Annotated in this window: 62 protein-coding genes (2 of these 62 only partly in view); 37 read left to right on the top strand and 25 right to left on the bottom strand. The window is 58.1% G+C overall.

All coding sequences use genetic code 11. The annotated features are described in order from the left end of the window. Window positions 1-657, top strand: the 3' portion of a protein-coding gene (locus ACN0WW_RS11205; RefSeq protein ID WP_417612449.1) for a GNAT family N-acetyltransferase. 498 nt of this gene lie to the left of the window's left edge; only the last 657 of its 1,155 coding nucleotides appear in the window; its start codon lies beyond the left edge, outside the window; the stop codon is at window positions 655-657. Window positions 658-659: 2 nt separating this feature from the next. Here the strand turns inward: ACN0WW_RS11205 and ACN0WW_RS11200 are convergent, their stop codons facing one another. Together ACN0WW_RS11200 and panC are read right to left on the bottom strand one after the other, a co-directional pair. After that, complete coding sequence (locus ACN0WW_RS11200) at window positions 660-956, bottom strand: hypothetical protein (RefSeq protein ID WP_417612447.1); 297 nt, start codon at window positions 954-956, stop codon at window positions 660-662. A 174-nt stretch (window positions 957-1,130) separates the two neighbouring features. Next, window positions 1,131-1,970 (bottom strand): pantoate--beta-alanine ligase, encoded by an 840-nt coding sequence (panC, locus tag ACN0WW_RS11195; protein ID WP_417612445.1) that lies wholly within the window; start codon window positions 1,968-1,970, stop codon window positions 1,131-1,133. Window positions 1,971-2,071: 101 nt separating this feature from the next. On the opposite strand from panC, the gene ACN0WW_RS11190 reads away from it, so the two are divergent. The 3 genes from ACN0WW_RS11190 to pgmG all read left to right on the top strand — a co-directional run bounded on the left by ACN0WW_RS11190 (window position 2,072) and on the right by pgmG (window position 4,833). Next, window positions 2,072-2,896, top strand: a complete 825-nt coding sequence (locus ACN0WW_RS11190; RefSeq protein ID WP_417612443.1) for a division plane positioning ATPase MipZ — start codon at window positions 2,072-2,074, stop codon at window positions 2,894-2,896. A gap of 3 nt (window positions 2,897-2,899) precedes the next feature. After that, window positions 2,900-3,334, top strand: a complete 435-nt coding sequence (locus ACN0WW_RS11185) for a J domain-containing protein (RefSeq protein WP_417612441.1) — start codon at window positions 2,900-2,902, stop codon at window positions 3,332-3,334. Window positions 3,335-3,423: 89 nt separating this feature from the next. Beyond that, entirely contained in the window at window positions 3,424-4,833 is a 1,410-nt protein-coding gene (gene pgmG / locus ACN0WW_RS11180; protein WP_417612439.1) for a phosphoglucomutase/phosphomannomutase PgmG, read from the top strand. Window positions 4,834-4,849: 16 nt separating this feature from the next. Here the strand turns inward: pgmG and ACN0WW_RS11175 are convergent, their stop codons facing one another. Both ACN0WW_RS11175 and ACN0WW_RS11170 read right to left on the bottom strand, forming a co-directional pair. After that, complete coding sequence (locus ACN0WW_RS11175; RefSeq protein ID WP_417612437.1) at window positions 4,850-4,972, bottom strand: hypothetical protein; 123 nt, start codon at window positions 4,970-4,972, stop codon at window positions 4,850-4,852. 24 nt (window positions 4,973-4,996) lie between these two features. Further along, a complete protein-coding gene (locus ACN0WW_RS11170) occupies window positions 4,997-5,119 on the bottom strand; it encodes a hypothetical protein (RefSeq protein WP_417612435.1) in 123 nt (40 codons plus the stop codon). A 320-nt stretch (window positions 5,120-5,439) separates the two neighbouring features. On the opposite strand from ACN0WW_RS11170, the gene ACN0WW_RS11165 reads away from it, so the two are divergent. From ACN0WW_RS11165 to ACN0WW_RS11150, 4 genes are read left to right on the top strand one after another with little or no spacing between them, the layout of a single operon-like run. Further along, complete coding sequence (locus ACN0WW_RS11165) at window positions 5,440-5,838, top strand: MAPEG family protein (protein ID WP_417612433.1); 399 nt, start codon at window positions 5,440-5,442, stop codon at window positions 5,836-5,838. A gap of 13 nt (window positions 5,839-5,851) precedes the next feature. Continuing rightward, window positions 5,852-7,555, top strand: coding sequence for an N-acyl-D-amino-acid deacylase family protein (locus ACN0WW_RS11160; RefSeq protein ID WP_417612431.1), 1,704 nt, complete (start codon window positions 5,852-5,854; stop codon window positions 7,553-7,555). Between the two features lie 32 nt (window positions 7,556-7,587). After that, entirely contained in the window at window positions 7,588-8,001 is a 414-nt protein-coding gene (locus ACN0WW_RS11155; RefSeq protein WP_417612429.1) for a DUF1801 domain-containing protein, read from the top strand. Window positions 8,002-8,008: 7 nt separating this feature from the next. After that, window positions 8,009-8,911 carry a histone deacetylase gene (locus ACN0WW_RS11150; RefSeq protein ID WP_417612427.1) on the top strand — a complete coding sequence of 301 codons (903 nt, stop codon included), beginning with the start codon at window positions 8,009-8,011 and terminating at the stop codon, window positions 8,909-8,911. On the opposite strand, the gene ACN0WW_RS11145 is transcribed toward ACN0WW_RS11150, so the two are convergent. After that, on the bottom strand, window positions 8,901-9,989 hold the full coding sequence (locus tag ACN0WW_RS11145) for an AI-2E family transporter (protein ID WP_417612425.1): 1,089 nt from the start codon (window positions 9,987-9,989) through the stop codon (window positions 8,901-8,903). The genes ACN0WW_RS11150 and ACN0WW_RS11145 overlap by 11 nt on opposite strands. Before the next feature lie 184 nt (window positions 9,990-10,173). On the opposite strand from ACN0WW_RS11145, the gene ACN0WW_RS11140 reads away from it, so the two are divergent. The 4 genes from ACN0WW_RS11140 to ACN0WW_RS11125 all read left to right on the top strand — a co-directional run bounded on the left by ACN0WW_RS11140 (window position 10,174) and on the right by ACN0WW_RS11125 (window position 15,756). Continuing rightward, window positions 10,174-11,118: an MBL fold metallo-hydrolase gene (locus tag ACN0WW_RS11140; RefSeq protein WP_417612423.1), complete on the top strand. Its 945-nt coding sequence runs from the start codon at window positions 10,174-10,176 to the stop codon at window positions 11,116-11,118. A gap of 23 nt (window positions 11,119-11,141) precedes the next feature. Next, on the top strand, window positions 11,142-13,661 hold the full coding sequence (locus ACN0WW_RS11135; RefSeq protein WP_417612421.1) for a ligase-associated DNA damage response DEXH box helicase: 2,520 nt from the start codon (window positions 11,142-11,144) through the stop codon (window positions 13,659-13,661). Window positions 13,662-13,730: 69 nt separating this feature from the next. Then, window positions 13,731-14,666 (top strand): retroviral-like aspartic protease family protein, encoded by a 936-nt coding sequence (locus tag ACN0WW_RS11130; protein WP_417612419.1) that lies wholly within the window; start codon window positions 13,731-13,733, stop codon window positions 14,664-14,666. Window positions 14,667-14,784: 118 nt separating this feature from the next. Continuing rightward, window positions 14,785-15,756 (top strand): retroviral-like aspartic protease family protein, encoded by a 972-nt coding sequence (locus ACN0WW_RS11125; RefSeq protein ID WP_417612417.1) that lies wholly within the window; start codon window positions 14,785-14,787, stop codon window positions 15,754-15,756. 52 nt (window positions 15,757-15,808) lie between these two features. On the opposite strand, the gene ACN0WW_RS11120 is transcribed toward ACN0WW_RS11125, so the two are convergent. Both ACN0WW_RS11120 and ACN0WW_RS11115 read right to left on the bottom strand, forming a co-directional pair. Beyond that, complete coding sequence (locus ACN0WW_RS11120) at window positions 15,809-16,462, bottom strand: glutathione S-transferase (protein WP_417612415.1); 654 nt, start codon at window positions 16,460-16,462, stop codon at window positions 15,809-15,811. Beyond that, window positions 16,459-17,397, bottom strand: coding sequence for a rhodanese-related sulfurtransferase (locus tag ACN0WW_RS11115; RefSeq protein ID WP_417612413.1), 939 nt, complete (start codon window positions 17,395-17,397; stop codon window positions 16,459-16,461). The genes ACN0WW_RS11120 and ACN0WW_RS11115 overlap by 4 nt, the downstream gene beginning before the upstream one ends. Window positions 17,398-17,478: 81 nt before the next feature. Here ACN0WW_RS11115 and pdeM point away from each other — a divergent pair, with 81 nt between their 5' ends. The 5 genes from pdeM to ACN0WW_RS11090 are packed head-to-tail and all read left to right on the top strand — an operon-like array spanning window position 17,479 to window position 23,163. Continuing rightward, window positions 17,479-18,207 (top strand): ligase-associated DNA damage response endonuclease PdeM, encoded by a 729-nt coding sequence (gene pdeM / locus ACN0WW_RS11110; RefSeq protein ID WP_417612411.1) that lies wholly within the window; start codon window positions 17,479-17,481, stop codon window positions 18,205-18,207. A gap of 17 nt (window positions 18,208-18,224) precedes the next feature. Then, a complete protein-coding gene (locus ACN0WW_RS11105) occupies window positions 18,225-19,367 on the top strand; it encodes an 8-amino-7-oxononanoate synthase (protein WP_417612409.1) in 1,143 nt (380 codons plus the stop codon). Beyond that, window positions 19,364-19,993, top strand: coding sequence for a dethiobiotin synthase (gene bioD, locus ACN0WW_RS11100; RefSeq protein WP_417612407.1), 630 nt, complete (start codon window positions 19,364-19,366; stop codon window positions 19,991-19,993). Before ACN0WW_RS11105 ends, bioD begins: the two co-directional genes overlap by 4 nt. Beyond that, window positions 19,990-21,255, top strand: a complete 1,266-nt coding sequence (locus ACN0WW_RS11095) for an adenosylmethionine--8-amino-7-oxononanoate transaminase (protein WP_417612405.1) — start codon at window positions 19,990-19,992, stop codon at window positions 21,253-21,255. Before bioD ends, ACN0WW_RS11095 begins: the two co-directional genes overlap by 4 nt. A 57-nt stretch (window positions 21,256-21,312) precedes the next feature. Beyond that, window positions 21,313-23,163 carry a cation:proton antiporter gene (locus ACN0WW_RS11090; RefSeq protein WP_417612403.1) on the top strand — a complete coding sequence of 617 codons (1,851 nt, stop codon included), beginning with the start codon at window positions 21,313-21,315 and terminating at the stop codon, window positions 23,161-23,163. Between the two features lie 6 nt (window positions 23,164-23,169). On the opposite strand, the gene ACN0WW_RS11085 is transcribed toward ACN0WW_RS11090, so the two are convergent. Continuing rightward, a complete protein-coding gene (locus ACN0WW_RS11085; protein WP_417612401.1) occupies window positions 23,170-23,850 on the bottom strand; it encodes a YggS family pyridoxal phosphate-dependent enzyme in 681 nt (226 codons plus the stop codon). Window positions 23,851-23,885: 35 nt separating this feature from the next. Between ACN0WW_RS11085 and ACN0WW_RS11080 the strand changes: the two genes are divergently transcribed. After that, window positions 23,886-24,461, top strand: a complete 576-nt coding sequence (locus tag ACN0WW_RS11080) for a thiamine phosphate synthase (protein WP_417612399.1) — start codon at window positions 23,886-23,888, stop codon at window positions 24,459-24,461. An 8-nt stretch (window positions 24,462-24,469) separates the two neighbouring features. On the opposite strand, the gene ACN0WW_RS11075 is transcribed toward ACN0WW_RS11080, so the two are convergent. Then, window positions 24,470-25,207, bottom strand: coding sequence for a hypothetical protein (locus ACN0WW_RS11075; protein ID WP_417612397.1), 738 nt, complete (start codon window positions 25,205-25,207; stop codon window positions 24,470-24,472). Between the two features lie 345 nt (window positions 25,208-25,552). Here ACN0WW_RS11075 and ACN0WW_RS11070 point away from each other — a divergent pair, with 345 nt between their 5' ends. The 6 genes from ACN0WW_RS11070 (at window position 25,553) to ACN0WW_RS11045 (ending at window position 32,884) form a co-directional block, all read left to right on the top strand. Next, complete coding sequence (locus ACN0WW_RS11070; RefSeq protein WP_417612395.1) at window positions 25,553-26,002, top strand: DUF3576 domain-containing protein; 450 nt, start codon at window positions 25,553-25,555, stop codon at window positions 26,000-26,002. A gap of 27 nt (window positions 26,003-26,029) precedes the next feature. Then, entirely contained in the window at window positions 26,030-28,612 is a 2,583-nt protein-coding gene (gene leuS, locus ACN0WW_RS11065; protein ID WP_417612393.1) for a leucine--tRNA ligase, read from the top strand. Next, window positions 28,609-29,130, top strand: a complete 522-nt coding sequence (gene lptE, locus ACN0WW_RS11060; protein WP_417612391.1) for an LPS assembly lipoprotein LptE — start codon at window positions 28,609-28,611, stop codon at window positions 29,128-29,130. The genes leuS and lptE overlap by 4 nt, the downstream gene beginning before the upstream one ends. Further along, window positions 29,127-30,158, top strand: coding sequence for a DNA polymerase III subunit delta (gene holA, locus ACN0WW_RS11055; RefSeq protein ID WP_417612389.1), 1,032 nt, complete (start codon window positions 29,127-29,129; stop codon window positions 30,156-30,158). Before lptE ends, holA begins: the two co-directional genes overlap by 4 nt. Window positions 30,159-30,259: 101 nt before the next feature. After that, the gene (gene msrB, locus ACN0WW_RS11050; protein ID WP_417612387.1) at window positions 30,260-30,658 is read left to right on the top strand and encodes a peptide-methionine (R)-S-oxide reductase MsrB; all 399 of its coding nucleotides are present in this window, start codon (window positions 30,260-30,262) and stop codon (window positions 30,656-30,658) included. Window positions 30,659-30,745: 87 nt separating this feature from the next. After that, window positions 30,746-32,884, top strand: coding sequence for a transglycosylase domain-containing protein (locus ACN0WW_RS11045; RefSeq protein ID WP_417612385.1), 2,139 nt, complete (start codon window positions 30,746-30,748; stop codon window positions 32,882-32,884). A gap of 10 nt (window positions 32,885-32,894) precedes the next feature. On the opposite strand, the gene ACN0WW_RS11040 is transcribed toward ACN0WW_RS11045, so the two are convergent. Genes ACN0WW_RS11040 through ACN0WW_RS11030 form a run of 3 tightly spaced genes read right to left on the bottom strand, consistent with a single transcriptional unit; the run spans window position 32,895 to window position 34,679 of the window. Beyond that, complete coding sequence (locus tag ACN0WW_RS11040; protein ID WP_417612383.1) at window positions 32,895-33,641, bottom strand: M48 family metallopeptidase; 747 nt, start codon at window positions 33,639-33,641, stop codon at window positions 32,895-32,897. Beyond that, entirely contained in the window at window positions 33,628-34,074 is a 447-nt protein-coding gene (locus tag ACN0WW_RS11035) for a YcgN family cysteine cluster protein (RefSeq protein WP_417612381.1), read from the bottom strand. Before ACN0WW_RS11035 ends, ACN0WW_RS11040 begins: the two co-directional genes overlap by 14 nt. Then, window positions 34,062-34,679 (bottom strand): SCO family protein, encoded by a 618-nt coding sequence (locus ACN0WW_RS11030; protein ID WP_417612379.1) that lies wholly within the window; start codon window positions 34,677-34,679, stop codon window positions 34,062-34,064. Before ACN0WW_RS11030 ends, ACN0WW_RS11035 begins: the two co-directional genes overlap by 13 nt. A 114-nt stretch (window positions 34,680-34,793) precedes the next feature. Between ACN0WW_RS11030 and ACN0WW_RS11025 the strand changes: the two genes are divergently transcribed. Next, window positions 34,794-35,447 (top strand): ankyrin repeat domain-containing protein, encoded by a 654-nt coding sequence (locus ACN0WW_RS11025; protein WP_417612377.1) that lies wholly within the window; start codon window positions 34,794-34,796, stop codon window positions 35,445-35,447. 7 nt (window positions 35,448-35,454) lie between these two features. On the opposite strand, the gene ACN0WW_RS11020 is transcribed toward ACN0WW_RS11025, so the two are convergent. The 11 genes from ACN0WW_RS11020 to ACN0WW_RS10970 all read right to left on the bottom strand — a co-directional run bounded on the left by ACN0WW_RS11020 (window position 35,455) and on the right by ACN0WW_RS10970 (window position 42,598). Next, window positions 35,455-35,973: an MmcB family DNA repair protein gene (locus tag ACN0WW_RS11020; RefSeq protein WP_417612375.1), complete on the bottom strand. Its 519-nt coding sequence runs from the start codon at window positions 35,971-35,973 to the stop codon at window positions 35,455-35,457. Between the two features lie 79 nt (window positions 35,974-36,052). After that, window positions 36,053-36,760: a cell wall hydrolase gene (locus tag ACN0WW_RS11015; protein WP_417612373.1), complete on the bottom strand. Its 708-nt coding sequence runs from the start codon at window positions 36,758-36,760 to the stop codon at window positions 36,053-36,055. Between the two features lie 202 nt (window positions 36,761-36,962). Continuing rightward, on the bottom strand, window positions 36,963-37,301 hold the full coding sequence (locus ACN0WW_RS11010) for a DUF1491 family protein (protein ID WP_417612371.1): 339 nt from the start codon (window positions 37,299-37,301) through the stop codon (window positions 36,963-36,965). Continuing rightward, window positions 37,294-37,773 (bottom strand): PaaI family thioesterase, encoded by a 480-nt coding sequence (locus ACN0WW_RS11005; protein ID WP_417612369.1) that lies wholly within the window; start codon window positions 37,771-37,773, stop codon window positions 37,294-37,296. The genes ACN0WW_RS11010 and ACN0WW_RS11005 overlap by 8 nt, the downstream gene beginning before the upstream one ends. A gap of 8 nt (window positions 37,774-37,781) precedes the next feature. Further along, window positions 37,782-38,249 carry a PTS sugar transporter subunit IIA gene (locus ACN0WW_RS11000; protein ID WP_417612367.1) on the bottom strand — a complete coding sequence of 156 codons (468 nt, stop codon included), beginning with the start codon at window positions 38,247-38,249 and terminating at the stop codon, window positions 37,782-37,784. A 126-nt stretch (window positions 38,250-38,375) separates the two neighbouring features. Then, window positions 38,376-38,948, bottom strand: a complete 573-nt coding sequence (hpf, locus tag ACN0WW_RS10995; RefSeq protein ID WP_417612365.1) for a ribosome hibernation-promoting factor, HPF/YfiA family — start codon at window positions 38,946-38,948, stop codon at window positions 38,376-38,378. Window positions 38,949-38,996: 48 nt separating this feature from the next. Further along, complete coding sequence (dnaQ, locus tag ACN0WW_RS10990; protein ID WP_417612363.1) at window positions 38,997-39,695, bottom strand: DNA polymerase III subunit epsilon; 699 nt, start codon at window positions 39,693-39,695, stop codon at window positions 38,997-38,999. Between the two features lie 27 nt (window positions 39,696-39,722). Then, on the bottom strand, window positions 39,723-40,328 hold the full coding sequence (gene coaE / locus ACN0WW_RS10985) for a dephospho-CoA kinase (protein ID WP_417612361.1): 606 nt from the start codon (window positions 40,326-40,328) through the stop codon (window positions 39,723-39,725). Beyond that, window positions 40,328-41,158, bottom strand: a complete 831-nt coding sequence (gene aroE, locus ACN0WW_RS10980; protein WP_417612359.1) for a shikimate dehydrogenase — start codon at window positions 41,156-41,158, stop codon at window positions 40,328-40,330. The genes coaE and aroE overlap by 1 nt, the downstream gene beginning before the upstream one ends. Further along, a complete protein-coding gene (locus ACN0WW_RS10975) occupies window positions 41,155-41,760 on the bottom strand; it encodes a Maf family protein (RefSeq protein ID WP_417612357.1) in 606 nt (201 codons plus the stop codon). Before ACN0WW_RS10975 ends, aroE begins: the two co-directional genes overlap by 4 nt. Beyond that, on the bottom strand, window positions 41,753-42,598 hold the full coding sequence (locus ACN0WW_RS10970; protein ID WP_417612355.1) for a pyruvate, water dikinase regulatory protein: 846 nt from the start codon (window positions 42,596-42,598) through the stop codon (window positions 41,753-41,755). Before ACN0WW_RS10970 ends, ACN0WW_RS10975 begins: the two co-directional genes overlap by 8 nt. Before the next feature lie 302 nt (window positions 42,599-42,900). On the opposite strand from ACN0WW_RS10970, the gene hemE reads away from it, so the two are divergent. From hemE to ACN0WW_RS10940, 6 genes are all read left to right on the top strand, one after another. Beyond that, window positions 42,901-43,935 carry a uroporphyrinogen decarboxylase gene (gene hemE, locus ACN0WW_RS10965; protein ID WP_417612353.1) on the top strand — a complete coding sequence of 345 codons (1,035 nt, stop codon included), beginning with the start codon at window positions 42,901-42,903 and terminating at the stop codon, window positions 43,933-43,935. Further along, complete coding sequence (locus ACN0WW_RS10960; protein WP_417612351.1) at window positions 43,932-44,375, top strand: CopD family protein; 444 nt, start codon at window positions 43,932-43,934, stop codon at window positions 44,373-44,375. Before hemE ends, ACN0WW_RS10960 begins: the two co-directional genes overlap by 4 nt. Before the next feature lie 145 nt (window positions 44,376-44,520). After that, window positions 44,521-45,777: a transcription termination factor Rho gene (gene rho / locus ACN0WW_RS10955; protein ID WP_417612349.1), complete on the top strand. Its 1,257-nt coding sequence runs from the start codon at window positions 44,521-44,523 to the stop codon at window positions 45,775-45,777. A gap of 16 nt (window positions 45,778-45,793) precedes the next feature. Beyond that, window positions 45,794-46,090 (top strand): antibiotic biosynthesis monooxygenase family protein, encoded by a 297-nt coding sequence (locus tag ACN0WW_RS10950; protein ID WP_417612347.1) that lies wholly within the window; start codon window positions 45,794-45,796, stop codon window positions 46,088-46,090. After that, window positions 46,087-46,812 (top strand): YjbE family putative metal transport protein, encoded by a 726-nt coding sequence (locus ACN0WW_RS10945; RefSeq protein WP_417612345.1) that lies wholly within the window; start codon window positions 46,087-46,089, stop codon window positions 46,810-46,812. The genes ACN0WW_RS10950 and ACN0WW_RS10945 overlap by 4 nt, the downstream gene beginning before the upstream one ends. Then, window positions 46,701-47,345, top strand: a complete 645-nt coding sequence (locus ACN0WW_RS10940) for an AAA family ATPase (RefSeq protein WP_417612343.1) — start codon at window positions 46,701-46,703, stop codon at window positions 47,343-47,345. The genes ACN0WW_RS10945 and ACN0WW_RS10940 overlap by 112 nt, the downstream gene beginning before the upstream one ends. Here the strand turns inward: ACN0WW_RS10940 and ACN0WW_RS10935 are convergent. Next, entirely contained in the window at window positions 47,342-47,743 is a 402-nt protein-coding gene (locus ACN0WW_RS10935) for a nuclear transport factor 2 family protein (protein ID WP_417612341.1), read from the bottom strand. The two genes, ACN0WW_RS10940 and ACN0WW_RS10935, sit on opposite strands and share 4 nt — an antisense overlap. Continuing rightward, window positions 47,740-48,438, bottom strand: coding sequence for a dienelactone hydrolase family protein (locus ACN0WW_RS10930; protein WP_417612637.1), 699 nt, complete (start codon window positions 48,436-48,438; stop codon window positions 47,740-47,742). The genes ACN0WW_RS10935 and ACN0WW_RS10930 overlap by 4 nt, the downstream gene beginning before the upstream one ends. A gap of 132 nt (window positions 48,439-48,570) precedes the next feature. Between ACN0WW_RS10930 and ACN0WW_RS10925 the strand changes: the two genes are divergently transcribed. The 6 genes from ACN0WW_RS10925 to ACN0WW_RS10900 form a co-directional block, all read left to right on the top strand. After that, entirely contained in the window at window positions 48,571-48,843 is a 273-nt protein-coding gene (locus ACN0WW_RS10925; RefSeq protein ID WP_417612339.1) for a DUF6489 family protein, read from the top strand. A gap of 18 nt (window positions 48,844-48,861) precedes the next feature. Beyond that, window positions 48,862-50,157, top strand: coding sequence for a tRNA uridine-5-carboxymethylaminomethyl(34) synthesis GTPase MnmE (gene mnmE, locus ACN0WW_RS10920; protein ID WP_417612337.1), 1,296 nt, complete (start codon window positions 48,862-48,864; stop codon window positions 50,155-50,157). A gap of 73 nt (window positions 50,158-50,230) precedes the next feature. After that, window positions 50,231-52,105 (top strand): tRNA uridine-5-carboxymethylaminomethyl(34) synthesis enzyme MnmG, encoded by a 1,875-nt coding sequence (gene mnmG / locus ACN0WW_RS10915; RefSeq protein WP_417612335.1) that lies wholly within the window; start codon window positions 50,231-50,233, stop codon window positions 52,103-52,105. Beyond that, window positions 52,102-52,719, top strand: coding sequence for a 16S rRNA (guanine(527)-N(7))-methyltransferase RsmG (rsmG, locus tag ACN0WW_RS10910; RefSeq protein ID WP_417612333.1), 618 nt, complete (start codon window positions 52,102-52,104; stop codon window positions 52,717-52,719). Before mnmG ends, rsmG begins: the two co-directional genes overlap by 4 nt. A gap of 28 nt (window positions 52,720-52,747) precedes the next feature. Continuing rightward, window positions 52,748-53,530 carry a ParA family protein gene (locus tag ACN0WW_RS10905; RefSeq protein ID WP_417612331.1) on the top strand — a complete coding sequence of 261 codons (783 nt, stop codon included), beginning with the start codon at window positions 52,748-52,750 and terminating at the stop codon, window positions 53,528-53,530. Then, window positions 53,530-53,656, top strand: the beginning of a protein-coding gene (locus ACN0WW_RS10900; RefSeq protein ID WP_417612329.1) for a ParB/RepB/Spo0J family partition protein. The gene runs 827 nt beyond the window's last position; 127 of the gene's 954 nt are visible here — the first part of the coding sequence; its start codon is at window positions 53,530-53,532; the stop codon falls past the right edge of the window. The genes ACN0WW_RS10905 and ACN0WW_RS10900 overlap by 1 nt, the downstream gene beginning before the upstream one ends.

Below are 53,656 nucleotides of genomic sequence, written 5' to 3'. Positions count from 1 at the left end.
GGGTGGATGATCCGCACCGACAGCCAGTTCCATTGGCAGAATGATGGCTATGAAGATTTTGACGGCTTTCTCGCGGCATTGTCGTCCCGTAAACGCAAGGCGATCCGACGGGAACGGAGCAATGCCCAGGAAGCCGTCGATATTGTCCATTTGACCGGCGACGAAATTCAACCGCAGCACTGGGATTATTTCTGGGAATTCTATCAGGACACCGGCATGCGAAAATGGGGCCAGCCCTATCTGACGCGCAGCGCCTTTGATCTGTTGCAGCACAAAATGGCGGTCAAGCTGCTGCTGATCCTGGCCTTGCAGGACGGTATCCCGATCGCTGGCGCGCTGAATGTGATTGGCGCCGACACGCTATTTGGCCGCTATTGGGGATGTACCCGCAATATCCCGTTCCTGCATTTCGAGATTTGCTATTATCAGGCGATTGACGCGGCCATAGCGCGCGGGCTGAAAACCGTCGAGGCGGGTGCGCAAGGGAGCCACAAGCTGGCGCGTGGCTATCAACCGGTGCCGACCTGGTCAGCCCATTATATTGTCGATCCGGGGTTTCGGTCGGCCATTGCCGACTATCTAGAACGCGAAAGACGCGCAGTCGCTGCCGACATTGAATTTCTGGCCGAGATGGGGCCGTTTAAAAAGTCAAACTAGTCCTAGGCCGCGCGGAGTGTATTATCCTGCAGCCAGTTGCGCGCTTCGCGCTGCGCTTCGGCGATCTCGCGCGCCGTCATGTCCAGCGAGATTTCTGCCCGGCAGATCTTGCTTTGCTCGTGGCCCGACAAGGCCGCCAGATTATACCATTTATGCGCTTCGATCAGATCCACATCAACGCCATCAGATCCGGTCGAGTAGATGACCCCCAGATCATAATATGCATTGCTGCTGCCCCGAGACGCCTCTGCGAGGCGACTTTCGATCAGAAAGGCGGCGCTTTTCATGCTGTTGCCCATATTTCCAGTCCCTGTTTTCTATCGTCGCAAATGCAGCGACAGGGAGACTTTCAACGCAATATGCTAAAGAAATGGTTAACACGATTTTTACAAATTCGGTGCCGGCCCCTCAAAAGTCCCGGAAATCAGGCTTTTTGTGCAACTTTTCCGGATTAACCATGTCGCACCAGGACCCTATTCAACCGGGATATTGTCAATCAATCGAGTGCGTCCAATGCGCGCAGCCGCCAACAGACGGGCGGGTTTGGCAAAAACATCCAGCAGGGCCAATGTATCGGCGTCGCGCAGCTCCAGATAGTCGATCTTGTGAAATCCGGATGCCAATATTCGGGACTTCGCGTCGGCCAGAATTGCGGCGACCTCGCCGCCAGCCGCAATCGCGCCAGCCGCTTCCCGCATTGCTGCCGGCAGCGCCACGGCTCTCTCTCTTTCCGCTTCGCTCAGATAGGCGTTGCGCGACGACAGGGCGAGCCCGTCGGGGTCGCGCACGGTCGCAACACCGATAATATCATGGGTGAAATCGAGGTCGCGGGCCATTCTTCGGATGACCGCCAGCTGCTGATAGTCTTTTTCGCCAAAAAAAGCCGCATCGGGACGGGTCTGATTGAACAGTTTTGCCACCACTGTTGCAACCCCGTCAAAATGGCCGGGCCGGGCGGCACCGCAGAGGCCGTCGCTGACCCCGATAACACTGATGCTGGTGGCGTAGCCGGATGGATACATCTGATCCGCCGTGGGAGCCCAGAGCAATTCCACTCCGGCGGCTTCCAGCAGCGCGGCGTCGGCGGTCTCCTGACGTGGATAGGCATCCAGATCCTCGCCTTCGCCAAACTGGGTCGGATTGACAAAGATCGACGCAACCACCGCATCGCAATGCTCTCTCGCTACTTCCACCAATCGCATATGACCCGCGTGCAGCGCCCCCATCGTGGGAACCAGCCCGATTTTCAGACCCGGCTTGCGAAGTTCCGTCAAGGCGTCTTGCAGCGGAGCAAGCTGTCGAACAATTTGCATGCATCACTCTTTGCGTTTAGATTTTGCTGTCGAACTCATCTAAGCTATGGGACGGACGATTGCCCTTCGCAAGGGCCAAGAACAGGGATATTGATCAAAACGTGACCAGTAGTGCGTATCATATTGTCTTCGCTAATGAGAAAGGCGGCACCGGCAAGTCAACCACCGCCGTCCATGTCGCGGTTGCTCTGGCCTATCAGGGCCACAAGGTTGCGGTCATCGACCTAGATCCCCGGCAGCGCACATCCTATCGTTATCTGGAAAATCGAGACGCCACGATGAAGCGGCTGAACATCGATATTCCTCAGCCACAATATGAAGTGTTTGACGGCGACGATATAGGCCAGCTTGAGAAACTGATGGAACGGACGGGCCAGGGTGTCGATTATCTGCTGTTCGACACGCCGGGCCGCGATGACGAATATGCGCGTTATGTGGCGACCCGGGCGAACAGTCTTGTCACCCCGATCAACGACAGCTTTGTTGATTTCGATCTGATCGGTCAGGTGCATCCGGAAACCTACAAGGTCAGCAAGCTCAGTTTTTACGCGGAGTTGATCTGGGATGCCCGCAAGACGCGCGCCAAGGCCGATGGTGCGACAATCGACTGGGTGGTGCTGAGAAACCGGACGCAATATGTCGAAGCTCATAATATGAAGCGGATCATCGCCGCACTCGGAGAATTGTCCCAGCGCGTTGGCTTCCGGATCATCCCCGGCTTGAGCGAGCGGGTCATTTACCGCGAACTGTTTCCGTCGGGCCTGACCATGCTGGACAAGCAATATCTCGGCCGGCTGGCGACGAGCCATCTGGCGGCGCGTCAGGAGTTGCGGGAATTGATCAAGCATCTGGCGCTGCCGCAAGCCAGAAAATCCTTGATCGATGACGGCGAACCCGCCGCCACTTCTCCGAAACTGGTGGCCTGATCGATGCTGCCATTGCTGATCTTTGGCGGCGCTATTCTCTTGTGGTTGATATTGTCGGGCAAGGCAAAAACCATGACTTCCAACCAATGGCTGGCGCTTGTCGTTGCCCTGGTTGGTGCGAATTTTCTGCGGGGCGGCGGCTGGATCATGGGCGGAGCAATGCTGGCAGGAGCGGCCTTTCTGAGCGGATGGCGGATATTGATCCCGGCCCGCGAAACAGAGGAACCGAAGCGCAAACCACGCAGTTTTGAACTGGACCGCGCACGGTCCCTGCTGGGAGTGAGTGACGATGCCGGATTTATCGAGATAAACGCTGCCTGGAAAGAACGGTTGGCGGAACATCATCCCGACAATGGCGGAGACGAGCAACTGGCTAAGATGATCAACCGCGCGCGGGATCTGTTGTTGGCAGAACTGGAAGCATCCAGCAGACGGTAACCAAGCTGTCGCATTTTGACAGTAGCACTGGATTTTCACCTATCCGCTGCTTACAAAGACCAGTAAATCCAATATGCTAGGGCCCCGATATGACTGCACCCACCTCCCACGATTTTCACCCGACGTCGCTGCGCGAATATGACATTCGCGGGATCATTGGCGAAACTCTGGGCGAGGATGACGCCTATGCCATCGGACGTGGCTTCGGGACTCTGATAGCACGAGACGGCGGGACAGCCGTCGCTACCGGGCGGGACGGGCGTACCAGTTCACCGGTGCTGGAGGCAGCGCTGATCCGCGGCCTGAATGATGCCGGAATCAATGCCATCTCGGTCGGCATGGGTCCCACTCCCATGCTCTATTATGCCGAATCCGTACTGGATCAAGTTCAGGGCGGCATCATGATCACCGGCAGCCACAACCCCGCCAATTATAACGGCTTCAAGATGGTGTTTCAGGGACGGCCGTTTTTCGGTGCAGACATCATGAAGCTTGGCACGATGGCTTCTGAGGGTGACTGGGACGATGGCAGCGGCACGCTGGAACGGATCGAGATCGAAGATGAATATGTCGAGCGCCTGCTGAAGAATTTTACCGGTGGTGCTTTCAAGGTCGCCTGGGATTGCGGCAACGGCGCGGCCGGACCGGTGATCGAGAAATTGACCAAGCTGCTTACCGAACGTGGTTCAGGCGAGCATCATCTTCTCTATACCGATGTCGATGGCACGTTCCCCAACCATCATCCCGATCCAACCGAAGAAAAGAATCTGGTCGATCTGCAGACGCTGGTGGCAGAGAAAAATCTCGATTTCGGGGTCGCATTTGATGGCGACGGCGACCGGATCGGCGCGATTGATGGCGAAGGCCGGGTGATCTGGGGCGACCAGTTACTGCAAATCTACGCCGAGGATGTGCTGAAGAGCGAGCCGGGGGCAACCATCATCGCCGACGTCAAGGCATCGCAGGCGCTGTACGACCGGGTCGCTGCGCTTGGCGGTGAACCGTTGATGTGGAAGACTGGCCACAGCCTGATCAAGTCGAAGATGAAGGAAACCGGATCACCGCTGGCTGGTGAAATGAGCGGCCACGTCTTTTTCAAACATGATTATTACGGCTTTGACGATGCACCTTATGCCGCGATCCGTCTGATTCAGGCAGCGACCAATATCGGCAAGAGCGTGACTCAACTGCGGAGCGATATGGTCGAGATGATCAACACGCCGGAAATGCGCTTTCAAGTCGATGAGAGCCGGAAGTTCCCGGTGATTGACGAAGTCCTCGAGCGGCTGTCGGCGAGCGGGGCTGAAGTCAATGACACGGACGGCGCACGGGTCAATACCGAAGACGGCTGGTGGCTGCTGCGCGCCAGCAATACCCAGGACGTCCTGGTCGCCCGCGCCGAAGCGAAATCACAGGAAGGTCTCGACCGGTTGATGGCACAGATTGACGAACAGCTGGCGCTTTCCGGCCTCGAGCGGGGGGAACAGGCCGGGCATTAGCGGCGACCGTCCAGCATCAAATGAAGCTGGCGGTGGCACCACCGGTTGCCGGCCCGATCGCGGAGAGCACGAAAATTGCGGAACAAAGGATGGCGGCGAAACTGGCGGCGATTTCCTCGCGGAGCGTGAAACGGGGCATGATTTTTCCTTCCTGCTGGCTAGACTATGCGACCAGAGCGGCGGAGTTTTGAACCGCTGGGCCAACACTTGCGGCAACCAGAACGGCAGCGGAGAAAAGAGCGGCGAAAGCGGCGGCGACATGGTTCTGAATATTTGCATTGATCATCTTGAAATTCCCTGTTGTTTAAATGGTCCTTCGCAGTTCCTTTAGCGAAGATAACAACAGCTTTGCATGCGCCGTGCCAACTGCATAAAATACAATATTTTCAATGGCTTGAGCTTGGCGGCGTTCCGACGCACGTTTTCCGTTTCCTGACTAATGGTATATTTTGCCAATATTTAGCGAGCGTATAAAGCGGATGGGAGCTGACTGGTCCCCGCTGGCTTTCCGATTGCCCCTGCGCCCGCATCTTATCGAAATGCAGTATGGCCAGGTCCCGGTCGTTCGTTCAAAACGGACCGATAAGGGATGAGGAATTGCTGCTTATGGATCCGTATATTTACGTCACCTTTGTCAGCGCCCTCGCCTTGCTGGCCTATTATTTTACACTGCTGATGGCGGGACTGGCACGCGGTCGGTTCAAGATTGCAGTGCCGTCGCACAGCGGTCCTCCCGAATATGAGCGCTATGTCAGGGCGCACCAGAACACGCTGGAACATCTCGTGCTGTTTCTGCCCGGCCTGTGGCTGTTCGCTTATGTGGTCAGCCCCTATTGGGCTGCGGGCATAGGTCTGATCTGGCCGTTCATGCGGGTCGGCTATGCGCTGGGCTATCACAAGGCGCCCGAGAAACGGCTGCGCTGGCTGTATATCAGCATGCCGCCCATCTATATTTTCGTTCTGGGCTCGCTGATCGGCAGTATCATCATTTGGATCAAGGCATGAGAGGTGCGATAGCATGAGTGAATATGATCTGGTAATCCGTGGCGGGACCATCGCCGACGGCAGCGGCGGTGATCTGATCGACGGCGATGTCGCGATCAGTGACGGCAAAGTGTCGGTGATCGGCACCGTGTCCGGCACCGGCCGCGAAGAAATCGACGCCACGGGCAAGATCGTCACCCCCGGCTTTGTCGATGTGCACACCCATTATGACGGCCAGTCGATCTGGGCCGAAGAGCTTAGCCCCTCCTCTTCGCACGGCGTGACTACGGCGATCATGGGCAATTGCGGGGTCGGCTTTGCGCCCTGCCGCCAGGCGGATCACGATATGCTGATCAATGTCATGGAAGGCGTCGAGGATATTCCCGGCGTGGTGATGTCCGACGGCCTGCCCTGGAACTGGGAGACCTTTCCGGAATATCTCGACGTCGTGGCCAAGGGAAAGCGCGATATCGATGTCGCCGCCTATCTGCCGCACTCGCCGCTGCGCGTCTATGCGATGGGCGCGCGCGGCGCCGCTCGCGAACCGGCCGATGAAGAAGATCTGGCGATGATGCGCAAGCTGTGCCAGGAAGCGATGGAAGCCGGCGCGATCGGTTTTGCCACCTCGCGTCTGTCGATCCACAAGACCGCAGACGGCGGCAGCATACCGACGTTTGAAGCCGATATTGCCGAGCTGGAAGCGATCTGTGGTGGCATGGCGGATGCCGGCACCGGGACGTTTCAGGTCGTGCTGGATGCCTTTGTCGGTTGGGACAAGGAATATAAGGTCATCGAACGGGTGGTCGAAAGCTCCGGCCGGCCCGCAACCTTCACGCTTGCCTCCGGCAATGACGGTCCGCCGCGCTGGCGCCGGGTGCTGGAAATGATCGACCGCACCAATTCCTATGGCGGCAAAGCCACTGCCCAGATCATGCCGCGTCCGATCGGCCTGATCGCCGGACTGGAGCTGACGGTACATCCGTTCATCCTTTGCCCGAGCTGGGCAAAGATCGCGGATCTGCCAATCGAACAGCAGGTCGCGGCGATGCGGGATCCCGCCATGCGAGAGGCGCTGCTGAGCGAGGAGTTCGAGCCTGGCCATCCGTTCAACGCCCTGGCCCGCGACTGGAACTGGCTCTTCCCGCTGGATGATCCACCGGATTATGCACCGCCGAAAGAGATGAGCATGGCCGGTCAGGCAGCCGCCAAAGGCTGCACGCCGCAAGAAATTGCCTATGACCGGTTGCTGGATACCAATGGCAAGGGGCTGTTTCTGGCGGCACTCGGCAATTACGAGAATGGCACGCTGGCCAGCGCCCACGAAATGCTCAGCCACCCCCATTGCATACCCGGACTGGGCGATGGCGGCGCTCATTATGGCGCGATATGTGATGCCAGCTACTCGACCTATCTGCTCAAGCAATATGTGCAAAAGGCCAATGGCTTCCGGTTCAACCTGCCGCAGGCAATCCATATGTTGTCGCACAAGGCCGCGTCTGCGGTCGGTCTGAACCAGCGCGGCTTGCTGAAGGCCGGGGCCAAGGCCGACATCAATGTCATTGATATGGATCGGCTGGAATTGCATTTGCCCGAGATCGTCCGGGATCTTCCCGCCGGCGGCCAACGATTGCACCAGCGCGCAACGGGCTATGATGCAACCATAGTCTCCGGAGAAATCATCCGGCGCTTTGACCAGTCCACCGGAGCCCGGCCGGGTCAATTGATACGCGGCGCGTGACAAAAACATCGAGTGACTGATAGTGAGCGGGAATGACAGAGGTAATTCCCGAACAGACCCGGGCCGCCTGGGCAGGCTTTCCGCAAGCACTGACGGAGAAACTGATCCAGCTTCGGGGCCTCATACTGGATGTCGCGCGCGACGACCCGGCTATCGGCCCGCTCGAGGAGACCCTGAAATGGGGAGAACCTGCGTTCCTCACCACGGCCACCGGATCTGGCACGACGGTGCGAGTCCATAGGCACAAGTGCTCGACCGACACCTACGCCCTATTTGTACATTGTCAGACCGATCTGATCGATAGATACCGGCACCTGTACAAGGATAGCCTCACCTTCGATGGCAATCGGGCGCTACTCTTCGACGTCAGCGACGCCCTGCCAGTCGATGTCCTCAGGCATTGCATTGCCATGGCTCTGACCTATCATTTGCGGAAAGCAGTCTAGAATAGTCATGCTCCATATCGTTCATCATTCTGATTATGTCGCGCCGCGACCGAAAAACGGTAGTTTTGTGTTCGACAAATATCAGCTGGTGATGGACGCCATTCGGGAGCACGCGCCGGAACATGTTGTTCATAAGCCGGAACCAATGCCGCGGCAGTGGATCGAGGCGGTGCATGATCCGGCCTATGTCGAACAGGTGCTGACCGCCTCTGTTCCACGTGAAACGGAGCGCCGGATCGGCTTTCCGGTATCCGCCGAGATTGCCAGCCGTGTGCAATATACATCAGGGGGTACCTGGATGGCGGCGAAGCTTGCTCTGGACCATGGCTATGCCGCCAATAGCGCCGGTGGCAGCCACCATGCGCTGGCCGATACCGGCGCCGGCTATTGTGTGTTCAATGATCTGGCGATTACCGCCAACCGGCTGTTGGCGGAGGGCGATGCGCGCAAGATCCTGATCGTCGATCTCGATGTGCATCAGGGTGACGGGACCGCCGTATTGCTGGCCGGGCGTACAGATGTCTTCACTCTGTCCATCCACAGCGAGCGCAATTTCCCGACGCGAAAAGCATGTTCCAGTCGCGATATCGCGCTGCCCGATGCCGTCGAGGATGACCACTATCTCGCCATATTGGAACGGGCCCTGACGGAAAGTCTAGCCGACTTCGAACCCGACCTGCTGCTCTATCAGGCAGGTGTCGATCCGCATGTCGATGACCGGCTGGGCCGGCTGGCGCTCAGCGACACTGGTCTCGAACAGCGCGAGCGGATGGTGATTCGCCGGGCCCGCGACCGGGGCATTCCTGTCGCCAGCGCGCTAGGCGGCGGCTATGGCCATGACCATCACGCGGTGGCGCTGCGCCACGCCCGCTCGATGATCGCGATGGCAGATGAAGCGTTTAGTCGCTGACGTGCTCGGGTTGATGGACCTCGTGCATATCGGAGAAAATGCTCCAGCTGGCAATGAACAGCGCTGCCACCAGCGGACCGATGATAATGCCATTGATGCCAAATAATTGCAGCCCGCCGAGAGTGGTAATCAGCACCACATAGTCAGGCATTCTTGTATCCCGGCCGACCAGGATCGGGCGCACGACATTGTCCACCATGCTGATCACGAACACGCCACAAAGGCTCAATATGATGCCCTCAGTGACATCGCCGGTGATGAACAGGTAGAGCGCGACCGGCACCCAGACAAAACCGGTGCCGATCGCCGGAATCAGCGATGACACACCCATCACCACGCCCCACAACAGCGCACCGCGGATATCCAGCGCCCAGAAGACCAGTCCCCCCAGTGTGCCCTGGATGACCGCGATAACCAGACTGCCCTTGATCGTCGCGCGGATCACAGCGAGAAAGCGCTCCATCAGGATATGACGCTTTGACTCCTTGAGCGGTATCATGTCGCCGATGCGGTCGATCAGGGCCGGGCCGTCGCGTAACAGGAAGAATGTGAGATACAGCATCACGCCCAAACCGAGCAGGAACTGGAACGCGCCCTGCCCGACGCTGAGCAGCTGACCGAGCAGAAATTCAAGAATGCCGGAAACATATTGTTCGACCTCTGCCCTGATGCTGGCAATATCGCCATAGCCGTAGGCAGAGAGCTGAACCTGCATCCAGTGCGGCAGGGATTTTTCAAATCCTTCAAAGACCGCGTTGAAATCGATCTCGCCAGACTGGATCCGCTGGTAGATGCCCGTCGCTTCCTGCACCATCGCGAAGCCAAGCAGAATAGCGGGAACGATAACCAGCAACAGGATCAGCACCAGAGTGATCACCGTCGCCAGATTGGTCCGGCCCGGCAAAAGGCCTACCAGGCGATCATATACCGGCCGAAACAGTACGGCGACCACCACCGCCCAGACTATCGCTCCGAAAAACGGCTCGACAATGAACGCAAAGGCCAGCGAAATGACGGCCAGCAGGGTGAGCATGAACCCCCATTCAATGCGGTTTTTCGACGTTGCCCGATTGTTCATATTGTGTCGCTCTTATTGGATCTTTCGCGACCGTCGCGGTCAAATTGCCCCCGTCCGCCAGATACGAAAATAATATACGGTCGGCAAGCATCGCCGTGCCGCCATTCTCCAACCACCTACGTTCGAATGACTGGATAGTTACGACAATATACCGCATATGGTGCGTGATACGGGAGAAGAGTCGATGGCAATTCCGTTTGAAAAGGGTCTGGTTGAAACCGGCAACGGCCTTTACGCCTATCTCCAGCCGGATGGCGGCTGGGGCTGGTCCAACGCCGGACTGATCACCGATGGCGGCGAATCCCTGCTCGTCGATACATTGTTCGATGCCTGCCTGACTCGCGAGATGCTTGGCGTGATGGCGGATGCGGCCGGCGTCGGTGCCGATGACATCGGGACCATCGTGAACACGCATGCCAATGGTGACCATACCCACGGCAATGGCTGTTGTCATAAGGCGGAGGTTATCGCATCGGAGGCGAGCGCGCGGGAAATGTCCGAACTGCCCGCCAGCCAGCTCGCCGCGATCATGGCACAAGCCCGCGCGATGGGACCGGCGGGACAATATCTGGTGGATATTTTTGGCAGCTTTGATTTTACCGATGTCGAGGAGAAACTGCCGACCCAGACCTTCAGCGGCCGGCACAGCGTGACGGTGGGCGACAAGCAGGTCGATCTGATCGAAGTCGGCCCTGCGCACACGGCCGGCGATGTGCTGGTCCACGTTCCCGGTGACAAGACCATCTTTACCGGGGACATATTGTTCATCGAAGGCACGCCAATCATGTGGGCCGGGCCGGTCGCCAACTGGGTCGCCGCCTGCGACACAATTATCGATCTCAAGGCCGAGACGATCGTGCCGGGACACGGCCCGATCACCGATGTCCACGGTGTCCGGCGAGTGCAGGACTATCTGCGCTATATCGACCAGGAAGCGCGCAAGCGGTTTGACGCCGGCCTGTCGGTGCGCGACGCCGCGCATGATATAAGGCTGGGCGATTTTTCCAGCTGGGGCGACAGCGAACGGATCGCGGTCAATGTCTCGACGCTCTACCGCGAATATGCCGGTGATCCCTCGCCGCCGGATGTGGTGCAACTGTTCGGGCTGATGGCGGAGTTGAAACAATAACAACGAAGCGCCATTCCGGAACAATGGCCAATGACAACATTCCGCCGATCCTGTCCGACTGGTTCGCATCGCGCGGCTGGGCGATAAGGCCGCATCAGCTCGCGATGCTGGAATCCGCGCGGGCCGGGCGTCATGCCTTGCTGACCGCTCCCACCGGTGCCGGCAAGACTCTGGCCGGGTTCTTGCCGACGCTGGTTGATCTGGTTGATCAACAGGATGCAAAATCCGTACGTGCTGAGCCTGTCGAAGCACCGCGCCTGGCGCAACCGGCCCTTCGACAAGTTCAGGGTGAACGGGAAGCGGGGAACGGCTTGCACACGCTCTATATCTCGCCGCTCAAGGCGCTGGCGGTTGACGTGCAACGCAATCTGCTGACGCCGGTCGAGGAAATGGGGCTGCCGATCACGATCGAAACGCGCAGCGGCGATACGCCGGCCAATCGCAAGGCGCGGCAGCGGGTGAAGCCGCCGCAGATATTGCTGACGACGCCGGAATCGCTCAACCTGCTGCTCAGCCAGCCGGAGAGTTTCACCCTGTTTGCCGGACTCAAGCGGGTAGTGATCGATGAGGCTCACGCCTTTGCCACCGGCAAGCGCGGTGACCTGCTGGCCCTGTCGCTGGCGCGGCTGCAGAAAATCGCACCGGACATGCGCCGGGCGGCGCTGTCGGCGACGGTGGCCGAACCCGATGACTTCCGCGCGTGGCTCGCGCCTTACGGAGATATCGAAACGGTGACTCATGTGCTGGGCGCAGAAGGTGCGCCCGCCGATCTGTCAATCATGCTGCCGGAAACGCCGGAAGGCGATCCGATACGGGTGCCCTGGTCCGGCCATGCGGGCGCCTATGCGATTCCTCAGGTGATGCAGCAGATTCGCAGCAACCGGATGACCCTGATTTTCTGCAACACGCGCTTTCTGGCCGAGTTGACCTTCCAGAAGCTGTGGGAAATCAACGACGAGACGCTGGCGATCGGTATTCATCACGGCAGCCTGTCGAAGGAAGCGCGGCGGAAGGTGGAAAATGCCATGGCGTCCGGCAAGATGCAGGCCCTGGTCTGTACGGCCTCGCTCGATCTGGGCGTCGACTGGGGCGATATCGACTGTGTGATCCAGATGGGCGCGCCAAAGGGATCGTCGCGGCTGCTGCAGCGGATTGGCCGCGCCAACCACCGGCTGGATGTCTCGTCGAAGGCGTTGCTGGTGCCCGGCAACCGGTTCGAATATCTCGAGGCGCAAGCGGCGATGGATGCGGTGAAAGAAGGCCGGCGCGACGGCGAACCGTTTCGCCAGGGCGGGCTGGACGTGCTGGCCCAGCATGTGATGAGCTGCGCCTGCGCGGCACCGTTTCAGGAAGATGATCTGCTCGACGAGGTGCAGTCCGCCCTGCCCTACAGCGCCCTGTCGAAAGAGCAGTTCGAACGGGTGCTGAATTTCACCCGCGATGGCGGCTATGCGCTGAAGGCCTATGACAAGTTCAAGCGCCTGCGCCGCGATGCCGGGGGCGTGTGGAGCCTGACCCATCCAAAATTCGCAGCCCAGCACCGGCTCAACGCCGGGATCATCGTCGATGCCGCGATGATGACGGTGCGATTCAAAAATGGCCGCAGCCTCGGCAAGGTCGAGGAGAGTTTTGCCGCCATGTTGTCGGTCGGCGACACATTTTTCTTTGCGGGGCTGAGCCTGGAAATGATCAAGATGGACAATAGCGACGTGATCGTCCGGGCCTCTAAGAAAGCCGCGATGATCCCGAGCTATATGGGGGCGAGGCTGCCGCTGACCACACATCTGTCGGACCGGGTGCGCGGCTTTCTGACCGACCGTGCGGGGTGGGCGCGCTTTCCCGACGATGTCCGCGAATGGCTGGAGATGCAGGACCATCGCTCGACCATGCCCGAGCCGGGACAGCTGCTGGTCGAGACCTTTCCGCACAAGCAACTGCACTATATGGTCGCCTACAGTTTCGAAGGCTGGAACGCGCACCAGTCGCTGGGCATGTTGCTGACCCGGCGGATGGAGGATCGCGGACTGAAGCCGGTTGGCTTTGTCGCCAACGACTATGCCCTGGCGTGCTACAGCGTCGAGCCGGTGACCGATCCCGCACCATTGTTCAGCGCCGACATATTGGAAGACGAGTTTTACGACTGGATCGAGGGATCGCACTTGCTCAAGCGCGCCTTCCGCGAAGTGGCGGTGATCAGCGGTCTGGTCGAGCGCCAGCATCCGGGCAAGCGCAAGACCGGCAAGCAGGTGACCTTCTCCACCGACCTGATTTTCGACGTTTTGCGCAAATATGAGCCGGACCATGTGCTGATGCAGGCCGCCTGGGCCGATGCCCGGGCGCGGATGACCGATGTCGGGCGGCTCGGCGATCTGCTCGACCGCGCTGCCGGCTCGATGGTCCACGTCGAACTGGACCGGGTCAGTCCGCTTGCGGTGCCGGTGCTGGTTATGATCGGCCGCGAGCATGTGGCGCAGGGGGCGACGGACGATGCGCTGCTGATCGAGGCGGAAGCGCTGATCAACGAGGCCATGAAAAGCGATTAGCGCAAGGCGCTCCATTGCCCCGCATTAGGAGCTCCATCAATTTTGGCCTATGCTGACGGAATGGCCTGGATGACCCAGATATATTGCGCCAGCGCGGCCCTGTTCGCGGCGCCACTTGCGGTTCCGGTCGAGCCCGAAACCGAAGCGACTATTGCCGACAGCCTGCCGGACCAGTTTCTGCAGCCCGATGCGGAACAGATTGCGATTGATCAGGACCGAATCAGGCGGATGACCGTTGCGGTGCGGATCGACCAGAGCGGCCCCTTTGATTTCATTATCGATACCGCGTCACAGCGAACGATATTGTCTACCGAGATCGCCGCGGCACTGGCGCTCGATATTGAAGAGCAAGTCACGATCGTGGCGCTGGCCGGTAGTACGGTCGTGAAGACCGTGTTTGTGCCCAGCCTCACTCTCGGCAAGCGCAGCTATGACAGTCTGATTGCGCCGACATTCCGCTCAACCGATATCGGCGCGGACGGGGTGCTTGGACTCGACAGCCTGCAGGAACAGCGGATCCTGTTCGATTTCCGCGCGCGCAACATCACGGTCGAGGACACCAGCAAGCCGCTGAGAAGCCGGTCGCTCCGTGAAATCGTGGTGACGGCAAGGCGGCGCTCCGGCCAGCTCATCTTCACCAACGCGACGATTGCCGGTGTCAAAACCAGCGTGATCATCGACACCGGCGGCGAACTGTCGATCGGCAACAAGGCATTGCAAAAACGCTTGCGGCTGAAATCATCGGCAATGGCTCAGACCAGTCTGGTCGATGTCACCGGCCGCTCGGTGCAGGCCTATTACGGGATCGCCGAAGAACTGCTGATCGGGCGGGCGCGCTTTGGCGTCATTCCGATCGCCTTCGCCGACATCGCACCATTCAAGGCGTTGCAACTCGACAGGAAACCCGCACTTTTCCTGGGAATGGACGCCTTGCGCAAATTCGACCGGGTAGCGATCGATTTTGCCAATCGAAAAATCTATTTCCTGATTCCCGAAGATGCGTAAAATCAGCTGCAATAAGGACCGTTGGTCGAGGCAGGTCGTCGGTCAATAATAACAGTCTGGAATTTGTCGACCAAGTGCCTATCCTGACCCACTTGGCGAAATTCGTAGGGGAGAGCTTATGTCCGCCTTTCTAAACACCATATCCACCGCCTTGGCGTCCGCTATCGCCCTGGCCTATCCCCTGCCGTTCGGCCAGCCGGTTGAGCCGGGCAACCGGATCAATCCGGAAGGCGAGATCGTTGATCTTGATGAAGACCGCGCCGAACGAATGACCGTGCCGGTCAACATCGAAGGCAAGGGCCCCTTTTCTTTCGTTATTGACACCGGCGCCGAACGGACCGTGATTTCGCGTCGCGTTGCCGACCGCCTGGCACTCGAAGGCGAAGAGCCTGCAGAACTGATGAGCATTGCCGGCACCAGCACGGTAGACATGGTCTATGTGCCCAGCCTGACCCTCGGTCAAAAAAGCTACAATGGTCTGATTTCGCCGGTGCTGGCGGCCCGGCACATCGGTGCCGATGGCATGTTGGGCCTCGACGGTTTGCAGGACCAGAGGATCCTGTTCGATTTCGTCCTGAACCAGATTTTCATCGAAGATGCGGATCAGGATGACGGCCGGCGGTCGTCGCGAGAAATTGTCGTGACCGCCAAACGCCGGTCCGGCCAGCTGATCTTCACCGACGCCACGATCTCGGGGGTCAAGGTCAATGTAATCGTTGATACCGGCGCCCAGGTTTCCATTGCCAATACAATATTGCAGAAACGATTGATCCGTCGGGCAAAGGAACTCGGCGATGACAATTTGCTGATCGCGGTTACCGGAGAGACGCTGGGCGTTGAATTTGGTCGGGCCCGCGATTTTCGCATCGGCCGGGCCCGCTTTGAGAGCCTTTCGGTGGCCTTTGCCGATGCCCCGCCGTTCGAGCGCTTCGGTCTGGCCAACAAGCCGACATTGCTGATGGGCATGGATGTGCTGCGAAAATTTGATCAGGTCGCGATCGACTTCCCGAACCGGAAAATCCATTTCCTGACTCCGAAAAACGCGCGGCTGCACATTGACGAACCGCGGAACAGCAGGATCAGATCCTGACGCAATCCTCGTGCTGCGACTGCAGGAACGGACAATCCCGCCTAAGTGTCTGCTAGCCCGCGGCGCTTTCCACACTGAGAACCGGTTCCGCATCGCCGGTCTTCCACTGCGGATATTTTTGCATCGTGGTCTTGAACAAGGGCGAGGCAAGGTGATCGGCGAGCCATTTCTGCAGGGCTGGCAATGGCAACCCGTCAAACCAGTCCCGGTCATTGTTGGCAAACTGCCGGACAAAAGGAAATATCGCGTGGTCGGCCAGGGTGGATCGCTCTCCCATCAGCTGCCCTGACTCTCGAATCAGCGAGTCGAGCTTTTCAAGAAAGGCCTGCCCCCCGGCGCGATGCTCCAGCGGATCGACATTGTCATAGCGGACGGGATATTTATAGCGGTCGAGATGGTGCTTGAACGGGCCATCGGCCTCCGCGATCAACTCCGCTGCTACCGCCTTGCCTTCCAGCCAGTCCTGCGGATCATTTTGCTCCAGCGCCCAGTGCATGATCGCCAGACTTTCGTCGACGACCTTTTCATCGGATAGCACGAGCACGGGAACCGTGCCCTTGGGCGAGGCGGCGATCATTTCTTCCGGTTTGTTGCGCAGCACGACTTCTCGCAAGCGAACCGGTGTCTCGCTGACCAGCAATGCCATGCGGGCGCGCATTGCATAGGGACAGCGCCGGAAGCTGTAGAGGACCGGCAGATCGGTCATGCGCTGCCCAGATGCTGTCTGCCCTCTTCCGCAGCTTTCTCGACTTGGCGCTGGCGCTCCCGATACCGCGCGCGCTGCTCGTCGGTGCGCTGGTCGATACAATGCGGGCAGGCTTCGCCGGGAATATAGTCTGGCAACGCGCGGTCAGCGGCATTCAGGGGCATCCGGCAGGCATAGCATTGCTCATAATCGGCTTCGCGCAGCCCGTGACCGACGGCGACGCGCTGGTCGAACAGGAAACAGTCGCCGTGCCACAGGCTCTCCTTTTCAGGCACGTTTTCGAGATATTTCAATATGCCACCCTTGAGATGCTGGACATCGTCAAAACCTTGTGCCTTCACATAAGCGGTCGCCTTCTCACACCGGATGCCGCCGGTGCAGAACATGGCGATCTTCGGCGCCTTGTCCGTATCTTTCCGCAATTTCTCGGAAAAATCATCGAACCACGACGGAAAGTCGCGAAAACTCTCGGTGTTGGGATTGATCGCGCCGTCGAAGCTGCCGATTGCCACTTCATAGGCATTGCGCGTATCGATCACGATCGTATCCGGATCAGCCATCAAATCATTCCAGTCCGCCGGATCGACATAGGCACCCTTTTCGGTGGCGGCATCGACCCCCTCGACGCCCATCGAGACGATCTCCTTCTTCAGCCGGACCTTCATCCGCAAAAACGGCATCTCGCTGGCTTCGGAATATTTGACCTCCAGATCCGCGAACCGGGGCAGCCGCCGCAAACCGTCAATCACCGCATCAATCGCCTCTGGCGCGCCGGCGATGGTGCCGTTGATCCCCTCGTCCGCGAGCAGGATTGTCCCTTTCAGGTGATGCTCTTCGCACAGGGGTAGCACCTGCAGGCGCAGGGCGGCGGGATCATCGACCACGGCAAAATGATAGAGCGCAGCGACTTTTACGGGAGATACAGATTCGGTCATGGCTGCGCATATAGAGCGCTTGCCCGAGAAATTCCAATAGAGCGGCTTGCATCACTGAAATGTTCATCGCATAGCTGCCTCATGGTTCCCCTTCTGTTCGCCCATCATCGTTTTGACATCGTTGCGCCCGCGGCACTCTATTGGCCGGCAAGAAATGCCTTGCTGGTGGCGGATCTGCATCTCGAAAAAGCCAGTTTTTTCGCCGGCCATGGCCAGATGCTGCCGCCCTATGACAGTCAGGCGACGCTGCAGGATCTTGCTGACTTGATCCGCGTTACCGGCGCGCAGACCGTTTTCTGCCTCGGCGACAATTATCACGATGACGGCGGCGAAGAGCGGCTGGAAAAGGCGGCGGCACAACAACTCGCCGGGATGACCGCAACGCTGGAATGGGTCTGGATTACTGGCAATCATGACCGCGATGTTGCCGGCCTATGGGGTGGTTCGGTGGTCGAGGAATGGACCGGCGACGGTCTGGCGCTTAGACATCAGGCCTCGGCCAACAGCAAGCTGCCAGAGATATCCGGCCATTATCATCCAAAGGTCCGCATTGCCGTGCGCAACCGGCATGTATCGCGGCGCTGCTTCGTCAAGGGCCGCCATCATCTGATCCTGCCAGCCTTCGGGGTGTTGACCGGCGGCATGGCGGCCCATGATCCGGTGATCGAGGCTTGTGTCGGCGGACCGGCAGAAGCGATCATCGGCCTGAAGGATAAACCGGTACGCTTCCCGTTGCCCTTTGCCGACCGCACAATAGAGATAGTCGATGACCGGCAGTTTGCATTGCCTCTGGCCACCACCGGCCAGTGACTGCTAACGGACCCGTGATGGATCGATTCAAACCCTATCGAGATCAGCTTGATGCGTTGGAAAAAGCAGGCCGCAAGCGGAGGCTGTTGATGCCGGCCGGCAAGGACTTTTCTTCCAATGATTATCTCGGACTGGCCCAGAGCCCCTTTTTGAAAGACGCAGCGCAAACCGCGATCAACAATGGCATTGCGCACGGGTCAGGCGGCTCGCGGCTGCTCGGCGGCAATCATCCGGAACATGAGGCGCTCGAAGCGTTTGCTGCCGATCATTTTGGCGCTGAATCGAGTCTTTTCTTCGGCTCCGGATTTGCGGCCAATACGGCGCTGTTCGCCACTTTGCCGCAGACCGGCGATCTGGTGCTCTACGACGCCCTTATCCACGCCAGCGTCCATGACGGCATGAAGCTGGGGCGTGCCGCGTTCAAAGCTTTCAAGCACAATGATTGCAACGATCTGGAACAGGAGATTCGGACGTGGCGCGCCAATGGTGGCACCGGGACCATCTGGATCGCGGTCGAGAGCCTGTACAGCATGGATGGTGACCGGGCACCGCTGGCCGATCTTGCCCGGTTGGCGGACCAGCACGACGCCATGCTGGTCATCGACGAAGCCCATGCCGTCGGTGTTTTTGGTGAGCGGGGAACCGGTCTGGCTGGTGCGCTGGGTCAGCAGGACAATGCGCTGATATTGCGCACCTGCGGGAAGGCGCTGGGCGGAGAAGGCGGGGTGATCACCATGCCGGCGGTCCTGCGAAATTTTTTCATCAATCGCGCCCGGCCCTTCATTTTCTCCACCGCCCCGAGCCCGCTGACGGCCTATCTGGCGCATCAGGCGATCATTCATGTCGCCGAAAATTCATCGCTGCAAACCGATCTTTCTGACCATATCGCGCTGGCCGAAAACTGTTTCTCCGGCCTCAACCTCAGCGAGGGGCAAGATAGCCAGATATTCCCGATCATTCTCGGCGAGGACCAACTGGCGGTGACCATCGCCACAGAATTGCAGGCGCAGGGCTTTGATGTCCGCGCGATCCGCCCGCCCACGGTGCCCGCTGGCAGCGCGCGCCTGCGCATTTCACTGACCCTCAACGTGACGCGGGACGATATTCTTGCCCTCTCGAGCGCTTTGCGCGAAGCTCTGGCATTGGCCGAAGCGGCGTGAGTGCCAGTTTCGTCATTACCGGCACCGATACCGATATCGGCAAAACCGTCTTTGCGGCAGCGCTGACCGCGGCATTGGGCGGCAGCTACTGGAAACCGGTTCAGGCCGGCCTGGCGGACGGGACCGACAGCGAGACCGTCGCGCAAATAGGCGGCATCAGTCCGTCAAAGATTTTGCCCGAGCGGTACCGGCTGAAAACGCCCGCCTCTCCCCATTTTTCAGCGGCACAGGAAGGAATCACCATTGCGCTGGATGATCTGGTCATCCCTCCAGTCGACGGCCCGTTGATCATAGAGGGCGCAGGGGGCGCGCTGGTTCCCGTCAATCCGCGCTTATTATTTGCCGATCTGTTCGCGCACTGGGCCGTGCCCGTGATCATCGTCGCATCGACGGGGCTCGGTACGATCAATCACAGCCTGCTGACGATCGAGGCTTTGCGCAGTCGCGGCGTGCCAATTCACGGCATCGCCTTTACCGGGCCGGAAGTACCCGACAGCGAAACAATCATCTGCGACATTGGCGCTGTGAAGAGACTGGGCCGCGTGCCGATGATCGACACGCTCTCTCCAGAGTCCCTGAAGTCCGCCTTTCTTGATAATTTCGATCTTTCGGACTTCGCCGCATGAGTCTCAATATCTGGCATCCGTTCACGCAGCACGGTTTGGGCGAGCCGATACCGGAGATCGCGCGAGCCGAGGGTGCAGCGCTCTACAAGGCCGATGGCACCAAGATTATCGACGCAATTTCCAGCTGGTGGGTGCAGACCCACGGCCATTGCCATCCGAAAATTGTTTCGGCGATTCAGGAGCAAAGCGCAAAGCTGGACCAGATCATCTTCGCTGGCTGGACGCATCAGCCGGCCCGCGACCTGGCCGAGGGGCTGACCGATTTTCTGCCGCGGTCTCTCGATCATATTTTCTTTTCCGACAGCGGGTCCACGGCCGTCGAAGTCGCGCTCAAAATGGCGCTTGGCTATTGGCATCATCGAGGGGAAACGCGTCAGAAAATTCTGGTCATGGAGCACAGCTATCACGGCGATACAATCGGCGCGATGTCTGTCGGCGCGCGCGGCGTGTTCAATCAGGCCTATGCACCGTTATTGTTTGATGTCGGCACGATAGACTTTCCCGAAGCCGGGGCAGAGCAGACGACGCTCGACCAGCTGACGGCGTTCTGCAAGGATGCTGACAGCCCGCCAGCTGCGCTGATCGTCGAGCCGCTGATCCTTGGTGCGGGCGGTATGAAAATCTACAGTCCAGCCGTTTTGCGCGAAATGGCGGCGATCTGCCGGGCGCATGATGTGCTGTTCATTGCGGACGAAGTGATGACCGGCTGGGGGCGCACCGGAACGATATTTGCCTGCGAACAAGCAGCCGTCGAACCGGATATATTGTGCATGGCCAAGGGTCTGACCGGCGGCGGCATTCCACTTGCCGTCACCGCTGCCAAGGATGCCCTCTATCAGGCACATTTTTCCGAAGATCGGGCGAAGATGTTCTTTCACTCGAGCAGCTTTACCGCCAATCCGATTGCCTGCGCCGCGGCCAATGCCAATCTCGCGATCTGGCGCGACGAACCGGTTCAGGAGCGGATCGATACTATTGCCGCCGCTCATCAGGCCTTTGCCGACCGGTTGCAGCGCCGGGCATCGGTCAGCGGCCTGCGCCAGTGCGGGACGATATTGGCGTTCGAGATCGACGACGGGGCAGGCGACTATATGTCCAGTATCGGACCAGAGCTTCTCCGGTTTTTCCGGGATCACAATATATTGCTCCGACCTCTGGGTAATACAATCTATGTAATGCCACCCTATTGCATCACTTGCGAGGAACTCGAATCCATTTATAGAGTTATCGAAGAAGCGATCGACCGTTTCGGAACATCCTGACCTTTGGGCTGACGAAAGTTTTTTGCAAAAGCCCTTAAAACCCGCCAAGGATAGAATATGGAACTAGTAGATTCCCTGATGGTGAAGATCGCGCTGATCGGCTTGCTCGGTATCGGTGCCCAATGGATCGCGTGGCGAACCGGTCGTCCGGCCATCGCGCTGATGCTGATCGTCGGCATTATTGCCGGTCCGGTGCTCGGTATCATTGACCCCGCGCGGGACTTTGGCGCGTTGCAGGAACCGATCATCAAACTGGCGGTTGCGGTTATTCTCTTTGAAGGCGGCCTCAGTCTGAACTTCCGCGAATTGCGACAAGCGGGCGGCGCGGTGACCACGATGGTGCTTATTGCCGGTCCGATCGCCTGGGGTCTGGGGACTGCTGCAGCCCATTATGGCGCTGGCCTCTCCTGGGAAATTTCTGCGCTGCTCGGCGGCATCATGATCGTTACGGGACCGACCGTCATTGGCCCAATGTTGCGCACGCTGCGCGTCCCTTCACGGGTCCGCAATATCCTGAAATGGGAAGGCATTGTGAACGATCCGATCGGCGCGCTGCTCGCGGTCGGCATCTATGCCTATATCACCTACGAAGGCGCCAACGCCAATATCGCGGTCATCAGCATGGATGTGCTGGCCGCCAGCTTTATCGCCGGACTGATTGGCGCCGGGCTTGGCTTTGCCGTCACCTGGCTGTTTCCCAGAGGACTGGTGCCGGAATATCTGAAGGCACCATTTCTGCTGGTCACGGTTATCGCGGGCTTCGTGATTGCTGACCTGATCAAGCACGAAACCGGATTGATCACGGTCACGGTCATGGGCATCGTCATGGGCAACCGGCAGATCTATTCGAGCCAGGCGCTATACCGGTTCAAGGAAGATCTGGCGGTCCTGCTCATTTCCGGCGTGTTCATCATCCTGTCGGCAACGCTGGACTGGGAAACGGTGCAGCAGTTCCGGCCACAATTTGTCATCTTCCTGATCTTGCTGCTGTTCGTCGTGCGACCGGTGTCGGTGCTGATTGCGCTGCTGTTCAGCTCCGTGCCCTGGCGCGAACGCTTGTTTATCGCCTGGATCGCACCGCGCGGTATCGTCGCGGTCGCGATTACCGGCCTGTTTGCGATCCGGCTGGTCGACTATGGCATGCCGGGCGCGGAAGCGCTGGTCCCGCTCAGCTTTGCGGTCGTCATCGCGACCATTTTCGCGCACGGTTTTTCCGCCTCCTGGGTTGCCGAGCGGCTGGGGATTTCGGAAGGCAAGGGTGAGGGCGTCCTGATCGCGGGCGCCAATCGCTGGTCAATCGCACTTGGCAAAATGCTCAAGTCGCTCGATATCGATGTGCTGATCACCGACAACAGCAAATTTGCCTTGCGCCGCGCGCGCAGCGAAGGGCTCGAAACCCGCCATGGCGATGTGCTCGAAGAAGCGCATGACGACAATATCGATATGGGCGAATATCAGCATCTGATCGCCGCGACCGACAATGACAGCCAGAATCAGTTGATCACCGCCGATCTCGGCCCGGAAATGGGCTATGAGCAGATCAGCCGGCTGGCCAATGACGGCACCAGCAAAAGCCGGGTCGGCCATGGTCGGCTATTGTTCGAATCCGGTGCCGATTTTGGCACCCTGCTCGATCGTGATCTCGCCGGATGGCGCTTCAGCAAGACCAATATCACCGAGAAATTTACCGCCGAAGATTATCGCAAAAATCTGGAAGAAGGCGAAGAGCCGCTTGCCGTGTTCAAACCCGACCGGCGGCTGCTATTCTTCGCAACCGACGCCCGACCGGTGATCGAGGACGGTGATATCGTGATCAGCTATGTCGCCGCCGATACGCCGGAAGAGCGCAAGGCTGATCGCGCGGCCAAGGACAGCGAGAAAAATGGCGACAAGAACGGCGACAACTGACGCCGCCTAGGCCGGGCGTGGACCGAATAGAGCGGTGCCCACCCGGACATGCGTCGCGCCAAGCTTGATCGCGGTTTCAAAATCTCCTGACATGCCCATGCTGAGCTGCTTCAGATCGTGGTCACCCGCCAGTTTCGCGAGCAAGGCGAAATAGGGTGCCGGGTTGGCGTCGTCGGGCGGCACCGCCATCAGGCCGATCACCGACAAGCCATATTCGCGCGCCTGTTCCAGCAGTTTCGGAACAGCAGCAATATCACAGCCGCCTTTCTGCGGTTCTTCTCCAATATTGACCTGCAGAAAACACGGAATCTTGCGGTCCTGGCGGTCCATTTCCTTGGCCAGCGCCTTGATCAGCGAAGGCCGGTCGAGGGAATGGATGCAATCGAACAGCGCCACCGCGTCCGCTGCCTTGTTTGATTGCAACTGACCGATCATATGCAGCTCGGCCTCCGGATAGTCATCCCGCAAGGCGGGCCATTTAGCCGCCGCTTCCTGCACTCTGTTTTCGCCAAAGATGCGATGGCCTTCCTCGAGCAGCGGCCGAATCTCATCGCTGTCGCGGGTTTTCGATACTGCGATCAGCGCAATGTCGGACGGTCTGCGGCCCGCAATCCTTGCGGCCTTTTCGATCTTGCCGATTATCTCTTTGCGTGCCGTATGTGCCAAGTCTGAGTCTCTCTCTGTCATTCTCTTTCGTCAAGCTTGCGTCTATAGGCTCGCTTATGTTGCGAGACCAGCCCTGCCCCCAGTCACCGACGCCGCAGAAGGCAGTGTTGCCCCGGATCTGGCTATTCACCGACGAACGCAACGATGCCCGGCTGGACGATGCGATCATTCGATTGCCGCGCCATAGTGGAATAATCTTTCGCCATTATCATTTGCCGGAGGATGTTCGAAGAGCACGGTTTGATGATGTCAGACGGCTGGCGCGGCGGCATGGTCATCTGGTCTTTCTGGCGGGATCCGCAGCACTGGCCAAACGTTGGCGCGCCGACGGCCTACATGGCAATGCCGATCGGCGAGCGGCCAAGAGGGGCTTGCTGCACAGTGCACCGGTTCATGATGCCAGGGAAATCCATCGGGCGAATCGCGCTGGGGCCGACCTGTTTTTCCTGTCTCCCATATTTGCAACCCGCTCACACCCCGGCCAGCGCCCGCTCAGCCCGTTGCAGGTCAAGCGGCTCGCCACACTGTGCGACGGCGAAGTCATATTTCTGGGCGGCATGGATCGAAAGCGCTACCGGAGGCGCAAAAACGCCCTAGCCTACGGATGGGCCGCGATCAGTGCTTTAAGCTGAATATGATTTTAGAAGCGGAACTGGGTTCCGACATAGACAGCCTGGCTATCCTGACGATTGTCGGTCAAGGGTGCCATCCGGTCGCGCTCGTTGTTGATGCGAACACCGGCCGTCACGTCAAGGTTGCGCGTGAGCGAGTAGCTGCCACCCACATCCAGCGTATAATCTTTCTGGCTGGCATCCAATGCCCGCGGAGTCGCATTAATCGGCGCGGTGGCATCAATCGACATGCGTGTATTGAAACGGCTCTTCTTGCCCGAATCTTCATCGGTCATGGAGCGTCCGGCACCAATTTCGGAGAGATCAGGAAGATTGCTGCCCAATTTCTTCACCGGAATAGCAAAGCTCTTCAGACCTTTTGCAGTCCCCAGGCTGTAAGACACCGGCGCAATTTTTGCGGCGGTTACGACACCCGATCCAGGCGCAGCGGCGAGGATATTTTCACGGATCGAAACGGCATCTGATTTCTGGCGGACGACAACGGTTACGGACCGTTCCCCATCGCGCATCCCACCCGAGGGAGTGAATTTGAAGCTGGCGTTGCCGCGCAAGGCGCTCAGATCATATTTTGCAACGAGGTCAGGATCAGCACCGGCTACGGTAAAGGAACCAATGGATCCGAGGGTTTTCAGCGATACCGTCATGTCATCGCCGGACAAGACTTTCGCCAGAGCAGGGGTCATGGCAAGACCGGAGATCGCGAGTCCCGTCGCTAACCAACCGAAATTACTGACCTTTTTCGTCATGACGACACTGCTTCCCCTTTATTCGGCCTTCGATATAACAAAATCCGTTGATCTGCACGAGTCAACATATTGTTTTCGTCCGATTTTCGTAAACTAGCGCGTTTCTGTTGCACTTGGGTTACGCTTTTGTCCGGACATTTTTCCATTATAGCAAAAAAAGATGAACCGAAGATGATTGTGCCAATATTCAACCGCGGTTCAGCAGCCCTTACACAGAGCCAAACATGCGCTTATGCTTGCCCCTTTCGGCAAAGCATTTATAGAGAGCGCTAAATGCTATCGCGTCCGGAACAAATCCAGCGAAAAAGATTTCGTGCCGGCGCAACATACAACCAGGAGCGCTTCATGTCCCGCCTCAAACCATCTCTCTTTCTGCGATCCGCGACCGCCAGCCTGCTAGCATTGTCCTTGCTTTCCGCTTGCGGTGGCAGGGAGCGGCCGCAAGCCGACCTGGCTGCATCGCAAGTCACTACGATTGGCGTTAACAGCTATTTGTGGCGCGCGTCGCTGGATGCCTTGTCGTTCATGCCCTTGACCCAGACAGACAGCAATGGCGGCGTGATCCTCACCGACTGGTATGTGAATCCGCAGAATCCTGGCGAGCGGATGAAAATCAACGTCTCGATTCTGGATCAGGACCTGCGCGCCGATGCGCTTCGCGTTGGGGCATCACGGCAGGTCGCGAGCAACGGCACATGGGTGGATGCGCCGGTCAAGGCCGCGACCACACAGAAGCTCGAGCAGATCATCCTCACCAAGGCCCGCGATCTGCGGCGCGGTGCGATCACCAACTAATTTTCTCTACCATATAACGGGGCCGCAATGACCGATCAGCGATTCAATCCACTGGCGGCGGACAAACGCTGGCAAACGCGCTGGGCCGAATCGCGCGTCTTCGAAGCGGATGACGCGAGCAGCAAGCCGCGCAGTTACGTCCTTGAGATGTTTCCCTATCCGTCGGGCCGCATCCACATGGGCCATGTCCGCAACTATACGATGGGCGATGTGCTCGCCCGGTTCCGGCGGATGCAGGGCTATGAAGTGCTGCACCCGATGGGCTGGGACGCATTCGGCATGCCGGCCGAAAATGCCGCGATGGAAAAGAAAGTCCATCCCGGCGAATGGACGAGAGCCAATATCGACTCGATGCGCAGCCAGCTGAAGACGCTGGGCTTTGCCTTTGACTGGAGCCGCGAACTGGCGACCTGCGACCCGGACTATTACGGCCAGGAACAGGCGCTGTTCATCGACCTGTTCGAGGGCGGGCTGGTCTATCGCAAGGAATCGGCGGTCAACTGGGATCCGGTCGACATGACCGTGCTCGCCAATGAACAGGTGATCGACGGCAAGGGTTGGCGATCCGGTGCTCCGGTCGAGAAGCGCAAGCTCAGCCAGTGGTTTCTGAAGATCACCGATTTTGCCGAGGACCTGCTTGCCGGATTGGGTGAGCTCAAAGCATGGCCCGACAAAGTGCGGCTGATGCAGGAGAACTGGATCGGCAAGTCGCAGGGGCTGCAATTTCATTTCGCTCTGGCGGAAGCCCAAGGCGATATCGCGACGGTAGAGGTTTTCTCCACCCGCCCGGACACGATTTTCGGAGCCAGCTTTGTCGCTCTGTCAGCCGACCATCCGCTGACGCAGCAGTTGGCCAGCCAGAACAGCGCGCTCGCGGCCTTCGCCGAAGAGTGCAAGGCAGGCGGCACTACGGCTGCTGAACTCGAGACGATGGAGAAAAAGGGTTTCGATACCGGCCTGACCGTCGTCCATCCGCTGGATCCGGACTGGCAGCTGCCCGTCTATGTCGCCAATTTTGTGCTGATGGATTATGGCACCGGTGCCGTATTCGGCGTGCCGGCGCATGACCAGCGCGATCTCGACTTCGCCCGCAAATATGACCTGCCGGTCAAACGTGTGGTTTCCGATGGCGATGAAACCGCCGCGGAATTCGCCGGTGACGACGCCTATACCGGTCCCGGCACAATCGTGAACAGCGCCTTTCTCGACGGGATGACGATTGAGGACGCGCAACCGACGGTAATCGACCGCGCACAATCGGAGGGTTGGGGCAAGGCCCAGACCACCTGGCGGCTGCGCGACTGGGGCGTTTCGCGCCAGCGCTATTGGGGCACACCGATTCCGATCATCCATTGCGATGACTGTGGTCCGGTGCCGGTTCCGAAAGACCAACTGCCCGTCGTACTCCCCGAAGATATCGATTTTGAAACACCGGGCAATCCGCTGGAGCGGCACGCAACGTGGAAGCAGGTCGATTGCCCGAAATGCGGCAAAGCGGCGCGGCGCGAGACCGATACGCTCGACACGTTTGTCGACAGCAGCTGGTATTTCCTGCGCTTTGCCAGCCAGCCGGACGACCGCCCCTTTGATCCCGACGTGGTCAAGCAATGGCTGCCGGTGACGCAATATATCGGCGGCGTCGAACATGCGATCTTGCATCTGCTCTACGCGCGATTCTGGACGCGGGCACTGGCGAGTATCGGCAAGCTCGACTTTACCGAGCCATTTGAAAGCCTGTTCACCCAGGGGATGGTCACGCACGAGACATATTCAAGTATGCACTATTCTATGGCGGGTGCTCTGGACGATAACGGGCAGCCCATTTCCCAGATAACTTACTATTCTCCCGACGAAGTGGAGCGAAAACAGGACAGTGCCTTTCTTATTGGTGGTGGGAAAGAAGTCGATATCGGTCGCATCGAAAAAATGTCGAAGTCGAAGAAAAATGTCGTCGATCCCGATCCGATCATCGAACAATATGGTGCCGATGCAGTGCGTTTCTTCATGCTGTCCGACAGCCCGCCAGAACGTGATCTGCCCTGGTCAGAAGCCGGCATTGAAGGCAGCTGGCGCTTCATGAACCGGCTGTGGCGGCTGTTCATTTCCGTCGCCGATGAAAGCGGGGCACCGGATGCCGAAGACAAGGCGCTCAAACGCAAGTTGCACCAGACCATTGCCGGGGTAGCCGACGATGTCGAGGCGCTGTCGTTCAACAAGGCGGTCGCCAAGATTTTCGAACTGGTCAACATGATCGAGAAATCAGCGCCTTCTGTCGACCGCAACGATGCCATCCGCACGCTCTCCCGCATTGTCGCACCGATGGTGCCGCATATCGCTGAAGAAGCGTGGGCCCTTTTTGGCGAAAGCGAACTGATCGCCAAGGCCGCATGGCCCGAGGTCGACGAAAGCCTGCTGGTCGAGGACGAGGTCACCATTGCCATTCAGGTGCGCGGCAAATTGCGCGACACGATCACCGTCGCCAAGGGCAGCAGCAAAGAGCAGCTCGAAGCGCTTGCTCTCGCCTCCGAGAAGGTGCAGCGTAGCCTCGACGGAGCAGAGGTGAAGAAGGTGATTGTCGTGCCCGATAGACTTGTGAATATCGTGATATGAGCAACATGATCGCCCGTATCGGCCTGTTGGTGGTTTTGTCGGCTGCGCTTGCTGGCTGCAATTTGCGGCCGCTCTATGCTGGCGGCACCACCGGCGTGGTTGCCCAGGAACTGGGCCGCATCGAGATTGAGCCGATCGCCGGCAAAGCCGGATGGCTGACGCGCAATGCGCTCAAGGATCAGCTGGAAACATTTGACGGCCAGCAGCCGAAATACCGGCTGACGGTGGCGCTCGATGACAAGATCGCCGGATTCGGCGTGCGCAGCGATGACCGGATCACGCGTGAGCGCAGAACGCTGCGCGCGCGATACCAGCTTATCCGGCTTTCGGATTCGGTTGTTGTTCTGGACGCCACAGCCGGCTCCGATGCCGGGATTGATGTGGTATCTTCGGAATATGCAACGCTGGCTGCCGAGGACACCGCTCTAGAGAATCTCGCGACCCGCGTCGCCAACCAGATCGTGACCCGAATTTCCCTCTTTGCCAGAACCGAGGCCAGCGCGCCGCCCGGCCAATGAAGGCAAAGCCGGAAGATATTGTCAGGCGCTACCAGGCCGCTGCCGATAGCATAAGACTGGTTCTGCTTTGCGGCCCCAATGTCACCCGCTGTCAGGCGCTGGTCGAAGAACTGGTGAAGCCGCTGGCGCAATCCGCAGAGCGAGTGGATCTGACGATCGCCGATATCAGCGACAGTGCCGGGCGGCTCAACGACGAAGCCAATTCGGCTTCGCTGTTCGGGGACAAGCGCTATCTCGTCTTGCGGTTGAACAGCGGCGAAGCGGTGAGGGCGACGGCGGCCATCGAAAATTTGCTGGCGAGCGAAACCGCCGGTGACCCGGTGTTTGTTGTCGCCCCCGGCATGGGGGACAAAACCGCGCTTGCCAAAACCATCACCAGCGCGCCCGATGCCCTGATCGCCACTTGCTACGAGACGACGGCGCAGGAGGCAAGCGCCGCCATTCTGGCCCTGGCCAAGACCGAGGGGCTGCAGTTGAGCCGGGAAATGGCAATGGAAATCGCCGCCTTGACCAGCAATGATCTGGTGCTGGCCCGGATGGAAGTTGAAAAAATCGTGCTATATCTGGACGCGACCCCGGACAATCCGCAGATACCTGATGCGGACATATTGCAATTGCTCGGTGCGGAAAATGACGAGGAGGATATCAATCTGCTGATCCAGGCGGCGCTCAATGGCGATGCGCCCCGCTTGGCACAAGAAATCGCTGCGGCACGCGCTCAGGGTATCAGCGAGATCGGCCTGATCCGGATCATGCTGCGCCATCTTTCGAAGCTGGCAGAGTTGCGCAGCAAGGTCGACAAGGGCGGCAATATCGATTCGGTCGCCGGCCATCCGAGCGTATTTTTCAAGGAACAGAAACATTTCAAACGCCAGCTGCGGATATGGTCATCGGCCCATATCGCGCGCTTGATCGAACGGGTCCTGCAACTCGAGATCGCAATGAAAAGCAGCGGCCAGCCCGATCAGGTGCTGCTCGAGGAAGAATTGCTGCTGATTGCCCGCAAGGCGGCCAGCACGCGCGCCTAGCCGCGGAATTATCCCGCGATCGGTGGACAGCGCAGCGCATCGGGACCAGTCTCTTCTCCACCTCTCTTGACCGGTCGCGCTCAACACCCCATTTAAACAGCATGGAAAAAACGATATTGAGCGACGAACAATGGCGGCAAAAACTGTCGCCGGAACAATTTCATGTGCTACGCGAAGCCGGCACCGAGCGACCGTTCACCGGAGCCCTGAACACCGAATATCGCGACGGCGAATTTTTCTGTGCGGGTTGCGGCAGCAAATTGTTTGAATCAGAAAGCAAGTTCGACAGCGGCTGCGGCTGGCCCAGTTTTGATGCACCCGCCGATTCAGACGCGGTGACCCAGATTGAAGATAATAGTCTGGGTATGCGCCGCGTCGAGATACGCTGTTCGACCTGTGACGGCCATCTCGGCCATGTTTTCGAGGACGGCCCGACCGAAACCGGCCTGCGCTATTGCATGAATAGCGCTGCAATGGCCTTCGAACCCAAGTCAGACTGATTTTTACGGTGCTTCCGCGTTCAGCCTGCAGTAAGGCGCCAAAACGCTAGAAAATCTGAAAATCAGTATTTGGTGGGGTGGATCGATATGCCGCGGGCTAAAAAACGCAAAAACAAGCAAGGGCCGGTGCGAACATGGCTGTGGCGGATCACCAAGATCGGCCTTGTCGCAGGTTTTCTTGCGGCCATTGCGCTGGTGGTCGCGGTTCTGGTTGTCCGCTCTTCTCTGCCCGGCTTTGAGGATCTGAAATCCTCGCCCAACGGCCAGATGATCCGGGTACTGGATGTGAACGGCAAAGAGCTGTTCTCGATGGGCCCCAGCTATGGCGAATGGCTGGAATATGACGAAATCCCCGACGTCATGAAAGACGCGATGATCGCGGTGGAGGACCGTCGCTACGCGAGCCATTTCGGCGTCGACCCGATCGGCATCGCCCGTTCGCTACAGGTCAGAATGCAGCGCGGTCATTGGGCCCAGGGCGGATCGACCATCACCCAGCAGCTGGCCCGCAACATATTTTTGAACAACAACCGGACCTTTGGCCGAAAAGGGCGGGAGATCCTGCTCGCGCTGGCGATGGAACGTAAATTCTCCAAGCAGCAGATTCTCGAACTCTATCTGAACAAGGTCTATTATGGCGGCGGTGCCTACGGCATTGACGCAGCCTCCCGGCGCTTCTTTGCGCACAGCGCCCGCGATCTTGACCTGGCCGAGGCGGCGATCATCGCCGGTCTGGTCAAGGCTCCATCCCGCTACTCTCCCACAGCAGACGCCAAGGCCGCCATCGGCCGGGCCACGGTCGTTCTGGAAGTCATGCAGGACGCAGGCGCGATTACCGCTGCTGAAGCGGCACAGGCCAACCCCGCATCCGCGAAGCTGGCACCCGAGCCCCGGCAGAACAGCGTCCGCTATTTTACCGACTGGGCCTTGCCGCAGCTCGACTTGCTGATCGACGAGACGGTTGAGCCGATTGAAGTCTGGACGACGCTCGATCTCGGGATGCAGCGGGCGGCGACTACGGCGATCCTGTCTCAGGTGCCGGCCGGTGCACAGGGTGCCCTGGTGGCGATTGACCGCGACGGTGCCGTGCGCGCAATGGTCGGCGGCACAGACTATGTGACCTCCAATTATAACCGCGCAACCCAGGCGGTTCGTCAACCCGGATCGGCATGGAAAGTGTTCGTCTATATGGCGGCCCTTGAAGCCGGCTACACCCCGGACGATACGGTGACCGACGAGCCGATCACGATCGGCAACTGGACCCCGCGCAACAGCGGTAACCGCTACGCCGGGGACATCGATGTCCGCACTGCATTTGCCTTTTCCAAAAATACCGTCGCGGCGGCCATCGGCAACGATATCGGAACCTCGTCGATCGCGAACATGGCGCGGCGTTTCGGGATCACAACGCCGATCGACACCAATCCGTCCATGGTGCTCGGCACCTCCGATGTGCGGGTGCTCGACATGACCCGAGCCTTTGCTTCGATCAGCGCCAAGGGCGTGGCGATAACCCCGTTTGGCATTACCAAGGTGCAGACGATGAAGGGCGATATCCTCTACCAGAGTAAATTTGACGGCAGCCGCGTACTGGTCGACCCTTGGGTGGCGGCTGGGATCACCGATCTGATGCAGACCGCCGTCGCGACCGGAACCGGACGAGCCGCCCAAATCGGCCGACCGGTCGCCGGCAAGACGGGGACAACCAGCAGCAACAAAGATGGCTGGTTTCTGGGATTCTCCAGCGGGCTTACGACCGGCGTCTGGATGGGCCGCGACGATGCGAAGCCGGTTGGCGGGCTACAGGGAGGTCGCGCTCCGGCCGCTGCCTTCGCCCAGTTCATGAAGGTCGCTGTTGCCAACCGAAAAGTAGAGAAATTCGATACCGAGCTGGTCTTGCCGGAATGGCAATTGGAGCCCGATGAAGGCGAATTGTTCGGCGAGCCCGAAAACGGTATCTACGTGGACGAAAATGGCATGCCGATCGAAACCGGTCAGGGCACCGAATATGATCTCGAAGATGGCGAAGCCGCAGATAATCCCAGACTCGACCAGGAATGGATCGACTCGGTGCTTGGCCGCGGCGGCGACCCCTCGCCCAGAAAGCCGGAGCCTAGCCCGGCCAGAAAAACGGAACCCGCGCCGGAGAGGAAACCGAAACCACAGCCGCCGCAGAACCAGCCCGAATCGCTAATTCCTGAAGGCGCCTTGGCAGGACCGCAGTAAAAGATCTGTCTCAGTCGGCGAGCGGCGGCTGGCGGTCGGCTCCCACCATGTGCAAGCCACGGCCATGCGCCTTCAGCCAGTGATCCGCGACCCGGCGGTCCGATTCAAAGATGTCGTCGAGCAGAGCGTAAAAGCGGGGGCTATGGTCCATATGCGTCAGATGGGCCACTTCATGGGCCACCACTGACCGGCGGACGTGCGGTGGTGCCATGACCAGACGCCAGCTCAGCCGGATCGACCGGCGACCGGAACAGCTGCCCCAGCGCCGCCGCGCGTCGCCCACTGCCAGTCGCGGGAGGTCGGTACCGGCACGAGCGCAGTAATATTCCAGATCTTCCGCAAAAATCGTGCGGGCCTGGGACCTGAGCCAGCGAAGCATACGCGCCTCGACATGTTCGACCGGCCCGCCCAGCCGGATTTCTTCATCCACTACCATTGGCGTGCGGGCAAATTCTGGCGACCAGCGTATCACATAGGGCTCGCCCAGATAGGCAATCTCGCCGCCGTCCCTGACTGGTATCGGTGGCACGGCTTCGGCGAAGCGGGCGTTGAGCCAGTCGGCTTTGGACTGCGCAAAGCGCAGCGCCTGCTGTTCGGATGCGTAGGTCGGCAACGTCAGGCGGACCACGCCCTTGACCGTATCTGCCGAAACAATGATGGATCGCGCCTGTTTCGACCGGCGCAACTGCAGCGGATAACGGACTCCGTCGAGATTGATGGCCAGTGCTTCCGGACCCGATCCGCTAAAAAGGCGCATCGATGATATGCTGTTCTAGCGGGCCTGCCTTGCTTTCAGGTATCACCTTGCCACGGACGGATTGGCCGGCCGCATGAATGGATTCGCGGTCGCCGGAGACCAGATAATGCCAGGACGGCAAGGGCAGATTGCGGGCGCGCAATTTATAGGCGCAACTATCTGGCAGCCAGTCAAATTCCTCGAGCTTGTTGCGGGTCAGCCGCACGCAATCGGGGACATGAAACTTGCGGTGGCGATAGTCGCTGCACTGCGCATTTTGCAGGTCGAGCAATTTGCAGGCAATATTGGTCATATAGATCTGACCATCATCCTCGTCTTCGGCTTTCAGCAGGCAACATTTGCCGCAACCGTCACACAAGGCTTCCCACTGCCCCCGATCCAGCGACTCCAGTGGCGCTTCCCAAAACCGCTCAGCGGAGTCTAGCGCACCCATCGGTTAATTTCGTCCGCAACTTGCTGGGGCGTCCCGTCAAATGGCAGCAGCGCCAGCGGTTCGCCTTTCGGACCGAACAAATAGGCCTGCCGACTGTGGTCGACCAGATATTCGGTCGATCCTTCGTCCTTGCGGATGTCGTAAATGATCAGATATTTTTTGGCGACATCGGCAATTTCCTCGGGGCTGCCGGTCAGGCCGATCAGCCGCGGATGAAAAGCAGACACATATTGCTTGAGCACCTCCGGCGTATCGCGCTGCGGGTCAACCGAGATAAAGATCGGCTGGATTTTCTTCGCCAGATCGGGATTTTCTTTTTCCGCCTGCTTCAATCCCAGCATGATATTGGCAAGATCGATCGGACACACGTCGGGGCAATAGGTATAGCCGAAATACATGATGCGATATTGGCCATCAAACTGTTCGTCCGAAACACGGTCGCCGTCCTGATTGGTCAGAGTGAAAGAGCCGCCAATCTTGGCTCCGGCAAGCGGCGGTGCAGCATCGGCTGAACCATTCCCGTCGGACGCGGGATTGCAGGCGGCCATCAGTGTCAGTAAACTGGCCGCCAGAACGATTTTTGCAGTGTTGATGATATTGTTCATTACCGGGCCAGACATGGTCTGCTAGTGGATCAATTTCAACAGATAATTGATAAACGCTGCCAAAGCAGCGCATAGGGGCGACGGTTGACCGAATTAATGAAATGGGGCGAATACATGTTCAGTAGCAATTCTCCAACGACAGGCGGCAACGGCAGGTGGCAGATTTACCTGCGTTATGTCTTGATTGCGGTTGCGGCCATATCCTTTGCCGCTCCTGCTGCGGCGCAATTTTCGGACAGCTATAATTTTCTGAAAGCGGTTGATGACCGGGATGGCGAGGAAGCCAGCAAGTTTCTCAACCGGCCAGGATCGGTGATCGTCAACACAAGGGACAGCTCTTCCGGGCGGGGTGCCTTGCATATCGTCGTCGAACGTAAAGACCGCACATGGCTGGCCTTTCTACTGCAGAAAGGCGCCAACCCGAATATTCGCGACAAGGAAGGGCTGACTCCGCTGATGCTGGCGACCCAGCTTCGATTCGTGGACGGCGCCAAGATCCTGCTGGCGAAGAATGCGGACGTGAATGATACCAATAAACAGGGCGAAACGGCCCTGATCAGAGCCGTGCAGCTCCGGGATTCCGAATTGGTCCGGCTGCTGCTGGCAAACGGTGCCGACCCGGACCTTCCCGACACGCTCGCCGGCATGTCTGCAAGGGATTACGCAAAGCGCGACCGCCGGGCTGCGGCTATATTGGCCGAAATCGAGAAATCCGACGCCGACAGAAAACCGGAAAGCAACGAACGGTTCTTCGGACCGGAAGGCTAATCCTATCTCAATAGTCGCCTGGACCGCCAGGAGCAGCATCAGGACTGATCCATCCGTCGAAGATCGCTGCCCTTTGCATGGCACGGCGCGCCAGCCGCATCGTCTCCGTTTTGCGTCGTGCCGGCGCTAGCGCCCTGGTCGCGGCTGGACGGACCATTTCAGCGTCATAGGCATCGGCAATGATCAGGCCGGTCCGTTCGGGCAGAAAATCTGCTCCATTAACCGGTGAGGCATCGAATCCGACCGGGAAGGCCCAGTAAAAGCGGTCACAATATTCCAGATAATCGGTCCATTTCGCATCACCGAGCAAGTCGCTACGGGCGACCTTGATCTCGACGATGACAATCTGCCCCTTGGCGTCGATGCCCATCAGATCGGCACGCCGCCGGTTGCGTAAACTGACTTCCGGCAACACCATGATATCGTGGCGCAGAAACATACGGGCGACACCGCGGGCGACCGCCTGGGCCCCCGTAAGCTCACCGACTGCTGTCAGCAAACCAAGCGAATCATTCGTGATCGTCATGCGCTATCGCTAGAACAAAAAAAGAACAAAATAAAGGCCCCCGGATGGGAGCCTTCACTATTCTGGAATTTCCGTCGGTCTAGCGATAGAAGATATGATTATCGATCGTTGCCAGACGCTTGAGGCGCCAGCCCGGCGATACATAGCGTGCGTGAAAGAACAGCGCGCCTTCTACCGGGCTCTCCCAGCCGTCGTTCATCGCTATTTTGGCAATCGCCACGGCATTGCGCCAATGGCGCTGACCGGTCCGGATCGGAGGCATTTTTCCGCCGCGTACGAAGGAGAACTGGCTGCGCTGAAAAACCACGCCGCAGATGCTGTCCGGAAAGCGGGAAGACTCGACGCGGGCCAGAACGACACGGGCTACCGCCAACTGCCCTTGCAGCGTTTCGCCCTTGGATTCAAAATAGACCGTGCCGGCAAGACATTGCATTTCGGGATCAAGCGGGCCGTCTACTGACTGCTGCCGTACCAATTGGCGCAGCGATTGGGCACCGTCATTGATAAAGCTGCCATTGTCATCGGAATCGCCATCGATTTCACCATTGGCGAGCCTGTCTGATTCAACAACATCTTGAGGAATTTCGGCAAGCACTTCCTGGCGTTCACCAAAAACAATGGCCGGATTGGATTCATCGTCCGCTACCAGCGCAGGATCGACGAAAATTTCGGATTCCGGCGTTTCATCGCTTGCTTCCAAAGCGAACGATGCATCGGTGAACGACAGGGCCGCAACCGCAGTAAGAGCAAGCGACAAGACGCTTGTTGCACGAAAAATTTTTCTCATTAACCTGTAACATTATGCGGTGAGACCAGGGCAAATCATGACATTCTCGCCAAATTGCCAAAACAGACTCTAAAAAACCCAAAGCGCGAGCTGTTTCTGTTCTCCCCGTCTGCGTGTTTACCACCGGTCATTATCGACATCGAATGGCTACCTGCGCATCAAAGTTGACGGCCAAATATGGTCTGCGCGATTAAAGTCAAGTTTACTGACCCATTTGGGCGATGAGCCGTTCCGCATCCGGGATGTCCAGTTCAATTAACCACATATCGGGGTCGAAGCGGAATCTCTGCGCCAAATAATCGGGCAATTCCCTTTTATTATCAATGCCTTGAGGCCATATAACTTGCCAGTTTGGTCGCCCATCCAGAGACGGCATATTCTCCAGGAGCCTAGGGTTTCCGCCCTTTTCAACGCATTGAATGAGAATCGCTCCCGATATTCTGTCCCCCTTTTTCAGTACCGCGCCGAAGCCGCCGTTCTGATTCACCATTCTGAGCAGGGTTTTGACCTTCATCTCCGCAGATAACCGCGGTTCAATCATTTTTTTGATAGCCGGGCAGAGACGCGAGCGGGATATGGGAGCGCATGAATGTGCCGGTGCCGCGCGCTATTTCATCGCCTTCGCTATCGACCAGCCGCGCATCGGCGACAAACACGCGCCGTTTGCCGCTGACCCATCGGCCTTCTGCAACGACCGGCCCGGATTTGAGTGGCTTGGTAAAAAGCAGGTTGAAAGCTGTGGTCAGAATGAACCGGTCGGAGACCAGACTGTTGGCGGCATAAAAGGCGGCATCGTCCAGCATCTTGAAATAGGCGGTGCCATGGACTGCGCCGGCGGCGTGATAATAGCGGTCGTCCACATCGAAAAATATGCTCGCCCTGCCCGCTTCGGTGATTTCAAGACGAGAATCGAACAGCCGATTGATCGGCGCCTCGGCATATAATCTTTCCAGAGCCCGAAAATGTTCCTGGGCTCCGGCCTGCTGTGGATCGGTGTCAGCTCTGTCTGTCATAACCGCAATCAGGCAGCCTGCTGCTCACGCCGCCTGTTCAACAGCGCATATAGCGCGTCCTGGCCAGATGCGCCGCGCAGCTTTGCCACCATATTCTCGTCCCGGAAAAATCGGGAAACAGCAGCAAGGGCTTTCAGATGCTCGACCCCGGCTTTTTGCGGGGACAAAAGAGCGAATATCAAATCGACCGGTTTGCCATCATGAGCATCAAATTCAACCGGTTCAGCAAGTCGCAGAAAAACTCCGACACAATGATCGAGTCCGGCCGGTCTGCTGTGCGGTATTGCGATCGACCGTCCAAAAGCGGTCGATCCAAGCGCTTCGCGTGCTGTCAGACCGGAGCGAATATCATCGGCATCAAGACGGTAGCAATCGGCCGCAACGCGGGCGATGATACGTAGTACATCGTCCTTGTCGCCAACCTCCGGACGGTCTCGAACAGCAGCGAGTTCCAGTCTAACCGACAAATCAGTCATGAATCGTTTCCTTTGTGCCGGCGCAGCTAAACCCGTTCTGCCACCGAGCCAGAATGCAGGCGTCGGTGCGCAGTGGGCCAGCTTTCAGAGGAACCCGTTGTCCGGCTGCTTAGAGCGATTCAGCTCTCAGCGATGCGGTTCCACCCAGCCAATAGTGCCATCGGTGCGGCGATAAACCATATTATGGGCACCAGTGCCAGAGTTTTTGAACAATAGCGCGCTGGTATTGCGCAAATCCATCATCATCACGGCATTGGAAACGCTGGCTTCGGGAATGTCTGTTCTGGTTTCAGCGATGATCGGAGGAGAGTCGCCATTGACTTCGCTTTCGTCTTCTTCCTCGACCGATTCAAAAACCCGATAGGCCGCTTCTTCCTGTTTCGCGGCATATTGCGCCTGAACATGATGATCGTTCAGTCGGCGCATGTAACGGCGGAGCTGTTTTTCAATCTTGTCGGCGGCCTGTTCAAACGCCTGATGGGCATCGCCCGCTTGGGCTTCCGCTTTCAGCATCAATCCCTGCATCACGTGAGTCACGATATCACATTTAAACTGGGCGTGCGGTGCTTTGCTGACCGTGACATTGGCGGATATGGCCTTGGCAAAATATTTGCTGGCGATCGCATTCATCCGGTCCTCGGCATGGGTCTGCAACGCATCACCCGTATTAACCTGATGTCCTGAAACACGAACTTCCATATTTACTCTCCTTTTTCTTCTGCACGCATACTCAATTATAGGATGCAGTTAAATCCCGGCCCAAAGCGGGTTTTCAATTCCTTCGATGAAAGTCTTGTGCCGCGCCAGTTCGTCGGCATCTGCATGATGTTCTCGCGGTGCCATAAACGCTCTGCGCGCGACCGGCTGTGATGTGGGTCGCAGGCTCGCAACCGGATCCGGCCGCGTCGTGTCGTCAGCCAGACCGAGGCCGATCTGGCGACCGCCCGTCAATTCGATATAGAGCTGAGACAGCAGTTCCGCATCGAGCAGCGCGCCATGTTTTACGCGGTGGCTGCGATCAATCCCGTAGCGCGAGCACAGGGCATCGAGCGACAATTTGGCACCGGGATGTTTCGACTTCGCAATCGCCAAGGTGTCGATCATGCGAAAGCGGGAAATCGGCTTGTAGCCGCACAACTCCAATTCGGCGTTGAGAAAGTTGAAATCGAACTGGGCATTGTGAGCCACCAGCTTGGCGTCGCCAAGGAAGGCGAGCAGCTCTTCAGCGCCATCTGCAAAAAGCTTCTTGTCGGACAGGAACACGTCCGACAGACCGTGCACATTCTCCGCTGCCTTTGGCATCGGCCGTTCGGGATTATAATAGCAATGAAAGCTTTCGCCGGTTTCAACCCGGTCAATCATTTCAATACAGCCGATCTCGACCATGCGGTCACCGTTTTGGGGATCAAAGCCAGTGGTTTCGGTATCGAAAATTATTTCCCGCATAGGGATTATATCGGATTGGACAGAGGGTTACGCAAGAGAAGCTTTCAATTTTTGAACAAGTTTTTGTACCTGCTTGCGCGTTTCTGCGAGAGGCAGAGATGTGTCGATCACCGAATCCGCCTTTTGCCGTTTATCCGCGTCCGGCATTTGCAGTGATTTTATCTGCTCAAATCGTTCTTCTGTCATGCCGGAGCGCGCCAGAACGCGTTCCCGCTGCTGCGCCGCGTCGGCCGAAACCACCACGATGTGATCGACGCCCTCGGCTCCGCCTTTCTCAAACAGCAACGGAATGTCGAACAGGATCAGCGGCTGATCCCGATATCGGTCCAAAAACGCCATCCGCATTTTCCCGACCGCAGGGTGAATCAGGCGCTCCAGCTTCTGCAAAGCGATTGGATCGCCCAGAACGGCAGCTCCCAGCTTCTGCCGGTCGACGCCGTCACTGCTGGTGGTTCCGGGAAAAAGAGTTTCGATTTCAGCAACCAGATCGCCGCCCGGCCCCTGCAGCTCGTGCACTGCGGCATCGGCGTCGAACATCGGGACCCCTTCATCGACAAACATCTGTGCGACCGTCGATTTTCCCATGCCGATCGAGCCGGTCAATCCAATGATAAAAGGTCGATCTGCTGGCATCAGGCGACCAGCAATTTTCTGAGTTCGGCATCATGTTCCATGGGCGGGGTCGCGCCAAAAAACAGTTCAAACGCCAGGGCTGCCTGGCCGATCAGCATATCGAGGCCATCGACCACCGCCAGATCCCGCTTTTTGGCTGCGCGCAGAAGGCCCGTTTCGAGGGGCGCGTAGACCAGATCATAGACGAGCGCATCGTCTGGCAGGGGATCGAGATAGATTTCCAAAGGTGGTTTGCCGGTCATTCCGAGCGGACTCGCGTTGATCAGCAGATCGGCTTTTGGCAATCGCGCGTCCATCGGCAGGACACTGCCCTTGACTGATGCCTGCACGAGCAATCCCGTTGCCTTAAGACCGCTGCGCGCAACGAAAGTGATTTCACCAATCCCGGCCTGTTTCAGGGCAAACAATACCGCCCGGGCGGCACCCCCTGCCCCGATGACAACGGCCTGTTTTCCCGACCAGTCGCTGTCGGCAATCGGAGCGAGAAACCCGGCTGCATCGGTATTGGTACCCATCAGACTGCCGTCCGCTTGCCGGACGACCGTATTCATCGCTCCGATTTTCTCGCGCACGCCGCCGGGATCGGCCACCAGATCAAGCATGGCGATTTTATGCGGTATCGTCACATTGCAGCCACGCCAGGCAGAATCCCCGCTCCGTCGTTCGATATAATCGGACAATTCTGCGGGGGTTACATGGCACGTGCGGTAATCGGCTTCGATAGCCAGCCGTTCGAGCCAGAATTTATGGATCAGCGGAGATTTGCTGTGCGCGATCGGATCGCCAATCACCTCGGCATAGGGCATGTCTGGGTCTGTTTCTCTGGTCATGACGGCAAAATAGCCCGGACGCGCAGATAGTCCAGCAAATGCAAGAGCGGCAATCCCATGATCGTGAACTGGCTGCCGGTAATAGCGGAAAACAGCTGTGCGCCCCTGCCCTCAATCTCGTAACAGCCGACGCAATGCTGAATATTATCCCATTCCGATTCCACATATTGCGCGATAAAGGAATCGCTCAGTGGCCGCATCGACAGCGTCGCAACATCAATATGCCGCCACACCGGATTTCCCTGCTCCGCGATGACCGCGGTGCTGAACAGCTTGTGTTTCCTGCCCGACAAAAGTTTCAGGTGAGCGATGGCTTCGGCTGGATCGGCGGGCTTATCAAGCATCCTGCCATCGTCCAGGGCAAGCACCTGATCGGCACCCAGGACCATACCGCTAACGATCCGGCGCGACAGCCGCACCGCCTTGGCCTCCGCCAGCGCATCTGAAAGATTGCGCGCCGTCACCCCTTCGCTTTTCAGGCCGTCTTTGAGAGAATCTTCATCGACATTGGGGGCAATGGCTTCGACCGCCACCCCAGCCGCCGTCAGCATCGCGAGCCGCGCCTTGCTTTTCGACGCCAATATCAGGCGCGCTTCACTCATTGTCCGTGCTTTCGTTCGCTGCGCCGTCCCCAACATGCTTTTCATTATAAAGATTGATGATCGCCGCTGCCGATTCCTCGATCGAGCGTCGAGTCACATCAATCATCGGCCAGTCGTTGTCCGCAAACATGCGGCGGGCATATTGGGTTTCGGCGTTGACCTTCTCTTCATTGACATAGTCGGTCTCCGGCGACTGATTCAAAGACAGCAAGCGATTGCGCCTGACCTGAACCAATCGCGATGTCCCGGCAATCAGGCCAACGACCAGAGGATTTTTCAAATGGAAGAGCGAGTCGGGCGGTGGGGATTCCGGCACGATCGGAATATTGGCAGTTTTATACCCGCGGTTGGCCAGATAGATGGAGGTCGGGGTCTTCGAGGTCCGGGAGACGCCGGCGAGCACGATATCGGCTTCTTCCCAATTTTCCCAATTAACACCATCGTCGTGAGCAATGGTGAACTGGATCGCCTCGACCCGGGCAAAATAGGCAGCATCCAATATATGCTGGCGACCTGGTCTGGCTTTCGCTTCCTGGCCAAGCATATTGGACAAGGCATCGGTCACAGTATCCAGCGCCGGAACCGACGGCAGACCGAGATGCCTGCATTCGCGTTCGAGCTTTGCCCTGATGTCCCGGTTGACGATCGTGAATATGACAAGACCCGGATTTTCCGCGACTTCACTCAGGATCCGGTTGAGATGTTTCTCCGAGCGCACCATGGGCCAGAAATGCTTGATAATTTCGACGCCATCAAACTGGGCAAGCGCCGCCTTAGCGATATTTTCCAGGGTCTCGCCCGTTGAATCCGAGAGCAGATGGAGGTGGAGCCGGTTCATCCGCTAAGCTTTGTGATTTCACGGGGGATAAAGCAAGGGATGAAAGTGGGGATAAATGGCGCGACCATATTCTTCCCCGATTCCGGCCAATCCATCCACAGCGAACCAACAATCATAAATTCAATCCACAGACTGTGGATAACGGGCATGAAATATTGGAATCGGACAAATTTCGATTAACGTCATTCTGTCAATCTGTTTGTATTTGCGGCGCTGGCGCGTTACCGCCTTTTCCACGCTCTATCATCAACATCAATTTAAAATATATATACTGATATTATATAATGGATGACCTGCCCGCTATGCCGAACGGAACCGATTCACCGAAAATTTTGCTCCAGACACTGCTCGGCAAGAAGACCGAACAAACGCCGTTATGGCTGATGCGCCAGGCTGGCCGCTATCTGCCGGAATATCGCGAATTGCGGGCGAAAAAGGGTGGATTTCTTGAACTTTGCTATGATCCCGAGGCCGCAGCGGAAGTCACGATGCAGCCGATCTGGCGTTTTGACTTTGATGGAGCGATCCTGTTTTCAGACATATTGATCGTGCCGCATGCGATGGGCCAGAAGCTTTGGTTTGAAGCAGGAGAAGGACCCCGGCTGGCACCAAGGTTGCTGGACGCGTCTTTGGCCTCTCTAGAGGGCGCTCCTGAGCATTTTGAGGCTATTTATGCAACGGTTCGAGCGGTCTCCGCACAGCTCGACGATAAAACCACGTTCATGGGCTTTGCCGGCAGTCCATGGACCGTCGCCACTTATATGATCAACGGGCAGGGCAGCAAGGACCAGGCACCGGCACGCCGTTTCGCCTATCAGGATGAATCGGCATTTTCCCAGCTGATCGATGCGATCGTCGACAATACCGTGACCTATCTGCTCGGCCAGATTGAGGCGGGTGTGGATGCGGTGCAATTGTTTGACAGTTGGGCCGGGTCGCTGTCGCCGGCGCAATTTGAAAAATGGGTAATCGCACCCAATGCCGCGATCATAGCGAGGCTGAAAGCCGTGCATCCGGATTTGCCGATTATCGGTTTTCCGAAAGGCGCCGGTGCAAAATTGATTGCCTACGCCAGAGAAACCGGGGCCAGTGCCATCGGTCTGGATGAAACGGTCGATCCGGTCTGGGCCAACACATATCTGCCTGCAGAGCTTCCGGTGCAAGGCAATCTGGATCCGCTGGCGCTGATTGCCGGTGGTGATGCGCTGGAAAAATCGACGCGCCACATTCTGGACGTTTTTCAGGATCGACCGCATATTTTCAATCTCGGCCACGGAATTTTACCGGACACGCCCATTGAACATGTCGAAAAGCTGCTTACACTCGTACGGCAATGAATGAAATTCTGTCCATGCTCTATCTCTGGTTAAAAGCGGCCCATCTTATCTTTGTCATCTTCTGGATGGCAGGATTGTTCATGATGCCGCGGTTCTTCGTCTATCATCAGGAATGCGCCGTCGGATCCGATGAGGATGCGAAATGGATCGAACGCGAGGGCAAGCTCCGCAAGATCATTCTTAACCCGTCGCTTGTCATCGTCTGGGTGCTCGGCCTTTTGCTCGCTTATAATATCGGGGCGTTCAGCCAGGGCTGGTTTCATGCCAAATTGCTCATGGTGTTGTTGCTGTCCGGCTATCATGGCTGGATGATTGGCTATTCGAAGAAACTCGCGCGAGGCGAGCGGACGATGAGTGACAAGGCTTTGCGGCTGGTCAACGAAGTGCCCGGTATCACCGCTGCCATCATCGTCATATTGGTGATCATCAAGCCATTTTGATTGGCCTTGGTTGACAGCGAAATCACAAAAGCGTAATTAACGGTCAAAGCCCGTCCGGGCGATCTTTCATGTGAATCGAATACAGCTTCCGCTGCGCACATGCGATTTGAAGAAATAACCTCCTGACATATCTGGATAAAGATCCATGCATTTAAAAGAATTAAAACAAAAATCGCCCGCTGACCTGGTCTCAATGGCCGAAGAGCTGGGTGTTGAAACCGCTTCCACCCTGCGCAAGCAGGATCTGATGTTCGCGATCCTCAAGGAAGTGGCGGACAATGACGAGCAGATCATGGGCGTCGGCACCATCGAAGTTCTGGCCGACGGTTTTGGTTTCCTGCGCTCGGCCGATGCCAATTATCTTGCTGGTCCCGATGATATTTACGTTTCTCCCAACCAGGTTCGCAAGTTCGGCTTGCGCACTGGCGATACGGTCGAGGGCGAGATTCGGGCACCGCGCGATGGCGAGCGCTATTTCGCTCTGACCAAGCTCATCTCGATCAATTTCGATGATCCCGATGCCGTCCGCCACCGGGTCAATTTTGACAATCTGACGCCGCTCTATCCTGACGAAAAGCTGAAGCTCGACAGTCTCGATCCGACCGACAAGGACAAGTCCGCCCGGGTGATCGACATTATCTCGCCGCAAGGCAAGGGCCAGCGCGCGCTGATCGTGGCGCCGCCACGGACCGGTAAAACCGTGCTGCTGCAGAATATCGCCAAGGCGATCACCGACAATCATCCGGAAGTTTATCTGATGGTGCTGCTGATCGACGAGCGGCCGGAAGAAGTGACCGACATGCAGCGTTCGGTGAAGGGCGAAGTGATCAGCTCGACCTTCGACGAGCCTGCCACCCGCCACGTGCAGGTCGCCGAAATGGTGATCGAGAAAGCCAAGCGTCTGGTCGAGCACAAGCATGATGTGGTTATCCTGCTCGACTCGATCACTCGTCTCGGCCGCGCCTATAACACCGTGGTGCCAAGCTCCGGCAAGGTGCTGACCGGTGGTGTGGATGCCAACGCCTTGCAGCGGCCAAAACGCTTTTTCGGTGCTGCCCGCAATATCGAGGAAGGCGGTTCGCTGTCGATCATAGCCACAGCGCTGATCGATACCGGAAGCCGGATGGACGAAGTCATCTTTGAAGAATTCAAGGGTACGGGCAACTCGGAAATCGTGCTGGATCGCAAGGTTTCCGACAAGCGGATCTTCCCGGCGCTGGACGTCGGCAAGTCCGGTACTCGCAAGGAAGAATTGCTGGTCGAGGACGAAAAACTCAAGAAAATGTGGGTGCTGCGCCGCATTCTCATGCAGATGGGAACGATCGACGCGATGGAATTCCTGCTCGACAAGATGAAGGATTCCAAATCCAACGACGATTTCTTCGACAGCATGAACCAATAGCTGCCTGATCGCTCCAATGATTGTCGAACATGCTATTTTGCAGGTCCGGCCGGGGCAATCAGCTACGTTTGAGGCTGCGATGACCAAAGCCAGGGCGCTGGTTGCCAGTCAACCCGGTTTTCATTCGATCGAGGTTCGCCAATCTGACGACGATCCGGAACGATATTTGCTCCTGATCCTCTGGGACAGTATTGAATCGCACCGAGACGGTTTCCGCGCGTCGCCGGAATATCAGCAATGGCGCGCCTTGCTTCACCATTTTTACGACCCTATGCCGGTTGTGAACTGTTACGGACGATCGATTTTTCCATGATTGAAATTCTTACGATTTTTTCCGCTGCTACCGGTCTGGGTTCGCTCTCGGATATCTGGTCAGCCATTGTCCATGACTTTTCGAATATTGGATCGCCAGCTGCGCTGGCGGCTTTTGGGCAAGTGGTGTTGATCGATCTCGTTTTTGCCGCGGACAATGCCATCGTGGTTGGCGCGTTGGCGGGCGGTTTGCCGGCGGCTCAGCGGCGCAAGGTGATCCTGATCGGTATTGCGGCGGCATTGGTTCTGCGCATCCTGTTTGCGCTGATCGTGGTCCAGCTGTTGCAGATCGTGGGTCTGGTGCTGGCTGGCGGCCTGCTGCTGCTGTGGGTGGGCTGGAACTTCTATCGCGAGATTTTCCACGAAGGCGAATCTGCCGGGTCCGACGAGATTGTCGGTGACGAGCATAGCGGTGTAAAATCGCCCAAATCATTCTGGGGCGCGGTATGGGGCGTGACCGCTGCCGATGTATCGATGAGTCTCGACAATGTGCTGGGTGTGGCTGGCGCCGCACGCGAGCATCCGGGTATTCTGGTCATCGGCCTGTTGCTGTCGGTCGCGCTTATGGGTCTGGCAGCCAATGTCATCGCCAAATATATCGAACGGTATAAATGGATCGCCTATCTGGGTCTGGCGGTGATCGTCTATGTCGCTGGCAAGATGATTTATACCGGCTTGCTGGGCGACGAGCAGACGATTGGTGTGCTCACGCTGTTCGGGTGATTTCGGACGCTGCACAGATAGCGGTAGTAACCGGCGGTCCGGGATCGGGAAAAACAACTCTCTGTAATCAGTTGGCCAAAGAAGGCATCGCGATTGGTCGTGAGTCAGGGCGCGCGGTGTTGGCGCAATCCGGTGGCCGGGAGTTGCGAATGCGGGACCCCTTGTCCTACGCGCTGGAAATGCTGAAACTGGATATTGAGAATTTCAACGAGGCCCGCGCCGGACGCGGACCCTGGCTGTTTGATCGTGGATTTTCTGACAATGCCGGATTTCTGGATTTGATGGGCCTATCAATACCGGCGGAACTCGACCGGGTATGCCGAAATTACCGATATGACGGACCCGTCTTTGTGGCACCGCCATGGCGTGAAATCTACCATGGCGATGATGACCGGATTCAGGATTGGGAGGAAGCGAGGGCTACTTATAGCGCCGTTTCAGCGGCCTGGGCATCCTATGGCTATGAACTGGTCGAATTGCCAAAGGCCAGCGTCGAAGAACGGGCCTCGTTTGTCAGAAAACGACTTGTCTAGGCCTTCATCTTCTCCAGCATCTTGCCCATTTCTTCCCAGACCTTGTTGATCGCCTTGAGCGGCCGGACCATCACTTTGAAGTCCTGAATCTTGCCGTCGTCATTCCAGCTGATGATGTCGACGCCATTGACGTGGATCCCGTCGAGCTCAAGCTCGAATTCCAGCATTGCCATATTGGCCTCGTCATCGACAATTTCGCGGACATAGCGGAAACTGTCGTTGGCCAGCACGATATCGGCGGCGCTCAGATAGGCGACAACGATCGGCTTTCCGGATTGCGGGGTGTGGACGACCGGAGAATGGAAGACAGCATCTTCGGCGATCTGGTCGCGCAGGCCGCTGCCATTTTTATCCTCGAAATGGGCGTGCCAGACTTTCAGATTGTCGCGGACGCTCATGCCAGATGTTCCGCGAAAAAGGCTTCGGTGCGGCGGTCGGCGAGACTGGCCGCCGCTTCATCGCGGCGCTTGCCAAATTCGGCGGCAAAGCCGTGATCGAGTCCTTCGTAATCGTGCAGGGTGACTTTCGGATGATCGTCAAGGCCTTCATGCATGGTGGCCTGCGCTTCGGGCGAGACGAATCCGTCCGCGGTCGGGATATGGAGAATCACTTCGTGGGAAATCGCGTGCTTTTCGCCAAGAAGCTCGTCGATGCCGACGCCATAATAGCCAACCGAAGCGCGGATATCGGTGCGGCAGGCGGTCATGAAGGCGAGGCGGCCACCGAGGCAATAGCCAACGCAGCCGACCTTGTGACTGCCGATGGCAGCCTGGGCATAATGGACGGTGGCTTCGATATCGCGGATCCCCTGATCCTGATCGAACTTGCCCATCAGATCGAGGGCGGTCTGAAATTCTTCCTCTACGTCCGCGTCGAGGTCGGTGCCCTCGTTGATCCGCCAGTAGAGATCCGGAGCAAGCGCGAGATAGCCGAGGCTGGCCCAATGGTCGCACTTCGCCTTGATGCCCTTGTTGACCCCAAATATTTCCTGAATCACAATGACTGCAGCCTTCGCCTCGCCGTCTGGCTTGACCACATAGCAGGGAAATTCTGCGTCTCCGGTTAAAGTTTTGACCGCTTCCATCGTGCCCATCATCGAACTCCTTTGTATCATCACTTGATTCTTTGGTTACAATATCCCCATATCAGATGCAGGCAAGGTGGAACATCAACCTGTTGCGCGGGGAGGGGACTTCGCGGCAATGGCCAGACAGAGGAAGATATAATGAAAGTCAGCGTTGAAATGGACTGCACACCGGAGGAGGCCCGCCGCCTGATCGGCTTGCCGGATGTAGCGAAACTCAATGAGAGCTACGTCGAGGAAATGTCAAAATTCCTGCAGGGCGCCAAGTCGGTAGAACAATTGCAGAATTTCACCAAGATCATCGCGCCAATGGGTGAGGCTGGCCTGAAGATGTTCTCCTCTTTCATGACCGGGGCGATGGGCGCTGCATCGGGCGGCGGAAAAGCGTCGTCTGCCAAGAAAAAGACGGATTAGCCGCCGCTTTCTGCCAAAATGACGGTCGCTGATACCATTTTCGCTCTGTCCAGCGGGCAACCCCCGGCGGCGATCGGAATTCTGCGGATCAGCGGGCCTGCTGCAGGGCAGGCGCTTGCAGCTTTGACTGGTAATGTACCAAAACCACGTGTTGCATCTCTGTCAAATATCACCGATATGGTTAATGGAGAGTTGCTGGACCAGGCGCTTTGTCTCTGGTTTCCCGGCCCTGACAGTGCCACGGGAGAAGATCTCGCCGAGATTCATTGTCACGGAGGCCGCGCGGTTATTCGCGCGATCGAAGCGGCGCTCGAACAGATCACCGGCTTGCGCAAGGCTGAGCCCGGAGAATTTACCCGGCGTGCGTTCACCCATGGCAAAATGGATCTTGCGGAAGCGGAAGGCTTGTCCGATTTGCTGTTCGCCGAAACCGAACTGCAGCGCAAGGCCGCGGTGCGCAATGCGGGCGGCGCGCTGTCGCGCAGGGTGGACGGTTGGCAGCAACGCATCTTGCAGCTGTCGGCGCAAATCGAAGCCGAGCTCGATTTTTCCGATGAAGATGATGTCGCACCGGCGCAAACGGCATTGCTGCAGAATGAGACCCGGGCATTGGCCGATGATATGCGCAACGTGCTGGCGCGCCCGCGAGCCGAAAAATTGCGCGACGGTATCAGGGTCGTATTGGGCGGTCCGCCCAATAGCGGCAAGTCGACGTTGCTGAACGCGCTGGTTGATCGCGAAGCGGCGATCGTTTCGGATATCGCCGGAACCACGCGCGATGTAATCGAAGTGCCGATCGCGCTCGGCGGTATCCCGTTTCTGTTTATCGACACGGCCGGGGTGCGGGAGAGCGGAGCGGAGACGATCGAGCAAATCGGGATCGAACGCGCTCTTGAGCAATTTGCAGCAGCGGATATTATCCTGTGGCTGGGCGATGAGGGCGAGGGGCCGCAATCCGATCGTCTGGTCGAGGTCGCATCCCGGTCCGATCATCCTCAGCACCAGCCGAAAGGTGAGGGGGCCTTCATGCTCTCCCCGGTCAGTGGTGAGGGTATGGATGCTCTGGTCGATTTTCTGGTGACCCGCGCCAGGGACATTTTGCCCGATGCAGATCAGGTGAGCGTCAATGCCCGTCAGGCAGATCGACTTACCGCCGCGACCGACAGTCTTGCCGCTATCATCGGCGAATCCGATTATCTGATCATTGCCGAACATTTGCGGATGGCCCGCAAAGCGCTGGATGAGATTACCGGCACGGCCAGTACGGAAGATATGCTCGATGGCCTGTTCGGGAAATTCTGTATCGGCAAGTGATTGTTCCACGTGGAACAGCGTCCGCTGATCAGTAGCTTTTGACCTGCAATGGCGGTTGAGCTATGGGCGCGGGATGACGCGGAAATTTGACATCATTGTAGTGGGCGGCGGCCATGCCGGTTGCGAAGCAGCTGCTGTTGCAGCGCGCGTGGGTGCGTCAACGGCGCTGGTCAGCTTTACCCGCGACAGCATCGGGGCGATGTCCTGCAATCCGGCGATCGGGGGGCTGGGCAAGGGCCATCTTGTGCGCGAGGTCGATGCGTTTGACGGTTTGATCGGCCGGGCAGCCGACGCTGCGGCCATTCACTATCGCATGCTCAACCTGTCGAAGGGCACGGCGGTGCAGGGGCCTCGGGTGCAGGCCGATCGCAAACTGTATAAGGCGGCCATCGACCGGATGCTGGATGCCCAGGACAATCTCACCATCGTCGAGGGGGAAGTGGCAAGCCTCATGCTGTCCGGGTCCCGCGTCCGTGGCATTCACATGGCCGATGGGTCGGCCATTCACGCCGAGGCTGTCGTGCTGGCGACCGGCACGTTTCTCAACGGCAAACTGTTTCGCGGCGAAGAGACGGTCGCTGGCGGCAGGACAGGGGAGTCGGCTTCGGTATCGCTGGGCCAGCAGATCCGAGACGCGGGACTGCCGATCGCCCGGTTGAAGACGGGCACGCCACCGCGCATTGATGGTCGCACGATCGACTGGGCGGCCTTGCCGGAGCAGCCATCGGATGATGATGGCTGGACCATGTCACCGCTGTCCGAGGGTCGGCAGGTTCCGCAAACTTTCTGTGCGGTCAGCCGGACGACCCCCGAGACGCACGATATCATTCGGGGCTCGCTGGACCGTTCGCCGCTGTTCAGCGGCGCAATCGGTGCGCAGGGACCTCGCTACTGTCCGTCGATCGAAGACAAGATTCATCGCTTTGCCGACCGCGATTCGCATCAGGTATTTCTCGAGCCGGAGGGCCTGGATACCAACCTCGTCTATCCCAACGGGATCAGCACGTCCTTGCCCGCCGATGTACAGCTGGCGTTCGTCCGGACCATGGAAGGTCTGGAGCAGGCGGAAATCGTCGTCCCGGGCTATGCGGTCGAATATGACCATATCGACCCGCGCGCTCTGGACCGGTCGCTGAAGGTCCGTGATCTCGACGGGCTTTATTGCGCGGGGCAGATCAATGGCACAACCGGTTATGAAGAAGCGGCAGCGCAGGGGCTGATTGCCGGACTGGGAGCCGCTTGTGCGATACAGGGCAAGGACGCGCCGACGCTGGATCGCGGCACCAGCTATATGGCGGTGATGATCGATGACCTTGTGTTGCAGGGCGTGACGGAACCCTATCGGATGCTCACCGCCCGGGCAGAATATCGGCTCCGGCTCCGCGCTGACAATGCTTCTACGCGTTTGACGCCGATCGCCATCGAGACCGGCTGCGTGTCTCCGGAACGAAAGCAGTGGTTCGACAAGCGTGAAGAGATGCGCCGTCGGACATTGTCCGCGTTGCAGATCGTTTATTCCAGCGAAGATCTTGGCAAGGAGGGCGTCGATGTCCGCCGCGATGGCACTCGGCAAAGTCTGTTTCAATGGCTCCGCTTCCCCAATATTTCGATTGCGGCCTTGAAGAAGGTGGAAGAAGTAGAAGCATGTTTTGCAGATTCTGATCCCGACCTTCTCGCCGAGATTGAGGAGGATGCCCGCTATGCGCCTTATCTCGAACGACAGGAATCCGAACTCAGGGATCTCCGGGCAAACGAGCAAATCGCGCTCGGTGATGATCTCGATTATGCAGCCATAGCCGGCCTTTCCAACGAAATGGTGGAGCGGCTGACTGTGGCGCGGCCGGACACGCTGGCCGCAGCATCGCGTATCCGGGGGATTACCCCGGCGGCTCTGGCGGCCATTCTTGTGCATGCGCGCCGGCGCGATAGCCGGAATCTTGCCGCATGACCGAAGACGAGGCGCAGGCCTGGCTGCGCGCAGAGTTCGATGTTTCACGTGAAACATGGGTGCGGCTGGAGCTGTTCGGCGCGTTGTTACGCGACGAAATGCAGCGGCAGAATCTGATTTCCAAGGCCAGCGCCGACCATCTCTGGGCGCGTCATATGGTAGATAGTGCGCAGCTCTTGCGGTATGCGCCGAAGCCTGATGATGACAAGATCTGGCTCGACTTGGGCACGGGCGCAGGTTTTCCCGGTATCGTAATCGCAATCCTGTCATCCTATCAGGTGCAAATGGTTGAATCGCGCAAACGGCGGACCGAATTTCTGAACCATGTGGTCGACAAGACTGGCATTGGTGGCAATGCGACGGTTTTGGCAGACCGATTGGAGAATGTAGAAACCAGGCCGGTGGATGTCATAAGTGCCCGCGCTTTTGCACCACTTGACCGACTTCTTGCACTTTCCCATCGTTTTTGCACAAAAAATACGGTTTGGCTCTTACCTAAGGGCAAAAATGCGGTAAGGGAGTTAAAGGGCCTGTCGCCAAAACGGCAAAAAATGTTTCACGTGGAACATAGTTTGACCGATCCGGACGCCGGTATATTGGTGGGAAAGGGCTAGAAACCGATCTGATAGGGTAGAGCTGAACATGGTCCGTATCGCAATAGCCAATCAAAAAGGCGGTGTCGGCAAGACCACCACGGCAATCAATATGGCCACCGCACTGGCGGCCAGCGGCTGGAAAGTGCTGCTGATCGATCTGGATCCGCAGGGCAATGCTTCGACTGGTCTCGGGCTGACCCAGGGGGACCGCGCCAACAGCAGCTATGATCTCCTGATCAACGACGTTGCTCTGAGCGACTGTATTAACGAGACCAAGGTTCCCGGCCTTGAGATTGTTCCCGCGACGGTCGATCTTTCGGGCGCCGAGGTCGAACTGGTGGAATTTGAGGAGCGGACCCACCGGCTGAAAAAGGCTTTGGACAGCGCTGAGAATGGGCGCTGGGATATCATCCTGATTGACTGTCCGCCGTCTCTCGGCCTGCTGACGCTCAACGCAATGGTTGCGGTGGAATCCCTGCTGGTGCCGTTGCAGTGCGAATTTTTTGCTCTCGAGGGGCTGAGCCAATTGCTGCAAACCGTCGAACGCATTCGTGCCCGCTTTAACCGCGAGCTATCCGTCATGGGCGTTGTCTTGACCATGTATGACCGGCGCAACAAGCTGACGGAACAGGTGTCCGATGATGTGCGCGCCTGTCTCGGCGATGTTGTTTTTAATACGGTCATCCCGCGCAACGTCCGGCTATCCGAAGCACCCAGCCACGGCCTGCCGGCGTTGATCTACGATTATCGCTGCAGTGGATCGGTGGCCTATATCGATCTCGCCCGCGAATTGATCGGCCGGTTGCCCGAGCGCAAGGTGGCCGCTTGATGGCTGACGATCCGGCCCCGACCGAAAAAAGCAAAAAGGCACCGAAACGCGTGACCGGACTCGGCCGCGGACTGAACAGTCTGTTCGGGGACATTCAGCGGGAAGAACCTATTGCCCCGGCAGAGT

Source organism: Parasphingorhabdus sp. (assembly GCF_048269865.1).
Lineage (GTDB): Bacteria > Pseudomonadota > Alphaproteobacteria > Sphingomonadales > Sphingomonadaceae > Parasphingorhabdus.
This window is presented reverse-complemented; position numbering and strand designations above follow the sequence as displayed.

Excerpts from the sequence above, each read along its gene's own strand:
- ACN0WW_RS11200 (WP_417612447.1), bottom strand. The coding sequence starts at position 956 with ATGGGCAACAGCATGAAAAGCGCCGCCTTTCTGATCGAAAGTCGCCTC.
- panC (WP_417612445.1), bottom strand. The coding sequence starts at position 1,970 with ATGCAAATTGTTCGACAGCTTGCTCCGCTGCAAGACGCCTTGACGGAA.
- ACN0WW_RS11185 (WP_417612441.1), top strand. The coding sequence starts at position 2,900 with ATGCTGCCATTGCTGATCTTTGGCGGCGCTATTCTCTTGTGGTTGATA.
- pgmG (WP_417612439.1), top strand. The coding sequence starts at position 3,424 with ATGACTGCACCCACCTCCCACGATTTTCACCCGACGTCGCTGCGCGAA.
- ACN0WW_RS11175 (WP_417612437.1), bottom strand. The coding sequence starts at position 4,972 with ATGCCCCGTTTCACGCTCCGCGAGGAAATCGCCGCCAGTTTCGCCGCC.
- ACN0WW_RS11170 (WP_417612435.1), bottom strand. The coding sequence starts at position 5,119 with ATGATCAATGCAAATATTCAGAACCATGTCGCCGCCGCTTTCGCCGCT.
- ACN0WW_RS11165 (WP_417612433.1), top strand. The coding sequence starts at position 5,440 with ATGGATCCGTATATTTACGTCACCTTTGTCAGCGCCCTCGCCTTGCTG.
- ACN0WW_RS11160 (WP_417612431.1), top strand. The coding sequence starts at position 5,852 with ATGAGTGAATATGATCTGGTAATCCGTGGCGGGACCATCGCCGACGGC.
- ACN0WW_RS11155 (WP_417612429.1), top strand. The coding sequence starts at position 7,588 with ATGACAGAGGTAATTCCCGAACAGACCCGGGCCGCCTGGGCAGGCTTT.
- ACN0WW_RS11150 (WP_417612427.1), top strand. The coding sequence starts at position 8,009 with ATGCTCCATATCGTTCATCATTCTGATTATGTCGCGCCGCGACCGAAA.
- ACN0WW_RS11145 (WP_417612425.1), bottom strand. The coding sequence starts at position 9,989 with ATGAACAATCGGGCAACGTCGAAAAACCGCATTGAATGGGGGTTCATG.
- ACN0WW_RS11140 (WP_417612423.1), top strand. The coding sequence starts at position 10,174 with ATGGCAATTCCGTTTGAAAAGGGTCTGGTTGAAACCGGCAACGGCCTT.
- ACN0WW_RS11135 (WP_417612421.1), top strand. The coding sequence starts at position 11,142 with ATGGCCAATGACAACATTCCGCCGATCCTGTCCGACTGGTTCGCATCG.
- ACN0WW_RS11130 (WP_417612419.1), top strand. The coding sequence starts at position 13,731 with ATGACCCAGATATATTGCGCCAGCGCGGCCCTGTTCGCGGCGCCACTT.
- ACN0WW_RS11125 (WP_417612417.1), top strand. The coding sequence starts at position 14,785 with ATGTCCGCCTTTCTAAACACCATATCCACCGCCTTGGCGTCCGCTATC.
- ACN0WW_RS11120 (WP_417612415.1), bottom strand. The coding sequence starts at position 16,462 with ATGACCGATCTGCCGGTCCTCTACAGCTTCCGGCGCTGTCCCTATGCA.
- ACN0WW_RS11115 (WP_417612413.1), bottom strand. The coding sequence starts at position 17,397 with ATGACCGAATCTGTATCTCCCGTAAAAGTCGCTGCGCTCTATCATTTT.
- pdeM (WP_417612411.1), top strand. The coding sequence starts at position 17,479 with ATGGTTCCCCTTCTGTTCGCCCATCATCGTTTTGACATCGTTGCGCCC.
- ACN0WW_RS11105 (WP_417612409.1), top strand. The coding sequence starts at position 18,225 with ATGGATCGATTCAAACCCTATCGAGATCAGCTTGATGCGTTGGAAAAA.
- ACN0WW_RS11095 (WP_417612405.1), top strand. The coding sequence starts at position 19,990 with ATGAGTCTCAATATCTGGCATCCGTTCACGCAGCACGGTTTGGGCGAG.
- ACN0WW_RS11090 (WP_417612403.1), top strand. The coding sequence starts at position 21,313 with ATGGAACTAGTAGATTCCCTGATGGTGAAGATCGCGCTGATCGGCTTG.
- ACN0WW_RS11085 (WP_417612401.1), bottom strand. The coding sequence starts at position 23,850 with ATGACAGAGAGAGACTCAGACTTGGCACATACGGCACGCAAAGAGATA.
- ACN0WW_RS11080 (WP_417612399.1), top strand. The coding sequence starts at position 23,886 with ATGTTGCGAGACCAGCCCTGCCCCCAGTCACCGACGCCGCAGAAGGCA.
- ACN0WW_RS11075 (WP_417612397.1), bottom strand. The coding sequence starts at position 25,207 with ATGACGAAAAAGGTCAGTAATTTCGGTTGGTTAGCGACGGGACTCGCG.
- ACN0WW_RS11070 (WP_417612395.1), top strand. The coding sequence starts at position 25,553 with ATGTCCCGCCTCAAACCATCTCTCTTTCTGCGATCCGCGACCGCCAGC.
- leuS (WP_417612393.1), top strand. The coding sequence starts at position 26,030 with ATGACCGATCAGCGATTCAATCCACTGGCGGCGGACAAACGCTGGCAA.
- lptE (WP_417612391.1), top strand. The coding sequence starts at position 28,609 with ATGAGCAACATGATCGCCCGTATCGGCCTGTTGGTGGTTTTGTCGGCT.
- holA (WP_417612389.1), top strand. The coding sequence starts at position 29,127 with ATGAAGGCAAAGCCGGAAGATATTGTCAGGCGCTACCAGGCCGCTGCC.
- msrB (WP_417612387.1), top strand. The coding sequence starts at position 30,260 with ATGGAAAAAACGATATTGAGCGACGAACAATGGCGGCAAAAACTGTCG.
- ACN0WW_RS11045 (WP_417612385.1), top strand. The coding sequence starts at position 30,746 with ATGCCGCGGGCTAAAAAACGCAAAAACAAGCAAGGGCCGGTGCGAACA.
- ACN0WW_RS11040 (WP_417612383.1), bottom strand. The coding sequence starts at position 33,641 with ATGCGCCTTTTTAGCGGATCGGGTCCGGAAGCACTGGCCATCAATCTC.
- ACN0WW_RS11035 (WP_417612381.1), bottom strand. The coding sequence starts at position 34,074 with ATGGGTGCGCTAGACTCCGCTGAGCGGTTTTGGGAAGCGCCACTGGAG.
- ACN0WW_RS11030 (WP_417612379.1), bottom strand. The coding sequence starts at position 34,679 with ATGAACAATATCATCAACACTGCAAAAATCGTTCTGGCGGCCAGTTTA.
- ACN0WW_RS11025 (WP_417612377.1), top strand. The coding sequence starts at position 34,794 with ATGTTCAGTAGCAATTCTCCAACGACAGGCGGCAACGGCAGGTGGCAG.
- ACN0WW_RS11020 (WP_417612375.1), bottom strand. The coding sequence starts at position 35,973 with ATGACGATCACGAATGATTCGCTTGGTTTGCTGACAGCAGTCGGTGAG.
- ACN0WW_RS11015 (WP_417612373.1), bottom strand. The coding sequence starts at position 36,760 with ATGAGAAAAATTTTTCGTGCAACAAGCGTCTTGTCGCTTGCTCTTACT.
- ACN0WW_RS11010 (WP_417612371.1), bottom strand. The coding sequence starts at position 37,301 with ATGATTGAACCGCGGTTATCTGCGGAGATGAAGGTCAAAACCCTGCTC.
- ACN0WW_RS11005 (WP_417612369.1), bottom strand. The coding sequence starts at position 37,773 with ATGACAGACAGAGCTGACACCGATCCACAGCAGGCCGGAGCCCAGGAA.
- ACN0WW_RS11000 (WP_417612367.1), bottom strand. The coding sequence starts at position 38,249 with ATGACTGATTTGTCGGTTAGACTGGAACTCGCTGCTGTTCGAGACCGT.
- hpf (WP_417612365.1), bottom strand. The coding sequence starts at position 38,948 with ATGGAAGTTCGTGTTTCAGGACATCAGGTTAATACGGGTGATGCGTTG.
- dnaQ (WP_417612363.1), bottom strand. The coding sequence starts at position 39,695 with ATGCGGGAAATAATTTTCGATACCGAAACCACTGGCTTTGATCCCCAA.
- coaE (WP_417612361.1), bottom strand. The coding sequence starts at position 40,328 with ATGCCAGCAGATCGACCTTTTATCATTGGATTGACCGGCTCGATCGGC.
- aroE (WP_417612359.1), bottom strand. The coding sequence starts at position 41,158 with ATGACCAGAGAAACAGACCCAGACATGCCCTATGCCGAGGTGATTGGC.
- ACN0WW_RS10975 (WP_417612357.1), bottom strand. The coding sequence starts at position 41,760 with ATGAGTGAAGCGCGCCTGATATTGGCGTCGAAAAGCAAGGCGCGGCTC.
- ACN0WW_RS10970 (WP_417612355.1), bottom strand. The coding sequence starts at position 42,598 with ATGAACCGGCTCCACCTCCATCTGCTCTCGGATTCAACGGGCGAGACC.
- hemE (WP_417612353.1), top strand. The coding sequence starts at position 42,901 with ATGCCGAACGGAACCGATTCACCGAAAATTTTGCTCCAGACACTGCTC.
- ACN0WW_RS10960 (WP_417612351.1), top strand. The coding sequence starts at position 43,932 with ATGAATGAAATTCTGTCCATGCTCTATCTCTGGTTAAAAGCGGCCCAT.
- rho (WP_417612349.1), top strand. The coding sequence starts at position 44,521 with ATGCATTTAAAAGAATTAAAACAAAAATCGCCCGCTGACCTGGTCTCA.
- ACN0WW_RS10950 (WP_417612347.1), top strand. The coding sequence starts at position 45,794 with ATGATTGTCGAACATGCTATTTTGCAGGTCCGGCCGGGGCAATCAGCT.
- ACN0WW_RS10945 (WP_417612345.1), top strand. The coding sequence starts at position 46,087 with ATGATTGAAATTCTTACGATTTTTTCCGCTGCTACCGGTCTGGGTTCG.
- ACN0WW_RS10940 (WP_417612343.1), top strand. The coding sequence starts at position 46,701 with ATGGATCGCCTATCTGGGTCTGGCGGTGATCGTCTATGTCGCTGGCAA.
- ACN0WW_RS10935 (WP_417612341.1), bottom strand. The coding sequence starts at position 47,743 with ATGAGCGTCCGCGACAATCTGAAAGTCTGGCACGCCCATTTCGAGGAT.
- ACN0WW_RS10930 (WP_417612637.1), bottom strand. The coding sequence starts at position 48,438 with ATGGGCACGATGGAAGCGGTCAAAACTTTAACCGGAGACGCAGAATTT.
- ACN0WW_RS10925 (WP_417612339.1), top strand. The coding sequence starts at position 48,571 with ATGAAAGTCAGCGTTGAAATGGACTGCACACCGGAGGAGGCCCGCCGC.
- mnmE (WP_417612337.1), top strand. The coding sequence starts at position 48,862 with ATGACGGTCGCTGATACCATTTTCGCTCTGTCCAGCGGGCAACCCCCG.
- mnmG (WP_417612335.1), top strand. The coding sequence starts at position 50,231 with ATGACGCGGAAATTTGACATCATTGTAGTGGGCGGCGGCCATGCCGGT.
- rsmG (WP_417612333.1), top strand. The coding sequence starts at position 52,102 with ATGACCGAAGACGAGGCGCAGGCCTGGCTGCGCGCAGAGTTCGATGTT.
- ACN0WW_RS10905 (WP_417612331.1), top strand. The coding sequence starts at position 52,748 with ATGGTCCGTATCGCAATAGCCAATCAAAAAGGCGGTGTCGGCAAGACC.